The sequence below is a fragment of the Kribbella soli genome, assembly GCF_004331345.1.
Lineage (GTDB): Bacteria > Actinomycetota > Actinomycetes > Propionibacteriales > Kribbellaceae > Kribbella > Kribbella soli.
Window position 1 is genome coordinate 288,358 of sequence record NZ_SJJZ01000002.1, and the last position, 54,113, is coordinate 342,470.

The 54,113-nt window shown below is 68.2% G+C and carries 60 protein-coding genes (2 of these 60 only partly in view); 30 read left to right on the top strand and 30 right to left on the bottom strand.

Features of this window, described 5'->3' with window-relative positions; all coding sequences use genetic code 11:
- Positions 1-889: the 3' portion of a coiled-coil domain-containing protein gene (locus E0H45_RS15515; RefSeq protein ID WP_131338045.1), read on the top strand. 305 nt of this gene lie to the left of the window's left edge; the window shows 889 of its 1,194 coding nt (coding positions 306-1,194); its start codon lies off the left edge, out of view; the stop codon is at positions 887-889.
- Between the two features lie 131 nt (positions 890-1,020).
- Here E0H45_RS15515 and E0H45_RS15520 read toward each other — a convergent pair whose 3' ends face one another.
- Positions 1,021-1,818, bottom strand: a complete 798-nt coding sequence (locus tag E0H45_RS15520; RefSeq protein WP_131338046.1) for an NAD(P)H-binding protein — start codon at positions 1,816-1,818, stop codon at positions 1,021-1,023.
- Between the two features lie 56 nt (positions 1,819-1,874).
- Here E0H45_RS15520 and E0H45_RS15525 point away from each other — a divergent pair, with 56 nt between their 5' ends.
- Positions 1,875-2,270 (top strand): winged helix-turn-helix transcriptional regulator, encoded by a 396-nt coding sequence (locus E0H45_RS15525; RefSeq protein WP_202872350.1) that lies wholly within the window; start codon positions 1,875-1,877, stop codon positions 2,268-2,270.
- A gap of 101 nt (positions 2,271-2,371) precedes the next feature.
- On the opposite strand, the gene E0H45_RS15530 is transcribed toward E0H45_RS15525, so the two are convergent.
- A complete protein-coding gene (locus tag E0H45_RS15530; protein WP_131338047.1) occupies positions 2,372-2,779 on the bottom strand; it encodes a hypothetical protein in 408 nt (135 codons plus the stop codon).
- A gap of 232 nt (positions 2,780-3,011) precedes the next feature.
- Between E0H45_RS15530 and E0H45_RS15535 the strand changes: the two genes are divergently transcribed.
- Positions 3,012-3,995, top strand: coding sequence for a BtrH N-terminal domain-containing protein (locus tag E0H45_RS15535; protein ID WP_238155025.1), 984 nt, complete (start codon positions 3,012-3,014; stop codon positions 3,993-3,995).
- Here E0H45_RS15535 and E0H45_RS15540 read toward each other — a convergent pair.
- The 3 genes from E0H45_RS15540 to pepN form a co-directional block, all read right to left on the bottom strand.
- A complete protein-coding gene (locus E0H45_RS15540) occupies positions 3,976-5,172 on the bottom strand; it encodes a tetratricopeptide repeat protein (protein ID WP_131338048.1) in 1,197 nt (398 codons plus the stop codon). The genes E0H45_RS15535 and E0H45_RS15540 overlap by 20 nt on opposite strands.
- A gap of 27 nt (positions 5,173-5,199) precedes the next feature.
- On the bottom strand, positions 5,200-6,537 hold the full coding sequence (gene sepH / locus E0H45_RS15545) for a septation protein SepH (RefSeq protein ID WP_131338049.1): 1,338 nt from the start codon (positions 6,535-6,537) through the stop codon (positions 5,200-5,202).
- 205 nt (positions 6,538-6,742) lie between these two features.
- On the bottom strand, positions 6,743-9,193 hold the full coding sequence (pepN, locus tag E0H45_RS15550) for an aminopeptidase N (RefSeq protein ID WP_131338050.1): 2,451 nt from the start codon (positions 9,191-9,193) through the stop codon (positions 6,743-6,745).
- 34 nt (positions 9,194-9,227) lie between these two features.
- Here pepN and E0H45_RS15555 point away from each other — a divergent pair, with 34 nt between their 5' ends.
- From E0H45_RS15555 to E0H45_RS15570, 4 genes are all read left to right on the top strand, one after another.
- Positions 9,228-10,172 (top strand): aldo/keto reductase, encoded by a 945-nt coding sequence (locus E0H45_RS15555; protein ID WP_202872351.1) that lies wholly within the window; start codon positions 9,228-9,230, stop codon positions 10,170-10,172.
- Positions 10,169-10,930, top strand: coding sequence for a YaaA family protein (locus E0H45_RS15560; protein ID WP_131338051.1), 762 nt, complete (start codon positions 10,169-10,171; stop codon positions 10,928-10,930). The genes E0H45_RS15555 and E0H45_RS15560 overlap by 4 nt, the downstream gene beginning before the upstream one ends.
- Before the next feature lie 125 nt (positions 10,931-11,055).
- Positions 11,056-11,868: an MBL fold metallo-hydrolase gene (locus tag E0H45_RS15565; RefSeq protein ID WP_131338052.1), complete on the top strand. Its 813-nt coding sequence runs from the start codon at positions 11,056-11,058 to the stop codon at positions 11,866-11,868.
- A gap of 148 nt (positions 11,869-12,016) precedes the next feature.
- Entirely contained in the window at positions 12,017-12,658 is a 642-nt protein-coding gene (locus E0H45_RS15570; protein ID WP_131338053.1) for an HNH endonuclease family protein, read from the top strand.
- Here E0H45_RS15570 and E0H45_RS15575 read toward each other — a convergent pair.
- Positions 12,655-13,602 (bottom strand): MarR family transcriptional regulator, encoded by a 948-nt coding sequence (locus E0H45_RS15575; RefSeq protein WP_131338054.1) that lies wholly within the window; start codon positions 13,600-13,602, stop codon positions 12,655-12,657. The two genes, E0H45_RS15570 and E0H45_RS15575, sit on opposite strands and share 4 nt — an antisense overlap.
- A 156-nt stretch (positions 13,603-13,758) precedes the next feature.
- Complete coding sequence (locus tag E0H45_RS15580) at positions 13,759-14,712, bottom strand: DUF389 domain-containing protein (protein WP_131340451.1); 954 nt, start codon at positions 14,710-14,712, stop codon at positions 13,759-13,761.
- A 40-nt stretch (positions 14,713-14,752) separates the two neighbouring features.
- Here E0H45_RS15580 and E0H45_RS15585 point away from each other — a divergent pair, with 40 nt between their 5' ends.
- A complete protein-coding gene (locus tag E0H45_RS15585; RefSeq protein WP_131338055.1) occupies positions 14,753-16,162 on the top strand; it encodes an APC family permease in 1,410 nt (469 codons plus the stop codon).
- On the opposite strand, the gene E0H45_RS15590 is transcribed toward E0H45_RS15585, so the two are convergent.
- A complete protein-coding gene (locus E0H45_RS15590) occupies positions 16,104-17,303 on the bottom strand; it encodes a Cmx/CmrA family chloramphenicol efflux MFS transporter (RefSeq protein ID WP_131338056.1) in 1,200 nt (399 codons plus the stop codon). The genes E0H45_RS15585 and E0H45_RS15590 overlap by 59 nt on opposite strands.
- A 110-nt stretch (positions 17,304-17,413) precedes the next feature.
- On the opposite strand from E0H45_RS15590, the gene E0H45_RS15595 reads away from it, so the two are divergent.
- Positions 17,414-18,022 (top strand): rhomboid family intramembrane serine protease, encoded by a 609-nt coding sequence (locus E0H45_RS15595; protein ID WP_131338057.1) that lies wholly within the window; start codon positions 17,414-17,416, stop codon positions 18,020-18,022.
- On the opposite strand, the gene E0H45_RS15600 is transcribed toward E0H45_RS15595, so the two are convergent.
- The gene (locus tag E0H45_RS15600; RefSeq protein ID WP_131338058.1) at positions 18,015-18,935 is read right to left on the bottom strand and encodes a threonine/serine dehydratase; all 921 of its coding nucleotides are present in this window, start codon (positions 18,933-18,935) and stop codon (positions 18,015-18,017) included. The two genes, E0H45_RS15595 and E0H45_RS15600, sit on opposite strands and share 8 nt — an antisense overlap.
- A 49-nt stretch (positions 18,936-18,984) precedes the next feature.
- Between E0H45_RS15600 and E0H45_RS15605 the strand changes: the two genes are divergently transcribed.
- Positions 18,985-20,871: a propionyl-CoA synthetase gene (locus E0H45_RS15605; RefSeq protein ID WP_131338059.1), complete on the top strand. Its 1,887-nt coding sequence runs from the start codon at positions 18,985-18,987 to the stop codon at positions 20,869-20,871.
- Here the strand turns inward: E0H45_RS15605 and E0H45_RS15610 are convergent.
- Positions 20,836-21,621, bottom strand: a complete 786-nt coding sequence (locus E0H45_RS15610) for an alpha/beta fold hydrolase (RefSeq protein ID WP_131338060.1) — start codon at positions 21,619-21,621, stop codon at positions 20,836-20,838. The genes E0H45_RS15605 and E0H45_RS15610 overlap by 36 nt on opposite strands.
- 17 nt (positions 21,622-21,638) lie before the next feature.
- On the opposite strand from E0H45_RS15610, the gene E0H45_RS15615 reads away from it, so the two are divergent.
- Together E0H45_RS15615 and E0H45_RS15620 are read left to right on the top strand one after the other, a co-directional pair.
- Entirely contained in the window at positions 21,639-22,289 is a 651-nt protein-coding gene (locus E0H45_RS15615; RefSeq protein WP_131338061.1) for an SDR family oxidoreductase, read from the top strand.
- A gap of 61 nt (positions 22,290-22,350) precedes the next feature.
- Entirely contained in the window at positions 22,351-22,758 is a 408-nt protein-coding gene (locus tag E0H45_RS15620; protein ID WP_238155026.1) for an OsmC family protein, read from the top strand.
- Here E0H45_RS15620 and E0H45_RS15625 read toward each other — a convergent pair.
- Positions 22,748-23,551: an alpha/beta fold hydrolase gene (locus E0H45_RS15625; RefSeq protein ID WP_131338063.1), complete on the bottom strand. Its 804-nt coding sequence runs from the start codon at positions 23,549-23,551 to the stop codon at positions 22,748-22,750. The genes E0H45_RS15620 and E0H45_RS15625 overlap by 11 nt on opposite strands.
- A 69-nt stretch (positions 23,552-23,620) precedes the next feature.
- Between E0H45_RS15625 and E0H45_RS15630 the strand changes: the two genes are divergently transcribed.
- A complete protein-coding gene (locus E0H45_RS15630) occupies positions 23,621-24,064 on the top strand; it encodes a MarR family transcriptional regulator (protein ID WP_131338064.1) in 444 nt (147 codons plus the stop codon).
- Here the strand turns inward: E0H45_RS15630 and E0H45_RS15635 are convergent.
- From E0H45_RS15635 to E0H45_RS15645, 3 genes are read right to left on the bottom strand one after another with little or no spacing between them, the layout of a single operon-like run.
- Positions 24,053-24,829: an SDR family oxidoreductase gene (locus tag E0H45_RS15635; RefSeq protein ID WP_131338065.1), complete on the bottom strand. Its 777-nt coding sequence runs from the start codon at positions 24,827-24,829 to the stop codon at positions 24,053-24,055. The two genes, E0H45_RS15630 and E0H45_RS15635, sit on opposite strands and share 12 nt — an antisense overlap.
- Entirely contained in the window at positions 24,826-25,665 is an 840-nt protein-coding gene (locus tag E0H45_RS15640) for a hypothetical protein (RefSeq protein ID WP_238155027.1), read from the bottom strand. Before E0H45_RS15640 ends, E0H45_RS15635 begins: the two co-directional genes overlap by 4 nt.
- An 18-nt stretch (positions 25,666-25,683) precedes the next feature.
- Complete coding sequence (locus E0H45_RS15645) at positions 25,684-26,145, bottom strand: Lrp/AsnC family transcriptional regulator (protein WP_131338066.1); 462 nt, start codon at positions 26,143-26,145, stop codon at positions 25,684-25,686.
- Between the two features lie 93 nt (positions 26,146-26,238).
- Here E0H45_RS15645 and E0H45_RS15650 point away from each other — a divergent pair, with 93 nt between their 5' ends.
- Both E0H45_RS15650 and E0H45_RS15655 read left to right on the top strand, forming a co-directional pair.
- Complete coding sequence (locus tag E0H45_RS15650; RefSeq protein WP_131338067.1) at positions 26,239-27,090, top strand: TIGR03619 family F420-dependent LLM class oxidoreductase; 852 nt, start codon at positions 26,239-26,241, stop codon at positions 27,088-27,090.
- The gene (locus E0H45_RS15655; RefSeq protein ID WP_131338068.1) at positions 27,087-27,512 is read left to right on the top strand and encodes a nucleoside deaminase; all 426 of its coding nucleotides are present in this window, start codon (positions 27,087-27,089) and stop codon (positions 27,510-27,512) included. Before E0H45_RS15650 ends, E0H45_RS15655 begins: the two co-directional genes overlap by 4 nt.
- 34 nt (positions 27,513-27,546) lie before the next feature.
- Here E0H45_RS15655 and E0H45_RS15660 read toward each other — a convergent pair whose 3' ends face one another.
- On the bottom strand, positions 27,547-28,458 hold the full coding sequence (locus E0H45_RS15660; RefSeq protein WP_131338069.1) for an LppU/SCO3897 family protein: 912 nt from the start codon (positions 28,456-28,458) through the stop codon (positions 27,547-27,549).
- Between the two features lie 55 nt (positions 28,459-28,513).
- Positions 28,514-29,473 carry a helix-turn-helix transcriptional regulator gene (locus E0H45_RS15665; RefSeq protein WP_131340455.1) on the bottom strand — a complete coding sequence of 320 codons (960 nt, stop codon included), beginning with the start codon at positions 29,471-29,473 and terminating at the stop codon, positions 28,514-28,516.
- A 93-nt stretch (positions 29,474-29,566) separates the two neighbouring features.
- Between E0H45_RS15665 and E0H45_RS15670 the strand changes: the two genes are divergently transcribed.
- The 4 genes from E0H45_RS15670 (at position 29,567) to E0H45_RS15685 (ending at position 32,130) form a co-directional block, all read left to right on the top strand.
- Positions 29,567-30,514: a helix-turn-helix transcriptional regulator gene (locus tag E0H45_RS15670; protein WP_131338070.1), complete on the top strand. Its 948-nt coding sequence runs from the start codon at positions 29,567-29,569 to the stop codon at positions 30,512-30,514.
- A 26-nt stretch (positions 30,515-30,540) separates the two neighbouring features.
- A complete protein-coding gene (locus E0H45_RS15675) occupies positions 30,541-31,221 on the top strand; it encodes an alpha/beta fold hydrolase (RefSeq protein ID WP_202872352.1) in 681 nt (226 codons plus the stop codon).
- The gene (locus tag E0H45_RS15680) at positions 31,218-31,520 is read left to right on the top strand and encodes a DUF1905 domain-containing protein (protein ID WP_131338072.1); all 303 of its coding nucleotides are present in this window, start codon (positions 31,218-31,220) and stop codon (positions 31,518-31,520) included. Before E0H45_RS15675 ends, E0H45_RS15680 begins: the two co-directional genes overlap by 4 nt.
- A 61-nt stretch (positions 31,521-31,581) precedes the next feature.
- Positions 31,582-32,130: an isochorismatase family protein gene (locus E0H45_RS15685; protein ID WP_131338073.1), complete on the top strand. Its 549-nt coding sequence runs from the start codon at positions 31,582-31,584 to the stop codon at positions 32,128-32,130.
- Here the strand turns inward: E0H45_RS15685 and E0H45_RS15690 are convergent.
- Positions 32,120-32,995 carry a LysR family transcriptional regulator gene (locus E0H45_RS15690; protein WP_131338074.1) on the bottom strand — a complete coding sequence of 292 codons (876 nt, stop codon included), beginning with the start codon at positions 32,993-32,995 and terminating at the stop codon, positions 32,120-32,122. The two genes, E0H45_RS15685 and E0H45_RS15690, sit on opposite strands and share 11 nt — an antisense overlap.
- 75 nt (positions 32,996-33,070) lie before the next feature.
- Here E0H45_RS15690 and E0H45_RS15695 point away from each other — a divergent pair, with 75 nt between their 5' ends.
- Positions 33,071-33,580 (top strand): cysteine dioxygenase family protein, encoded by a 510-nt coding sequence (locus E0H45_RS15695; RefSeq protein ID WP_131338075.1) that lies wholly within the window; start codon positions 33,071-33,073, stop codon positions 33,578-33,580.
- 46 nt (positions 33,581-33,626) lie between these two features.
- On the opposite strand, the gene E0H45_RS15700 is transcribed toward E0H45_RS15695, so the two are convergent.
- Positions 33,627-34,466 (bottom strand): aldo/keto reductase, encoded by an 840-nt coding sequence (locus tag E0H45_RS15700; RefSeq protein ID WP_238155028.1) that lies wholly within the window; start codon positions 34,464-34,466, stop codon positions 33,627-33,629.
- Positions 34,467-34,631: 165 nt separating this feature from the next.
- Here E0H45_RS15700 and E0H45_RS15705 point away from each other — a divergent pair, with 165 nt between their 5' ends.
- Together E0H45_RS15705 and E0H45_RS15710 are read left to right on the top strand one after the other, a co-directional pair.
- Complete coding sequence (locus E0H45_RS15705) at positions 34,632-35,471, top strand: phosphotransferase (protein WP_202872353.1); 840 nt, start codon at positions 34,632-34,634, stop codon at positions 35,469-35,471.
- 30 nt (positions 35,472-35,501) lie between these two features.
- The gene (locus E0H45_RS15710; RefSeq protein ID WP_131338078.1) at positions 35,502-36,254 is read left to right on the top strand and encodes an SAM-dependent methyltransferase; all 753 of its coding nucleotides are present in this window, start codon (positions 35,502-35,504) and stop codon (positions 36,252-36,254) included.
- Here E0H45_RS15710 and E0H45_RS15715 read toward each other — a convergent pair.
- Positions 36,225-36,707 (bottom strand): NUDIX domain-containing protein, encoded by a 483-nt coding sequence (locus E0H45_RS15715; RefSeq protein ID WP_131338079.1) that lies wholly within the window; start codon positions 36,705-36,707, stop codon positions 36,225-36,227. The two genes, E0H45_RS15710 and E0H45_RS15715, sit on opposite strands and share 30 nt — an antisense overlap.
- 298 nt (positions 36,708-37,005) lie before the next feature.
- On the opposite strand from E0H45_RS15715, the gene E0H45_RS15720 reads away from it, so the two are divergent.
- From E0H45_RS15720 to E0H45_RS15730, 3 genes are read left to right on the top strand one after another with little or no spacing between them, the layout of a single operon-like run.
- Positions 37,006-37,401: a tautomerase family protein gene (locus E0H45_RS15720; protein ID WP_131338080.1), complete on the top strand. Its 396-nt coding sequence runs from the start codon at positions 37,006-37,008 to the stop codon at positions 37,399-37,401.
- 1 nt (position 37,402) lies between these two features.
- Entirely contained in the window at positions 37,403-37,888 is a 486-nt protein-coding gene (locus E0H45_RS15725; RefSeq protein ID WP_131338081.1) for an NUDIX domain-containing protein, read from the top strand.
- Positions 37,888-38,628 carry a DUF3626 domain-containing protein gene (locus E0H45_RS15730; protein ID WP_238155029.1) on the top strand — a complete coding sequence of 247 codons (741 nt, stop codon included), beginning with the start codon at positions 37,888-37,890 and terminating at the stop codon, positions 38,626-38,628. Before E0H45_RS15725 ends, E0H45_RS15730 begins: the two co-directional genes overlap by 1 nt.
- Here E0H45_RS15730 and E0H45_RS15735 read toward each other — a convergent pair.
- The 5 genes from E0H45_RS15735 to E0H45_RS15755 form a co-directional block, all read right to left on the bottom strand.
- Positions 38,613-39,839, bottom strand: coding sequence for an RNA polymerase sigma factor (locus tag E0H45_RS15735; protein ID WP_131338082.1), 1,227 nt, complete (start codon positions 39,837-39,839; stop codon positions 38,613-38,615). The two genes, E0H45_RS15730 and E0H45_RS15735, sit on opposite strands and share 16 nt — an antisense overlap.
- On the bottom strand, positions 39,836-40,162 hold the full coding sequence (locus E0H45_RS15740; protein WP_131338083.1) for a YciI family protein: 327 nt from the start codon (positions 40,160-40,162) through the stop codon (positions 39,836-39,838). Before E0H45_RS15740 ends, E0H45_RS15735 begins: the two co-directional genes overlap by 4 nt.
- Positions 40,163-40,253: 91 nt before the next feature.
- A complete protein-coding gene (locus E0H45_RS15745; protein WP_131338084.1) occupies positions 40,254-41,783 on the bottom strand; it encodes a serine hydrolase domain-containing protein in 1,530 nt (509 codons plus the stop codon).
- A gap of 45 nt (positions 41,784-41,828) precedes the next feature.
- On the bottom strand, positions 41,829-43,586 hold the full coding sequence (locus tag E0H45_RS15750; protein ID WP_131338085.1) for an ABC transporter ATP-binding protein: 1,758 nt from the start codon (positions 43,584-43,586) through the stop codon (positions 41,829-41,831).
- On the bottom strand, positions 43,583-45,355 hold the full coding sequence (locus E0H45_RS15755; protein ID WP_131338086.1) for an ABC transporter ATP-binding protein: 1,773 nt from the start codon (positions 45,353-45,355) through the stop codon (positions 43,583-43,585). Before E0H45_RS15755 ends, E0H45_RS15750 begins: the two co-directional genes overlap by 4 nt.
- A gap of 60 nt (positions 45,356-45,415) precedes the next feature.
- Here E0H45_RS15755 and E0H45_RS15760 point away from each other — a divergent pair, with 60 nt between their 5' ends.
- Complete coding sequence (locus E0H45_RS15760) at positions 45,416-45,763, top strand: HIT domain-containing protein (RefSeq protein WP_202872354.1); 348 nt, start codon at positions 45,416-45,418, stop codon at positions 45,761-45,763.
- Between the two features lie 5 nt (positions 45,764-45,768).
- On the opposite strand, the gene E0H45_RS15765 is transcribed toward E0H45_RS15760, so the two are convergent.
- Positions 45,769-46,500, bottom strand: a complete 732-nt coding sequence (locus E0H45_RS15765; protein WP_131338087.1) for a class I SAM-dependent methyltransferase — start codon at positions 46,498-46,500, stop codon at positions 45,769-45,771.
- A gap of 101 nt (positions 46,501-46,601) precedes the next feature.
- Here E0H45_RS15765 and E0H45_RS15770 point away from each other — a divergent pair, with 101 nt between their 5' ends.
- Positions 46,602-47,264: a GNAT family N-acetyltransferase gene (locus E0H45_RS15770; protein ID WP_131338088.1), complete on the top strand. Its 663-nt coding sequence runs from the start codon at positions 46,602-46,604 to the stop codon at positions 47,262-47,264.
- On the top strand, positions 47,257-48,030 hold the full coding sequence (locus tag E0H45_RS15775) for a class I SAM-dependent methyltransferase (RefSeq protein ID WP_165546482.1): 774 nt from the start codon (positions 47,257-47,259) through the stop codon (positions 48,028-48,030). The genes E0H45_RS15770 and E0H45_RS15775 overlap by 8 nt, the downstream gene beginning before the upstream one ends.
- Here E0H45_RS15775 and E0H45_RS15780 read toward each other — a convergent pair.
- On the bottom strand, positions 48,015-48,917 hold the full coding sequence (locus tag E0H45_RS15780; RefSeq protein ID WP_131338090.1) for a phosphotransferase family protein: 903 nt from the start codon (positions 48,915-48,917) through the stop codon (positions 48,015-48,017). The two genes, E0H45_RS15775 and E0H45_RS15780, sit on opposite strands and share 16 nt — an antisense overlap.
- Before the next feature lie 56 nt (positions 48,918-48,973).
- The gene (locus E0H45_RS15785; protein WP_131338091.1) at positions 48,974-49,897 is read right to left on the bottom strand and encodes a phosphotransferase; all 924 of its coding nucleotides are present in this window, start codon (positions 49,895-49,897) and stop codon (positions 48,974-48,976) included.
- A 118-nt stretch (positions 49,898-50,015) separates the two neighbouring features.
- Between E0H45_RS15785 and E0H45_RS15790 the strand changes: the two genes are divergently transcribed.
- A complete protein-coding gene (locus E0H45_RS15790) occupies positions 50,016-50,795 on the top strand; it encodes a class I SAM-dependent methyltransferase (RefSeq protein WP_272949000.1) in 780 nt (259 codons plus the stop codon).
- Positions 50,796-50,957: 162 nt separating this feature from the next.
- Here E0H45_RS15790 and E0H45_RS43860 read toward each other — a convergent pair whose 3' ends face one another.
- Positions 50,958-51,305 carry an NPCBM/NEW2 domain-containing protein gene (locus E0H45_RS43860; RefSeq protein ID WP_131338093.1) on the bottom strand — a complete coding sequence of 116 codons (348 nt, stop codon included), beginning with the start codon at positions 51,303-51,305 and terminating at the stop codon, positions 50,958-50,960.
- Between the two features lie 163 nt (positions 51,306-51,468).
- Entirely contained in the window at positions 51,469-52,410 is a 942-nt protein-coding gene (locus E0H45_RS15800) for an aminoglycoside phosphotransferase family protein (protein ID WP_131338094.1), read from the bottom strand.
- Positions 52,411-52,929: 519 nt separating this feature from the next.
- Here E0H45_RS15800 and E0H45_RS15805 point away from each other — a divergent pair.
- On the top strand, positions 52,930-53,664 hold the full coding sequence (locus E0H45_RS15805; protein ID WP_131338095.1) for a class I SAM-dependent methyltransferase: 735 nt from the start codon (positions 52,930-52,932) through the stop codon (positions 53,662-53,664).
- Positions 53,665-53,752: 88 nt separating this feature from the next.
- Here E0H45_RS15805 and E0H45_RS42870 read toward each other — a convergent pair whose 3' ends face one another.
- Positions 53,753-54,113 carry the 3' portion of a hypothetical protein gene (locus tag E0H45_RS42870; RefSeq protein ID WP_202872356.1) on the bottom strand. It continues 83 nt past the right edge of the window, so only the last 361 of its 444 coding nucleotides appear in the window; its start codon lies off the right edge, out of view; it ends in the stop codon at positions 53,753-53,755.

The window sequence follows — 54,113 nt, forward strand, 5'->3', positions numbered from 1 at the left end:
CAACCTGCCACGCTTGGTGGAGGAGCTGGAGGGATACCTCGCGCAGCTGGCGGACGCGGTCCGCACGTACGGCGACGCGGAAGCGGTCGCGGCCGAGGTGGAGCAGTTGCAGGCGGAGTCGCGTGCGGAGCTGGCCGACCTCGAGCGGCGGCGTGGGGAGGAAGAGCACCGGCGTCGAAAGGCGGAGCAGCAGGCCGCCGAAGCCGAGGACGCACGGGAGGAGGCCGACGAGGCTGCCCGGGAGGCCGTCGCGGCGCTGGACGAGGCTCGCGTCGATGTCGCGGTTGCCGAGGAAGCGGCAGAACGGGCCCGGCGAGAAGCGGCCGCCTTGCGTGAGAGCGCCGCCGCTGAGCTGGAGCAGCTACGGCAAGAGATGGCGGTCGTCCGCGAAGCAGCAGCTGCGGAGGTGGAGCAGGTACGCGCCGAGACCGAGCAGCGGATCCGTGACCTTCAGGCCACGGCCGAGGAACAGGTCCGCCAGGCCCGTAGCGAACTCGAGGCCGCACGAATCGCCCAGGCCGCAGCCGAGGCCGAACGCCACACCGCACAGGCGACCGCGGACCAACTCCGCACCGAGCTCCGCCAGGAGCGCGAGCAACACCGGGCAGAGCTGGACGCCCTCCGCACCGAACACCGCACCGACCGCGAACAGCTGCGAGCCGACCACCAGGCCCAACTGGCCGACGCCAGACGATCAACCGAAGACCGCGTGGCCGCCCTGGCCGCCGCCCAACGAGCTGCCGAACAATTCGCCGAATCCCTCCGCGACCAGCTCGCCACCCGATCAGCCCCGCCGCCTGACTCCGAAGAGGTGACGGGCAGGTCCAAGGCCACCGGCACGGAACGGGAAACCCGCGGGCACGACAAACCACCCGCGCCCGCGGGGTAACCCCTGTGCCGCCGCCGCAGGAGCCTCGGCCGCCGCGGCAGGCGCCTGGGCTGCCCGCCGCAGCACAGCCTGTGCTGCGGGCGCGGGCATCAGGCTGTGCTGCCGGCGCGGGCATCAGGCTGTGCTGCGGCTCAGCGGAAGGCTTCGAGGTTGCGGGTGACCCAGTCGGTGAAGGTGTGGGGCGGGCGGCCCAGGACCTTCTCGACGTCGGGGCTGACCGCTTGCTCGGCCGGCGTGGGTGTACCGAGCACATCGAGCGTGGCCTCGACGACGGGCGCAGGCATGAACGTGAGCATGCCGGCCCGAGCCTCGTCCCGGCTCAGCTCCGTGAAGCTGATCGGCGTACCGATCACGTCCTGGATCACCGCCGCCTGCTGGCGCGGTGAGATGGCCGCGGGCCCGGTCAGCGTGTAGACGGCGTTCGCGTGGCCGGCGTCGCGGAGTGCCGCCGCGGCGACCGCGGCGATGTCCTGCGGGTCGACGGCCGGTAGCGCGACGTCCGCGAACGGCGCGGCCATCGCGCGCCGGGTCCGGATCGACTCGGCCCACGCGAAGGCGTTGCTGGCGAAGTTGCCTGGACGCAGGATTGTCCAGTCGAGATCCGATCCGGTCACGGCGTCCTCGTGCACCGAAGGGTGGCGCCCGCTGGTGACGCCTTGGGACGAGAGCAGGACGACGCGCCGCACGCCGGCGTTGCGGATCACGTCGACGACGGGCCGGAGGTTGCCGTCGGCAAGGAAGTCGGCGGAGGTGAGCAGGAAGACGGCTTTCGCGCCGTCGAGGGCCGGTGCGAGGGGTTCGGGACGGGTGAGGTCGGCCTGGTGGCCGTCGCCGTGCCGCGAAACGGGGACGACGTCCTCGCCGGCGGCGGTCAGGGTCTGGACGAGGGGGCGGCCTACGTTGCCGGTTGCTCCGGTGATCACGATCATGGTGATGACGCTACTGGTCGCGGGATAGTAGGTACCTAGAGGATAGTATTGGGTTTGTGAGCGAGAGCACAGCAGTTGATGCGGCAGTCGATCCCGTGCAGGCCTGCCCGATCGCGCCGGTTGTCGACCTGGTCTTCAGTCGGTGGACGACGCCGATCCTGTGGACGCTGAACGAGTACGGGCAGCAGCGGTTCGTCGAGTTGCAGCGCCTGATCGGGGTGATCACGCCGAAGGTCCTCACGCAGCGCCTGCGTCAACTGGAACGCGACGGCCTGGTCACCCGCACGTACCACGCCGAGGTCCCGCCGCGCGTCGAATACGAGATCAGCCCCCTCGGCCGCAGTCTCGCCCCGCTCTTCCACTCCCTTGCCGAATGGTCGCCCAACCTCACCAAGGTGCAAGCCGCCCGCGAAGCCTTCGACACCCACGAACCCGCCCACCGCCGCCCCTGACACGCCCGTTCACACGCGAGGGGATATCCCCTCGCGTTGTGGGTTCTCCCCTCGCATACCAACGGAGAACCCCCAACGGGAGGGGATATCCGTTCGTGTTGTCAGGCGACGCCGACGAGGTCTCGGGTGCGGAGGGTTTCCAGGAGGGTTAGGAAGTGGGTGGTGGCGTCGGCCAGGTGGAGGAGGCCGGCTTCGTGGTGGTGCCAGCCGAACTCGAGTTCGCCGTCGATGGTGCGTTCGTCGAGCGGTACGGCGTACCGGCTCAGCATCACGCGGGACGGGCCGGTCTGCGGGTGGTGGTCGCCGCAGCCGCACTCGGCGGGGATCGTGATCGCGGTCAGCGCATCGGGGGAGTAGCTGCGCAACCGGAGCGTCGTGCCGCGGGCGGTGAACTGGACGATCGTGGCGTCAGGCAGCTGGACGAGCAGCTCGACCGGTACGGCGTACGAACCGGGAAGGAGCCGGAGACCACGAGATGCGAGCAGATCGGCGAGAGCCGGGAGATTCATGCGAATTCCTGTGAGTGCTGTGTCGGCGGGCGGGCCACGGAAAGGTCAGGGCCTCGTGCGCCGAGAGTCGGCGCGCGTCAGCGACAACAGCAACAACACAGCATCTGCATGCCGAAGATCATGACAGCACCCGGGGTCCACCGCCAAACACCGTCCGCGATGTGGGACAACTGTCCGTGATGTGTCAGCGAGGGCTCGACCCTCCCGCTGCCGGAGGGTCCATCATGCGGGTGTGCGTACAGACATCGAGGCCCGAGGCGGCGAGCACTGCGAGACGACAGCCCTGGGTGTGCTGCTCCGCGACGAAGGAGTGGAGCTGTCGGAAGCCATGCTCTTCGGACTCGGCTCCGGCCTGTCCTTCATCTATTGGGACAGCAAAGGCCTGGGCTTTCCCTTCCCCGGCGGACGGGTGAAGCCGTTCGAGCTCACCAGGAACCTGGCCGGGACACTCGAGCTCGAGCTCCTGGTCCAGGAGACCACCTCGCCGAAGAGGGCCTGGGAGAACGTCGCGGCCTCGATCGACGCCGGCCGCCCGGTCGGACTGCAGCTCGACAGCTACTACCTGGAGTACTTCAGCTCGAAGGTGCACTTCGGCGGTCATGTTGTCGCGATGTACGGCTACGACGACCACAACGCGTACCTGGTCGACACCGACCAGCAAGGCGGAGCGGTGTCCACCACCCTGATCAGCCTCGCCGAGGCCAGGGCGGCGCGAGGCCCGATGACTGCCAAGCACCGGTCCTTCACCGTCACTGCTCCCCGACGGCTGCGTTCGCTCGCGGCTCAGATCGTTCCCGCCATCACCGCCTGCGCCGACGCATTCCTCCACCCGCCCATCGCCAACCTCGGTCACCGAGGCATCGCGAAGGCCGGCAAGCAGGTACGCCGGTGGCTCGAGCGGACCGACGATCCGCAACGGGTTCTGCCACAAGCTGCGCTCCTGATGGAGAAGGCCGGCACCGGTGGCGCGCTGTTCCGCAACCTCTACCGCGACTTCCTCGGCGAATGCACGCAACTGCTCGACAGCACTGAACTGCGCACCGGGCACCGGCTGTACGGCGAAGCGGCCGCCTTGTGGACCGAGGTCGCGGGGCTGATCGACACAGCGGGCAAGTCAGGAGATGCGCAGTACCTGGTCAAGGCAAGCTCGAGCCTCGGCGACCTCGCCCGGATCGAGTGCGGCGCCATGCAGGCACTCAGCCGCCTGAGGGCTTGAGCAGTTCGGCCATGCGCTGCTCGGCCTCTTCCACCAGTACGGGAAGGTCGGTGTGGTCCAGCGTGTACTGGTACCAGTGGAGCGCGGCCTGCTTGTCACCCACCCAGTACGCCAGCTCGCCGAGATGCGCGGCCGCCAGGGGATGGGCCGCGTAGCCCGCCTCGATGTACTGACGGAACCACCGCGTCGCCTCTGGCAGATCACGCCGCTCCTTGGCGTGCAGCCCGAGGTTGAAGATCGCGTCCTGGTACTGCTCGGAGAGCTCGTGCTCGGCCAGCTTCGCGTAGATGGGCTGTGCGGCGGCCGGGTCGCCCGCGAGGTCGTGGGTCTGCGCGAGGGCGAGAAGCGCGGTGGGATCATCACCGTGTGCTGCGGCGGTCAGGGTCGCCAGGGCTGACTCGAGGTCGCCTGCGTCGCGCTGCAAAATGCCGAGAAGGGTCCCGGCCTGAGTCTGTACGTCGGCTTCCGGGCCTTCGGCCAGTCCGAGCAGCAGCCTTGCGCTGAACTGTCCTTCAGCGCTGAGCGCCTCCTGGCAGGCTTTGGCGGCCGTCGCGTTGTCGCCTTGCTTGATCAGGGTCTCTGCGATCGCAAGCCAGGCGGCGGCCAGGTACGTCGGATGGCCAAGCTGCACGACCTGCCAGGCTGCTCGAACGGCAGCGTCGGCGTCACCGTGGGCATGGTGCAAGGCGTAGAGCGTCAGGGCCGTCAGGGATCGGCTCCGTGCGTCGAGCGTTGTCACCAGGTGTGGGAGGACGTCGCCGCGCAGTTCTGGGTGGTCGGGCCAGATCATGTCGTCCGTGAACTGAGTGGTCAGGTCATCGGTGAAGTTGATCTGGTCGAGGACGGCGATCAGCTTGGCGGACGCGCGGTACCAGGCGCCGGCGAGTGCGGGTGCTTCGAGGTCCCGGGCGGCCAGCAGGCCGGCGAGGAGTGCGGCTCGGTCCGTCAGGTGCGGCTCGGTCTCATAGGAGACGGCTGCGCGGAAGCACTCCCGGGCCTCGGTCCGTTCACGGAGCGCGAGGTAGCCCCAGCCGACCAGGAGCGCGATCCGTTGCCCGTCCGGTGCCTCATCCGCGAGGGCTACCCGGCACTTCTCCACGGCGTCGGCAGCGGCGGGGTCTCGTCGTACTGCGAGTTCCGCGGCCGCCAGCGCAGACAGTTCGAGATCGGTGCGCACGGTCCGCGAACCTACTGGACCGCAGGTTCAGTCGGCCTTCTTGCCGAACATGATTTCGTCCCAGCTGGGGACGCTGGCGCGCTTGCCTCGGCGGGCGGGCTTCTTCTTCGGCTCGGCCGTGGCGTCGTCGGTTGCAGGCTCGGTGGTCTCGGCGTTGTCGGGCAGAGCCGCCTGTGCGCTGGCTGCTGGGGTCTGCTCGGGGGTGGTCGGCGGCTCCGGCGTGGAGCTGGTGGCCGGCTCGCGGACAGGCTCCGGGCGGCGAGGTTCCGACGTACGGGCTGCTGGACGGGGTGCTGGTTCCGTGCGCTCCGGGCGGGCACCCTCGGGGCGGTCCTCCCGGGTGGCGGGGGAGGCGAATGCGGGTGGGTCGGCGGGGCGTTCGACGGCGCGCACCGCGGGGCGCGGGGCCGGGGGCTGGTCGACCGGTACGTCGATCAGCGTCGGCTCCTCGTCCGGGTCCGGCACCGAGTGCACGCGCCGCGGACCACGATCCGCCTCCCGCGAACTCTCCCGGGCAGCCTCCCGCGGGAACTCACGGCCAGAGTCACGTCCGGTGTCGCGAGCTCCGTCGCGGGATTCGAGGCCGAACTCGCGGCCGTCGCCGGAAACCGGGTGGTTTCGGCGGCGCAGGCCGACGGTGTCCTCGAAGCCTGCCTCGTAGCTGTCGGCGCCGTGGTCGGGCGCGATCAGCGGGTCGATGTCCGCGACCGCGGCCAGCCGCCGCTCACCAGGCTGCGGCTGCACCGGCGTCGTGGTCGTGACCTGCGCCTGCTCGCCGACAAGCCACCGCGCCTCGTCGTCGTCGGGCACTGCGTACCGCCCCGGGGCGTCGTACGCGAACATCGCGATCTTCTCGTCCTTCTGCTCCGCCTCGTTCTCGGACTCGACGAAGTACGACACCCGGACCGCCCAGCGGCCGTCCTCGCGTCGCCATGCGTCCCAATCGGCCGAGGCCGGGTCGACCTGCCGGGTCCGCAGCCGGTCGGTGACCCAGGCGCCGAGGTTCCTCGTCGGGGCGTCGCCGCCACCGCGACGACGGACGGACGCGCGCTGCGCCAGGCTGGCGATGTGGTCCCGCTCGGCCAGAACGGGGCCGGCGAACGCCATCACACGTTCCATCGGCATCTGGGCGATGGCAGCGACCGCCTCGGGACTTTCGCCGGCGCGGATACGAGCCTGGATGTCTCGTGGGCGCAGCGCGCTCTCCATTTGAATCTCCAGCTGGCCGAGTCGGGCACGGTCGCCGCGGAGGGCCGCACGCAACCGGTCGTCGACCGGTACGGCGAACTCCTCACCCGTCTCTGCCAGCGCCAGGATGAGCTGCTTTCCATCCTGGCTCAGACCGACGAGCCTCGCCTCGCGCATTGACCTTGTTCTCCTGTGCGGTTCTCGACAGTCTCTCCCGGGACGTGCTGCCTGACCAAGACCGGCGCGCCGTGCCGCGCGGTCATTGTGGAGGTTACGTCACGAATCCACATCTTGCCTGGTCACCAGGGTCCTCCTGATCACACCAGTCACATTAGCCACAACACGGTGTGACGGCTAACCACTCGTCAGCTCTGTAGCTCACTCAGAAGGCCGAACGCACCGCAAGTGCACGCTTCAGGTCGTCCGCGCTGTCACCGACGGACCGCCGGATCGCGGCCGCCACAGACTCGTCGGCGATCAGGTCGGCGGCCCGGTCGACCACCCGCTGCTCGACCGCGTAACGGGGGAACGCGAGCTTCGAGCTGGTCCCCACCACCCAGCCGGAGCGGAGCTTCTCGGTGCCGGGGATCTCCGCGAAGAACCGGTCGACGTACGACGCGGTGAGCTCGGCCTGGGTCGGGTGCCAGAACCCTTCGCTCGCGGCGTACAGCTCGTAGTTCGCGATGTCGGCGTCGGTGGTGATCTGCGTCCACGCCCGCTCCTTCGCGGCGGCCGTCGGCAATGCGGCCCGGCATCGGGTGGCGTGGACGATGCCCTCGGACGACGAGTCCCGCTCGAGCTCGGCGTCGATCTCGGCCTCGCCGATCGCGCCGAGCCGGGCGAGCTGTAGCGTCACGATCCAGCGCAGGTCGGCGTCCATCGTGACGCCCTCAGGTACGCCGTTGCCCGCGAGCCAGCCCTTCAGGCGGTCGACGTCGTCGGAGAACCGCGCGAATCCGCGGGCCACCGACAGCTGCACGCTGCTTCCGGTCTCGACGGTCTCCAGCCGCGCACGCAGTACCTCGGCCAGCTGCCCGCGGTACGGCTCGTACGGCAGGTAGACGCCGAGCAGGTGGGTGTTCGACCAGTTGAGCAGCGTCCCGACCGCGATGTCGCTGGTCTCGGTCGGCAGCATCCCGAGCACGACGTCGAACCCGACCTTCGGGTCGAGCTCCGCGTCGGCGACCGCGTCCCGCACGCTGTTCAGGATGACGGCGCGGGTCACGCCGTCGGTGATCTTCGGCAGCAGCGCGGCCAGGTTCTCCAGGCTCACGGAGTCGAGCCGGATCTTCGCCCAGCTGTCGTCACCGGCGTCCGGTATCACGACGGCGAGCGACGGGTCCAGGTCGACGTCCACCTCGTCGGCGTCGATCAGGACGTCGACCGTCGTACGGCGGCCCTCGGCGTCGTACCCGCCGACGGTCAGCTTGTGCGGCCGTGCCGCCGGGTAGGCCTCGGGCGCCTTGCGGTGCAGCTTGATGCCGGTGGCGGTCCGGGAGGCGGTGATCGTGTCGACGCCGGGCGTCCGCAGCCAGGCCTGCGCCCAGTCGTCGAGGCCGACCGCGCCGGCTTCGGTCCACTTCGCGACCAGGTCGGCGAAGGTCGCGTTGCCGAACTCGTTGGCGGCGATGTGCGCGTTGACGCCGGCCAGGAACACGTCGTCACCGAGGTACGCCGTGAGCTGCTTGAGGACCGCGGCGCCCTTCGCGTACGAGATGCCGTCGAAGTCGTCGAGCGAGGCGAGCGCGTCCTTGACCGCGTCGGCCGCGACCGGGTGGGTCGAGGACCGCTGGTCGGCCTGCAGGCCCCACCACTTGCGCATGTAGGCGAAGTCGATCCAGTTGTCGGTGTACCGGGTTGCGTCGGTCGACACCCGGTGCGCCATGTATTCCGCGAACGACTCGTTCAGCCAGAGGTCGTTCCACCACTTCATCGTCACGGTGTCGCCGAACCACTGGTGCGCCATCTCGTGCACGATGGTCCGGGCCCGCTGGCTGCGCTCGCCGTCGGTGACCGCCGAGCGGAACACCATCTGGTCCCGGAACGTGACGCAGCCCGGGTTCTCCATGGCGCCGGCGTTGAACTCCGGCACGAACGCCTGGTGGTAGTCGCCGAACGGGTACCGGTACCCGAACATCCGGTGGTACGCGTCGAAGGACTGCTTGGTGACCTCGAAGATGTCCGCGGCCTCACGGTCGAGGGCGTCCTTCAGCGACTGCCGCGAGACGACGCTGAGCGCGATGCCGTCGTGCGAGTCGGTGATCTGGTGGTACGGCCCGGCGACGACGGTGACGAAGTACGTCGACAAAGGCTTGGTCTCGGCCAGCTCCCAGCGACCGGGGGAGACCTGCGTCGCGGCGCCGTTGCCGAGCACGAGCCACTCTTCCGGCGCCGTCACTTTGAAGCGGTACGGCGCCTTGAGGTCGGGCTGATCGAAGCACGCGAAGATCCGCGGGCCGGCGTCGAGGAACGACATCGCGTACGTGTAGGTGAGACCGTCGGCGGCGTCGACCGCGCGGTGCAGTCCCTCGCCGTCGTGGGAGTACAGCATCGTGGCGACCACGACGAGTTCGTTCTCGGGCTGCAGATCGGTCAGCTCGAGCCGTCCGTCGTTCAGGCCGGCCACGTCGACGGCCGTGCCGTTCAGGGTGACCGAGATCAGCTCGTCGGGTTTCACGTCGACCCAACTCGACGATTCCGAGGCAGTGAACCTGATCGTGGTGGTGGACCCGAACGTCCGCTCGCCCTGGGTGAGGTCGAGGTCGACGTCGTACGACTGGACGGAAAGCGCGGCGGCCCGAGTGCGGGCGCCGTCGACGGTGAGACTCGGCATGAGGGCCACTGTATGCCGAGACTAGGCTGAGCACATGGCGGATATGGAGTACCGGCAGCTTGGTGACTCGGGTCTTACGGTGAGCGTGGTTGGGCTGGGGTGCAACAACTTCGGGCGGCGGCTCGATGCGGGCCGGACGGACGCGGTGGTGAACGCCGCGGTCGACGCGGGGATCACGTTGTTCGACACCGCGGACATCTACCGCGGCGAGCACGGATTCAGCGAGGAGCTGCTCGGGAAGGCGCTCGGTGCGCGCCGCGACGAGGTCGTGATCGCGACCAAGTTCGGCGGTGACCTGGGTGGCGTGAACGGGCCCGACTGGGGCGTCCGCGGCTCCCGCCGGTACATCCGCAAGGCGGTCGAGTCGAGCCTGCAGCGGCTCGGCACCGACTGGATCGATCTCTACCAGCTGCACTTCCCGGACCCGGTGACGCCGATCGAGGAAACCCTGGCGGCGCTGTCCGAACTGGTTGCCGAGGGCAAGGTCAGGTACATCGGCAGCTCGCAGTTCGCGGCCTGGCAGGTGGTCGACGCCGACTGGACCGCCCGGTCGAACGGCCTGGAGCATTTCATCAGCGCGCAGAACCAGTACTCGCTGCTGGACCGCGACGTCGAGGACGAGCTGGCCCCGGCCTGTGAGCACCTCGGGCTCGGCATCCTGCCGTTCTTCCCGCTCGCCTCCGGTCTGCTCTCCGGCAAGTACCAGCGCGGTACGGCGGCGCCCGACGGCTCCCGGCTCGCGACGCAGCCCGAGCGGCTGGCGCGGGCGGACTTCGACAAGATCGAGGCGCTCGAGACGTTCGCGGCCGAACGCAACCTGACGATGATCGACGTCGCGATCGGCGGCCTCGCGGCACAGCCCGCGGTCGCCTCGGTGATCGCCGGCGCCACGACCCCCGAGCAGATCACCCAGAACGTCGCAGCAGGCCGATGGGACCCGACCGCCGCCGACCTGGCTGCCTTGGACGACCTGACGTGACCCTGATCCTCCTGCCGCCGTCCGAGGGCAAGACCGGGCGGTCGCGTGGTCGTGCCGTGGACTTCGGCACGTTGTCGTTCCCGGAGCTGAACCCGGTCCGCGAGCAGGTGCTCGAGACGCTGGCGAAGGTCTCCGCGTCCGCCGACGCGCACGACGTACTCGAAGTGGGCGCCTCGCTGCGCGACGAGGTCGAGCGGAACACCCGGTGGCGCACGGAACCGTCCGTGCCGGTCTCCGAGCTGTACTCAGGTGTCCTGTACGACGCCCTCGGCTACTCCACGCTCTCCGCGGGCACGAAGCGTCGCGCCGCGAATCGGCTGCTCGTCATCTCGGCGGCTTGGGGCGCGCTGCGGCCGGCTGACCGCGTCCCGCCGTACCGGCTGTCGATGGGTACGACGCTGCCGGGCCACGGACCGCTTGCGTCGGTCTGGCGCGATCCGCTGAACACCGCGCTGGCCGGCGTCGACGGCGTGATCGTGGACTGCCGGTCGTCGACGTACGTCGCAGCGTGGCGGCCGGCCGGCGACCAGGCGGACAAGTGGGTGTCGGTGAACGTGGTGCGGGAACGCGACGGTGTGCGGTCGGTCGTCTCGCACAACGCGAAGCACACCCGGGGTCTGGTCGCGCGGCACCTGCTTGAGTCCGGCAAGGACCCGGGGACGCCGAAATCACTCCACAAGCTGATCGGCGAACGCTGGAACGCCGAGCTCGACCGCGCCGCCGCCGGCTGGACGCTGACCGTGGTGGAACACGACTGATCCTTGCCCTCGGCACCTCCTCCACTCCCGCGCTTGACACGGTCCGGATCGCGGCGGACGCTCCGAAGAAGACCATCTCCGGGGCCGCTCGCCGTGGGTGACGGCGGCACTCCACAGGGGGAACCATGCGGATCAATCGTGTCGGCGCTGACATCAGCGTGCTCAGTGACCAACTGCCGGTGCCGGGCATCGGCTTCCTGCCCGTGAACGCGTTCGTACTCCTCGCGGCCGAACCGCTGGTGGTCGACACCGGGTTGAGCCTGCCCGGCCGCGGCTTCATGGACGCGCTCGGCTCGGTGGTCGATCCGGCCGATGTGCGGTGGATCTGGCTGACCCATCCGGACCGCGACCACACCGGCTCGTTGTTCGACCTGCTGGAAGCGGCACCGCAGGCACGCTTGATCACGACGTTCGTCGGCGCCGGCATCATGTCGACCGAGCGGCCGCTGCCGATGGACCGGCTGTACCTGCTGAACCCCGGCCAGTCGCTCTCGCTGGGGGACCGCACCGTGACCGCCTTCCGGCCCCCGCTGTACGACAGCCCGGCGACCGTGGGGTTCTACGACGACCGCTCGCGGGCCTGCTTCAGCTCCGACTGCTTCGGAGCGCCGATGCCGACCTCGGAGCTCGCCGACTGCGGCGATGTCAGCGACGCCCCGCGGGACGCGCTGCGTGGCGGGCAGTTGCTGTGGGCGACGCTCGACAGCCCGTGGGTGCACAACGTCGACCAGGAAGCGTTCCGGCGTACTGTCCAGCCGTTGCGGGAGATGAACCCGGACGTCATTCTCAGCAGCCACCTGCCGCCGGCTCCGGGGCACGCCACGAACTTCCTGGATCTGCTCGAGACGGCGCCGCAGGCCGATGCGTTCGTCGGACCGGACCAGCACGCCTTGGAGGAGATGCTCGCCGGCTTCGAGCCGGCCGGCGCCGCACCCTGAGCAGGCGCCGCTCGTCGAGCGCCGGATGGGCAGCTTCCCACGTTCACGCGACTGTAACTGGTGAGTGGTTTCCTACAGCGCGTGATCGGGGAAGGCTGAAGGGCAGCACGTCAGGGGGGATCCGCCCTAACCCTCGGAGGCCTGACCGATGCCACGTACTAAAAGGCGAATCACCGCCCTTGCCACCACCGTGGCAGCAGCAGCGACCGCGTGGACGCTAAGCGCCGGACCGGCGCTGGCGTACCCGCCGACCCCGCCGTCGGCGAGCACCGCCGCGACCCAGCTGGCGAGCCTGACCGTGAAGACGGAGGGATCGAGCGACGGCTACAGCCGGGACAAGTTCCCGCACTGGATCAACCAGTCCGGGACCTGCGACACCCGCGAAGAGGTGCTGAAGCGCGACGGCTCCGGTGTGACCGTGGACAGCAGCTGCCAGCCGACCGCCGGCCGCTGGTACAGCGTGTACGACTCGACCTGGGTGGAGGACTCCTCGGGCGTCGACATCGATCACATCGTGCCGTTGTCGGAGGCATGGAAGTCGGGCGCTAGCGCGTGGACCACGGCCAAGCGTCAGGAGTTCGCGAACAACCTGACCATCTCGCAGCTGATCGCGGTGACGGCGTCGAGCAACCGCTCGAAGGGTGACAAGGACCCGTCGGAGTGGAAGCCGCCGAACACCTCGGTGCACTGCATCTACGCCCGCGAGTGGATCTGGGTGAAGTACACCTACCAGCTGTCGCTGCAGTCCGCGGAGAAGACGGCTCTCACGCAGATGCTCGGCACCTGTTAGTCCTCGAGTAGATGGCGGCGCTGGGCGTGGATGCCGGCCTGGAACCGGGTCCGCGCACCCAGCGTCTCCATCAGCTCGGCCACGCGGCGGCCGACGGTCCGGCTGCTCAGAGCGAGCTGCCGCGCGATCGCGTCGTCCTTGAACCCGGCGGCCAGCAGCGTCATCAGCCTGGCGTCCGTCGGGTCGGCCTTGGCGGCCGGGACCACCGGCACCGCCTGGTCCCACAGCAGCCAGAACATCTCGATCAACGCGTCCAGCAGCGCGCAGGGGTGGACGACGAGCGCGCTGTCGACCAGCTGGTCCACCGACAGCGGCAGGAGTGCGATCTTCCCGTCGAACACGGCCAACTTCATCGGCACCTGCGGATGCACCCGCGACGTCTCACCGGCGTCGGCGGCGCTGAACGCCTCGTCGACGCCACCCGGGATGTCGAGCGAGTCGGGGGAGTAGATGCCATGGACGACGACCCCGTCGCCGAGCAGCCCGCGCACGGTGCTGTCAGATTCCGCGGCCTGAGCGGCGTACGGCGGCCGGTCGAGGACGAGGAGCTGGTGATTGGTCCCGTTGAGCAGCTGCGCGAACCGGGCGGCGATCGCCTCCTGACCGACGATCACCTCGACCAGGTTCTCCGGCCGGTACTGCTCCTGCGTGCTCAGCTCGGACAGCAGCACCCGGGCCTCGGCGCGCACACGATCGAGCTCGGCCCGGCGTACGGCGACCAATGCGTCGACCGCGACGTCCGGACGGGTCGGGAGCAGGCGGACCGGGTCGTCGGAGGTGCTCGTCAGTAGACCGAGCTTCTCGAGCCGGCCGATCGTCGCGACGACCTCCTGCTCGTCACGGCCGAGGCGGTCAGCGAGCTCGCCGACGCCGCAGCCCGGCGCCGACAGCAACGCGCGGTACGCCTCCTCATCGGACGGCTCCACCCCAACCGACTCCAGCATCCGATCAGGCTATCTCGTCCCGTGGACCGGCTCGACCGGTTTGGCTACTTCGCGCCATGTCCGGGATACGTCAACACCCTGTCAGGTGCGGGGACCCCTCAAGTGGGGTATGTCTGACGGTGCCGGGCGCGCGCGGATCGGACAGGGGACGTCTGGTCAAGCCTCAACGCGCGCGCCCGTCCTTCGCTTCACCTTCAGGTAGCTGCGCCAGATCACTCGCTGCAGTAGCAGGGTGACGACGCCGGCGGCGGTCATCCCGGCGAGGTTGATGCCGAGCTGCGCCGCGGACCCGCCGATCTGGTGCGGCGCCCACAACGCCAGGGACAGCGCGAGGTCACCCGCGGCGGGAACCGTCGTGACCGAGATGAACACACCGACCAGCGCGTTCCCCCGGCCGGCGGTCTGCGACAGCACCCCGGCACATCCCGCGAGTACGGCGACGACCGCGGACCACTCGTCCGGTCGCCAGATGAAACCGGTCAGCGGCCGCGCCGCCGTGACGTCACTGACGTCGACCCAGCCGACGGCGCGCGCCAGCAACGCCGTCAGTGCTGTCAGCGTGATCGCGAGCACGAACCCCTTCACGAGGAGCGACAGCGACCTCCGGGTCAGACCGCCCTTGCGCAGGAAGATGCCGACGGCAAGGGCGGCGACGACGCCGAACTCCGGGCCGACCACCATGGCGCCGACGACGAGGATCGCGGAGTCGGTGATCACGGCGACCGAGGCGATCATGGTCGCCAGCGTGAGGAACGCGTAGAAGACCCAGGACCCGCCGGCCTCGTTGTACGCCTGGTCCACGACCGCGTCCCAGATGACCGCGTCGTCGGGTGCGCCGGGCGCCGCCTTCTCCGCGGCCTGGGCGTTCCGCGACGGCGCAGCGTCCACGGAGGTCATCGCCACCGCGCCGTCGTCGTACAGGCCCTGTGCCTTCAGCCAGCTGAGGATGTCGGAGGTGGCCTCGCGGGTCACGTCGCACTCGACGACATCGCCTTCGGGACGGCGGGCGGCGCCGGGCAGCCGGACGATGCTGGTGACTCGTGGGTCGGCGACGAGCGTGTTCAGGACGCGCTCGCTGCGGTCCGGTGGGACGATGAGTCGAAGGTGCATCACGGGCCACATGTTGTCAGACCGACTCCGGGGAGCCTTCATGAGTGATTCCGCCGCCGTAGCGCATGCTGGTGAGCGTCCTGAGCTGAAGCGGGTGATGGGACCCGGACTGCTCCTGCTGTTCGTCGTCGGGGACATCCTCGGGACCGGGGTGTACGCGCTGACCGGCAAGGTCGCCGGTGAGGTCGGCGGCGCGGTCTGGCTGCCGTTCCTGTGCGCGTTCGTGGTCGCGTTGCTGACCGCGACCAGCTACCTCGAGCTCGTCACGAAGTACCCGAAGGCGGGTGGCGCCGCGGTCTACACGCACAAGGCGTTCGGGATCCACTTCCTCACCTTCCTGCTCACGTTCGCGGTGATGTGCTCCGGCCTGACCTCGGCGTCGAGCGCGTCGAAGGCGTTCGCGGCGAACTTCTTCTCCGCCGTGCACATCGACGCCGACCGCGGCGCGCTGCTGATGATCACCTCGCTGGCCTTCATGACCCTGATCGCGCTGGTGAACCTGCGCGGGGTCGGCGAGAGCGTGAAGGCGAACGTCGTGCTCACCTGCGTCGAGCTCAGCGGTCTGCTGATCGTGATCGGGATCGGCGCCTGGGCCCTGATCGGCGGCGACGGCGACACCTCCCGGCTGACCGACTTCAAGGTCCCCGAGGGCGAGTCACCGTTCAGCGCGGTGACGGCTGCGACCGCGCTGGCGTTCTTCGCGATGGTCGGGTTCGAGGACTCGGTGAACATGGCGGAGGAGACCAAGGACCCGGTGCGGATCTTCCCGAAGATCATGCTGATCGGGCTGTGCGCGACCGGCGTCATCTACGTGCTGGTCGCGATCTCCGCGGTCGCGCTGGTCTCGCCGGACGAGCTGAACAAGGGCGCGACGCCGCTGCTCAAGGTCGTCCAGGCCGGCGCGCCCGGGTTCCCGCTCGAGCTGTTCGCGTGGATCACGATGTTCGCGGTCGCGAACTCGGCGCTGATCAACATGCTGATGGCCAGCCGCCTGCTGTACGGCATGTCGCACGAGCAGGTGCTGCCCGGTCCGCTAGGCCGGGTGCTCCGCAAGCGCCGTACGCCGTACATCGCGATCCTGTTCACCACGCTGCTCGCGTTCGTCCTGATCGGGTACGCCGACCTCGCGGCGCTCGGTGGTACGACGGCGTTCCTGCTGCTGTGCGTGTTCGCGATTGTGAACGTCGCGGTGCTGGTCCTGCGGCGGGACCGGGTCGAGCACAAGCACTTCCACGCGCCGACCGCGCTGCCGGTCCTGGGTGTCGTCCTGTGCGTGTACCTGGCGAGCCCGCTGTCCGGCCGGGCGTCGGCGGACTACAAGATCGCCGGCTGGCTGATGCTCATCGGGGTCGGGTTGTGGATCATCACCTGGCTGCTGAACAAGTACGTGTTCAACCGGCACGCCGACTTCGACCCGTCGCACCTCGACCCGCAGGGTCCGGTGAACTGACCGGGACGAACGCAGCGAACAGTACGGTCGCGAGGGCCGCGGCGCCGGTGCCGACGGCGATCCAGCCGAGTGCGGGGTAGCCCGCACCGGCGCCGATCGCCAGGCCGCCGAGCCACGGCCCGGCCGTGATGCCGACGTTGAACGCGGAGAAGTTCGTCGCGGTCGCGAGCCTCGGCGCGTCACCTGCCAGGTTGAACACACGGGCGTTCAAGGCGGGGTTCGCGGCAAAGCCGAAGCCGCCGAGCAGCGCGATCACGCCGATCGCCGCCACCGGAACGGTTGCCGTGAGCGCCAGTACGGCGGAGAGCGCGATCAGCCCGACGATGCTGATGAAGAGGGTGTGGAACGGCAGCGCGTCGGCGAATCTGCCGCCGATGGTGATCCCGATGAACGACCCGAGACCGTAGAGAGCCAGCACGCCCGGGACGGCACCGGGCGCCAGACCGGTGGCTTGCGTCAGCAGCGGGGCCAGGTAGCTGAACACGACCAGGATGGTCGCGGTGACCATCACTGTGGTGCCGAACGCGAGCCAGAGCCGGGCGTTGCGGAACACTCGGAGTTCGTCGGCGAGGCGGGGTGCACTGGCGGGGTCCGTCCGGTCGGCCGGCAGCGTGGCGAAGACGCCTCCCATCGCGAGCACGCACATCCCGGCCACGGTCCAGAACGCCGACTGCCAGCCGAAGTGCTGGCCCAGGATCGTTCCGAGCGGGAGACCGACGATGGTCGCGATCGTGAGGCCGCCGGTGACGATGCTCATCGCCCGCGCGCGGCTGCTCGCCGGTACGAGGGCAACCACGGTCACCGCGGCGATCGACCAGAACCCGGAGTACACGAAGGCACCGACGATCCGGGTGGCGAGCAGTACGGCGTAGCTCGACGTCAGTGCGCCCACGACATGGGTGAGCGCGAAGATCGCCAGGAAGACGAGTCCCGCCGTACGCCGGGACCAGGTGAGCGTGACGACCGCGAGGACCGGGGCTCCGACGAGCATGCCGATCGCGAACGCGGAGATCAGCAGCCCGGCCTGGGGGATGGTGACGTGCAGATCCGTCGCGAGTTCGGGAAGCAGGCCGGCGAGCATCAGTTCGGACGTGCCCTGCGCGAAGATGCTCAGCCCGAGGACATAGACAGCTATCGGCATCGTTCCCCCTCACCTCGACGAGTGCCACTCGCAGTATCTCAGGGATCACTGTCCGCTGTCGCCGCGCCTGTCACTGGCTGAGATTTGAGCCGGTACGGCATCGTTGATGTATGAGCTTCGAGACTCCGGCCAAGCGGACCGGGCGGGCCGTGGACACCGCCCGGATCGGTAGTGGGCTGAAGCTGCTCGTCGGCCTGGTGGGACTGATGTGGCTCTGCGAGGTCGTCGACACCGTGATGCACGGCGCGCTCGACCAGTACGGGATCGTCTCCCGCGAGCCCCACGGCCTGATCGGGATCCTGACCGCGCCGTTCCTGCACCTCGGGTTCGGGCACCTGATCTCGAACACGCTGCCGCTGGTGACGCTCGGCGCGCTGATCGCGGTCAGCGGAGCGACCCGGCTGTTCGCGGTGACCGCGATCGTGACGGTGATCGGCGGGTTCGGGACCTGGCTGATCTCACCGCCGAACACGATCACGATCGGCGCCAGCGGGCTGGTCTTCGGGTACGCGTCGTACCTGATCCTCCGCGGCCTGTTCAACCGGCGGCTCGGCCAGGTGCTGCTCGGCATCGTCGTCGTGATGGTCTGGGGCAGTGCCCTGCTCAGCGGGCTGCTGCCGCAGGACGGGATCTCCTGGCAGGGTCACCTGTTCGGTGGCATCGCCGGTGTGCTCGCGGCCTGGGTCCTGGCCGACGACAAGCAGCAACGCGTCAAATGAGCGTGGCCGGATCGGTGTTCGCTCCACAGATCACAACGGCCACGCGCTCACCGGCAGCCGGGCGGTAGGCCCCCGAGAGCAACGCGGCGTACGCCGTCGCGCCGCCGTGCTCGGTCGCCAGGTGGTACTGCCGCCAGAGCTCATTGCGGGCGGCAACGATCGCCTCGTCGTCGACGAGCACCGGCCGGACGCCGTACGTCTGGGCGGCCTCGAAGGCCAGCGAACCGATGCGCCGAGCACCGAGCGAGTCCGCGGCCACGCCGCCGACGGCTCCGTCGGTCGGCTCGCCCGCTTCGAGCGCCCGCTGCAACGTCGGCGCGAGCGCCGGTTCCACGCTCACGACCTGCGCGTTGTCGCCGATCGCGGTCGCGATGCCGGCGATCAGGCCGCCGCCACCGACCGCGACCAGGACCGTGTCGAACATGCCCGCCTGTTCGAGCAGTTCGAGGCCGACCGTACCTTGCCCGGCGACGACCTCCGGCTGGTCGTAGGCGTGCACCAGCAGCGCATCCGACTCGTCCCGGGCCGCGAGCGCCGCCTGGTACGCCTCGGCGTACTCCGATCCGACCTGCACGATGTCCGCGTCGAGGGTCCGCAGCTTGCCGAGCTTCGCGGCCGGGGTCGTCTCGGGGACGAAGATCCGGGCGGGTACGCCGAGTTCGCGCGCCGCGTACGCCGCCGCCAGCGCGTGGTTGCCGCCGGACGCGGCGACGATGCCCTGACCGGTCAGTTCGCCGCTGTCCTTCGCGGTGAGCAGCCGGTTGAACGCGCCGCGTGGCTTGAACGAGCCGGTGTGCTGGAGCAGTTCGAGCTTGAACGTGAGCCCCGGCGCCACCTCGATCACCGGCGTACGCCGTACCCGCCCGGCGATCCGTTCCGCGGCCTGCTTCACGTCTTCGAGGCTTACCGTCATGCCTCAACACTGCCACGATGGATACCAGCCGACGGACGGAGGCCATGGGATGGGCGCGTACGAGGAGAGCTACCGGCGGAGCCTGGACGACCCGCACGGGTTCTGGCTCGAGGCGGCTGAGGCGATCTCCTGGACGAGGCCGCCGACCCGGGCGCTCGACGCGACCGATGCGCCGATCTTCCACTGGTTCCCCGACGGAGTGCTGAACACGTCGTACAACGCTCTCGATCGGCACGTCGAGGCAGGTGACGGCGGCCGGACCGCGCTGATCTACGACTCACCGGTCACGGGGACCGGGCGGTCCTACACCTACGCGCAGCTGCGGGACGAAGTGGCGACGTTCGCGGGTGCGCTGGCGTCACTGGGTGTCGGCAAGGGCGATCGGGTGATCGTCTACATGCCGATGATCCCGGAAGCGGTCGTCGCGATGCTGGCCTGCGCGCGACTCGGCGCGATCCATTCCGTGGTGTTCGGTGGCTTCGCGCCTCGTGAGCTCGCGGCCCGGATCGAGGACGCCGGGCCTCGCGTGATCGTTGCGGCTTCTTGTGGCATCGAGCCGACGCGGATCGTCGAGTACAAGCCGATCATCGACGAGGCGCTCAACATCTCGTCGCACCAGCCCGAGCACACCATCGTCTTCCAGCGCGAACAAGCCCCGGCTGAACTGGGCGAACGCGATCTCGACTGGACCAGGCTGACCGCGACGGCCCAGCCGGTCGGCCCGGTGCAGGTCGCTGCGACCGACCCGCTCTACATCCTCTACACCTCGGGTACGACGGGACGTCCGAAGGGCGTCGTCCGCGACAACGGCGGCCACGCGGTCGCACTCGCCTGGACGATGCGCAACGTGTACGACATCGGACCGGGCGACGTGTGGTGGACCGCCTCCGACGTCGGCTGGGTCGTCGGCCACTCGTACATCGTCTACGCGCCGCTCCTGGCCGGCGCGACCACAGTCCTGTACGAAGGCAAGCCGGTCGGGACGCCGGACGCGGGCGCGTTCTGGAGGGTGATCTCCGAGCACCGCGTGAAGGCGTTGTTCACCGCGCCGACCGCGATCCGCGCGATCAAGAAGGTCGATCCCGAGGCGATCGAGCTGGCGAAGTACCCGCTGGACACGTTCCGGACGTTGTTCCTGGCGGGGGAGCGGCTCGACCCGGAGACGTACCACTGGGCGCACGAGCATCTCGGCGTACCGGTCGTCGACCACTGGTGGCAGACCGAGACCGGCTGGCCGATTGCGGCCAACCCGCGCGGACTCGAGCCGCTGCCCACGAAACCGGGCTCGGCGACCGTGCCGATGCCGGGCTGGAACGTGCAGATCCTCGATGCGTACGGCAAGGAGTTGCTGCCGCACGAGGAGGGCGCGATCGCGATCAAGCTGCCGCTGCCGCCGGGCGCCCTGCCGACGCTGTGGGGCGACGACCAGCGCTACATCGACAGCTACCTCAAGGAGTACGACGGCTACTACCTGACCGGCGACGGCGGGTTCATCGACGACGACGGCTACATCTTCGTGATGGGCCGCACCGACGACGTCATCAACGTGGCCGGCCACCGCTTGTCGACGGGCTCGATCGAGGCGGTCGTCGCGGCGAACCCGGCGGTCGCCGAGTGCGCGGTGATCGGTGTGCACGACGCGTTGAAGGGGCAGTTACCGCGGGCACTCGTCGTACTCAAGGCGGGCGCGACGGTGTCTGACGACGTACTGCGGGACGAACTGGTGGCCGCCGTACGCCGGGAGATCGGGCCGGTCGCCGCGTTCCGGGACGTGTCGGTGGTCGATGCGCTGCCGAAGACCCGCTCGGGCAAGATCCTGCGCCGCACGATGCGCGGAATCGCCGACGGGCGCGACGAGCCGGTCCCGTCGACCATCGAGGACCCCTCCGTACTGGACGCGCTACGCCCCGTGCTGCGCGGCGGTCAGGAAGGCTAGGACCGCCGGACTCGCGACCGACCGGAACTCGTGGAAATAGGCGTGCCGGGAACCCGTGATGAGTTCGGCCCGTGCCCCCGGGATCCGGTCGGCGAGCAGCTGCGCGTTCGTGGCCGGACTGAAGATGTCGTCGGTGCCATGCAGGATCAGGGTCGGCGCGGTGATGGACGGTAGGCCGTCCCACGCGTCGTGCCTGTTGCTGGCCACCAGATGCCTGCGTTTGGCGTACGACGGCATGGTCGGGTCACCGAGCACGTAGTAGGGGCCGTGATTCTCAGCGAGCCACTCCGGGGTGTACATGAGCTCAAGGAGCACGCGATCGGTTCGCGCCGGATCGGCCAGCGCCTTGCGGATCTCCTGGCTGCGCTCGTACCCGTGCGCCGCACCGGGGGAGGTACAGCCCAGGACCAGTGCGTCGACACGCTCGGGATGGTTGATCGCCAGCCACTGCGCGACCCGCCCGCCCATGGAAGTCCCGTAGACGTGCGCGCTGTCCAATCCGAGGTCGTCGAGCACCGCGATCACGTCGTCCGCGAACCCGACCGTGCTGTAGACCTCGTCCGGCGCGTCGCTCTCGCCGGTTCCCCGCCAGTCCAGCGTGATCGTCCGGTACTGCGCCTCGAAGTCCACCCGGACCGGATCCCACCAGGTGTGGCTGTTCGACTGCCCGGCGAGGAGAACAAGTGGTTGCCCGACGCCCCGAACCTGGTAGGCGATCCTCGTCCCGTCGATGGCTGCTGCGTTGGGCACAGAGATAGTCTGCAGGCATGCGAGTCGTGATTGCGGGTGGACACGGGCAGATCGCGCTGCGGCTGACGAGGTTGCTGAGCGCTGACGGGCACCAGGTGGTCGGGGTGGTGCGGAACCCGGACCACGAGGCCGACATCGCCGCGGCCGGCGGGCAGGCCGCCGTACTGGATCTCGAGCAGGCCGAGGTCGGCGCGGTGGCCGAGGTGCTGGCCGGCGCGGACGTGGCGGTCTTCGCCGCGGGCGCCGGGCCGGGCAGCGGGAACGCGCGCAAGGACACGGTCGACCGCGGTGCGGCCGCGCTGTTCGCCGACGCTGCTGAGCAGGCCGGCGTACGGCGGCACATCCAGGTCGGCTCGATCAACGCGGAACTTGCCCTGTCGCTGACCGACGACGAGACGTTCACGGTCTATCTCCGGGCCAAGTGGGCCGCTGAGGAGGACCTCCGGGCCAGAGACCTGGACTGGACGATCCTGCGCCCCGGCAGCCTGACCGACGACCCCGGGACCGGCACGGTGTACCTCGCCGACAAGACCGGTCGCGGCCGGATCACCCGCGACGACGTCGCGCTGGTGCTGGCCGGCCTCTGTGACGCTCCGGCCTCGATCGGCCGGACGCTCGAGCTCATCGGCGGGGACACACCCGTCGCCGAGGCCCTCGAGAATCTCTGACCCTTATGACGTTGCCACAAGCAACAGAATGTGACGGGATATGGCAGACACACTGCGGCAGGTGACCTTCGAGCGCCTGGCGAACAGCAGCTACGAGGTGCGGAACGCTCGCGGCGGGAGCATCCGGATCGGCTCCGGCGGCGCGGACACCGACTTCACGCCGGTCGAGCTGCTGCTGGCCGCGATCGGGACCTGCTCGGCGATCGACGTCGACGTCGTGGTGAGCCGCCGGGCCGAGCCGACCGAGTTCAGCGCCGTGGTCCGTGGCGACAAGATCCGGGACGCCGAGGAAGGCAACCGGATGGAGAACCTCGCGGTCGAGCTCACCGTGCGCTTCCCGGAGGGCGAGGACGGCGACAAGGCCCGCGAGGCACTGCCGCGCGCCGTGAAGATGTCCCACGACCGCCTCTGCACGGTCAGCCGCACCGTCGAGCTCGGCACACCGGTCACCACAACGGTCAACGACTGAGCAGTTCGCGAAGGCGCTGTGCGTAGGCCTTCGGGTGGCTCAGGTTGCCGTTGTGGCCGCCTGGGAAGGTCTGCAGGTCCTGGCCGATGAGCTCGGCCAGGGCCTCGGCGCACTGGTAGTCGAAGACGGTGCGCGGAGTCGTCGTACCCGCGGCCGGGACGATCCGCACACCGCTTGCTGACAGCTCGGCCGGATCGAGATCGTCGCCCGCGGCGGCGGCGAAGTCGTGGCGGATGAAGTAGTCGAAGTTCGCGAGCCGGTTGGCGTCCATCGGGAAGTTCGTGCGGCCCGGTTCGCCGTTCGCCGGGTCGATGCCGAGTGAGCGGACGATGGCCGGGATCGTGGCCTCGAGTCCGTGGGCCAGGTACTGGTCGCGGAGCTCGGTGAGTTCGTTGCGGTGCAGCTTGGGCTTGGGCTCGGCGAGCAGCCACGGCGCGATCGGCTCGTGCGCGACGAGCGTGTGCAGCTGCGGCGGATGCTTCACGGTCAGATGCAGACCGATGACCGCGCCGAGGCTGCAGCCGAGCATGGCGACGGGCTCGTCGGTGACATGTGCGAGCAGACGGTGTACGTCGTCCGCGTGGTCGGCGATGGTGGCGCCCGGCTCCTCGAGCTTGCTCCGGGACAGGCCCCGGCGGTCGTAGGTGAGCACGGTGTAGTCGTCGATGAGCTGCTGGACGAGGTCCGTACTGCGGTCGGCATCGCCTTCACCGCTCTGCGAGATCAGCAGCAGCGGCCCGTTGCCTTCGAGTTGGTAGTGGAGGACTGCTCCGGGAACGTCGATCGTGGTCATGGATCGGAGATTACATCTGATTCGATACATCTAGCAAGATGTATCGGACTTGATGTAGATTCTGGGGCTGTGAACGGTGTCGAGCTCTTCCTGCTCGGGCGGGCGCTGATGAAGATCGGCGAGGAGGCGTTGCCGGAGCCGCCCGGCGGCGCGGCCAAGTACGCCGGCAGCGCGCGGATGGTGCTGATCGTCGCGAGTGACATCGCCGAGCATCCGGCGAGCGCGGTGGGGGAGATCGCTGCCCGCACCGGTCTGCCGCAGAGCCAGGTGTCGACCGCGATCGCCCGGCTGAAGGAGGCCGGCTCGGTCATCACGACGACCGATCCTGCCGACCGCCGCCGGGCGCTGGTCAGTCAGGCGCCGGGCGTCTCGGACCGCCTGGCTCAGGTCCGTGCCACCAGCATCGAACCGGCCCTCGCCGCGGCGCTGGGCACGGACGACCCCGCACGCGTCGCGGAGGTCGCGCGCACCCTGCAGCAACTCGCCCTCGACCTGCAGGGGTCAGGGGAGTAGGAACTCGTCGGCCGATCTGAGGCGCGTCTTCAACTGCTCCTGAGTACGACGGCAGTCGAGCTGGATGTTCGACGGCTCACCCGGCTCCGAGGGCAGCTGGTCCGGATCGAATCCGTCGCGGATCGCGATCTTCCTGCCCAGCTCGAGCCGGCTCAATGCCTGCGGTCCCGCGACATGGGTGATGCCGGTGATGTCGGACGTGATCAATTCGATCAGCGCCGACGCGAGATCGGCGACGTGCACGGGGCAGCGGATGTTGCCGCTGTAGAAGGCTCCGGGTTCGCCGGCCGCCAATCGACGTACCCGTTGTTCCTCGCCCGACTGGCCGTCCGATCCGACGATGATCGACGTCCGCGTGATGACCGCGTCGGGCAGGAGCGCCTGGATCGCCGTCTCGGCCGCTGCCTTGGCCGCGCCGTACGGCGTGGTCGGACAGGGCGGTTCGTCCTCGGGATAGGCCGCGTCCCGTGGTCCGAACACGGCGTCGCTCGACACGAACACGAGCCTCGCGCCGCCGGCCGCGAGGGCGACGTTGACCGCACCATCGGCCGTCGCCGCCCAGTCGTCCTGCTTGTAGGCGGTGTGGATGATCCCGTCCGGCCGGACGCTGCGGATCACGTCGTGCACCGCGTCACGTCGCCGTACGTCGAGCTGCACGCCACCCGGCACGACCTGCGAGTAGTACGCCGGCACCATCTCGTGCCCGGCCGTGCGCAGGAGTTCACGCCCCAGGAGGCCAGCGGCCCCAGTGACGAGCAATCTCACCCGATCAGCTTATGACGCTCGAGTCGCCAGCCGGCGGTCCGCGTGGCGCGCTTCACCTCGGCAACCGTCCGCACCTTCCGCGGAGTCATCCACGACTGCGATGGCTTGTGCAACATCCAGCCGTCTCCGATGGTGAGCGCCGCGTGCTGGACCAGCCCTGCAGTGTTACGCCAGACGAACACCGTGCCTGGTGCGTCGTCTTTGCCGCCGCGTTCGGTGTGGTTCGCGAGCCATTCCTCGAACGGTTCGCGCACCATCCAGACCGACTCGGCGCCTTCGACGCCGCAGGCGGCCATCACGGTGCCGAAGCAGTTCGGTCCGCTTCCGTCCGGGAACGTGCCGGCCAACTCGCGGACGCGTGGCAGCGCCGCGGGCCAGGTCCGGACCTCGGCATGCCGGCTCGGCCCGAGATCCTCGCTCACGATCTCGGGCAGCACGCGCGCCGGCTCCCGGAGCAGCGACTTCCACCAGACGAACCGATGTCCGTCCGCCTGCTGCCGAACCTCCGGCCCGACGATCCGCGCCCACTTCCGCACCGTCGGCACTGCGCCACGGTCGTAGTTGACCTGCGCCCGAACCAGCGCCGCCCGCGTCGCCTGCGGCAGGTCGCCGTACGCCGCCTCGCTCAGCCAAGCGGTCCGAGCAGCCTTCCCGTCGACCGCATACGTCAGGTAGGTGTCGCGATTCTCCCGGCTCGGCTCCCGATCGTCCGTCGCCAGCTTCCAGGCAGTCGCCTGCTTCTTCGTCACAAAGAACGGCTGCTCGTCCGGTGCGAGCCAATCAACCCATCGATCCAGCAGGTCAGGCGAGACGTCGATCCCCAGCACGGTCAGCACCGGGCAACGCTCTCATCCTCAGCCCTGATCGGTCACCGGCTTTTGTGGGCCTCGATAGCGCTGGGTCTGTGAGTAGACGAGGTTGGTGGTCGTGCTGCCGAAGTCGGTGAGCTCGTTGACGAGCTCCTCCAGGTGCGGCATCGACGCGGCCGCGACCTTCAGGGTGTAGCAGTCGTCGCCGGTGGTTCGCAGGCACTCGAGGATCTCGCGCCGCTCGGCCAGTAGCCGGTGCAGCGGCTCGTGCTTGTTGCCGGGGTACTTCAGCCGTACGACGGCCAGCACCGGGTAGCCGACCTTCGTCAGGTCGACCTCGGCGCGGTACCCGGAGATCACGCCGATCGACTCCAGCCGGCGTACCCGCTCGGTGGTGGCCGAGGCGCTCAGGTTGACCCGCTTGCCGAGCTGCGTCAGCGACAGCCGGGCGTCCTCCTGCAGCTCGTGCAGGATCGCCCAGTCGGTCGGATCGAGACTCTCGGTCATACGCACAATCTACCGGTGATTCCCCGGCGCGGCACGGCGTACACCGGGAGGATTGTCTTCAGAAGTGGGGTGCCGCCTGGATAGCCTGAGGGCGTGGAAATTGGAGTGAACGTGCCGAACTTCGGCCCGGGGACGAATCCGGCGCGGCTGCGGGACTGGGCACGCGTCGTCGAGGGACTCGGGTACGACCTGCTGATGGTGTCCGACCATGTGGTGATCACGCCGGACGTCGCGGAGCAGTACCCGGCGCCGTTCTACGAGCCGTTCACCACGCTGAGCTGGCTGGCCGGGATCACCGAGCGGGTCCGGCTCGGGACGACGGTGCTGATCGCGCCGTACCGCCATCCGTTGCTGGTGGCAAGGATGGCGGCGAACCTCGACGCGTTGAGCGGCGGCCGGTTGGTGCTCGGCGTCGGGGTCGGCTGGGCGCGGCAGGAGTTCGAGGCGCTCGGCGCGGAACATGCGGACCGCGGTCGGCGTACGGACGAGGTGCTCGCCGAGTTGCGGCGTGCGTGGACCGATACGGCGGACTACGGCGCCGGGGCGATCCCGATCTGGGTCGGCGGTTCGAGTACGGCGGCATTCCGGCGGACCGTCCGGTACGGCGACGCGTGGCATCCGCTGCGGCAGACGATTGAGCAGCTGCGGACCGGACTGGATCGCCTGCGGACGGCTGCGGCGGCGCAGGACCGGCCGGTGCCGGGGTTCGCGCCGCGGATCCTGCTCCGGCTGACGGACAAGCCGCTGCGCGACGATGATCGGGTGGCGGGCGAGGGTTCGATCGAGCAGGTGCTGCGGGATCTCGCCGTACTGCGGGAGCTCGGCGCGCAGAGCGTCGTACTCGATCCGTTCGTCGGCGACCCTACTGAGACCGAGCGGCCCGAAGCGGCCTGGCAGGCGCTGGCGACGATCGCCACGCAACGAAGTGGACTGGAGACGACGTGACACCTGAGGCAGAAGGATTCCTGCGCCGCGCGATCGCGCTCGCCGGGGAGGCACGGAAGGACGGGAACCCGCCCTTCGGCTCGCTGCTGGTCGGCCCCGACGGCACCGTGCTGATCGAGGAGCGGAACACGACGATCACCGAGGGGAACATCAGCTTCCACCCGGAGCTGAAACTCGCGGTGTGGGCGGCTCAGCAACTGTCGCCCGAGGTCGCGGCCGGCACCACCATGTACACCAGCTGCCAGCCGTGCGGAATGTGCTCGGGGGCGCTGGCGAGGTCCGGCCTCGGCAAGGTCGTGTTCGCGCTGTCGGGTGAGCAGCTCGACGGGCTCAAGTCGACGGGCGGCTTCCCCGACGTACCGCTGGAGGGCCCGGCGCTGTACGACGAGGCGCGCGTGCCGGTGGACGGGTACTACAGCTGAGGCTGGGGTCCCGGCGACGGGACCCCAGCACTCGCTACTTCACCGGGGTGAGGCAGAGCGTGTACTTCGTCGAGCCGCTCTGGTAGACGTACGACGCCTCGGCGTCCTCGCCGCACTGGCTGTCGTCGGTCGAGTCGTCGATCTTGTCGACGATCTTGTACTCGGCCTCCGAGGACGTGCAGTCGACCACCTTCACGTCCGGCTTCGCCGAAGTGCCCTGGTTGACGACGCAGGCGCCGATCTTGGCCTTCGACTCGGTCGAGTTCAGGTTCGCGACCACGATCGCCGCGATCAGCGCGATCGGCAGCAGCAGACCGAGGATCGCCGGCCGCTGGAACAGCGGCTTGCCCGGGTTCATCGGCCGGCCCTGACCCGGCGTGGGCTCCGGGAGGCCCTTGAACTTCTGCATCGGGCCGATGTTCATCAGCATCGTGATCGGGTTGATGATCGACGAACCGATACCCCACCAGCCCTGCCAGAGGCTCTTCGCGGTCATGTCGCGCACCGACGCGATCCCGCAGGTCCGGCAGAACGGGCCCTGCAGCTTCAGGAACCGCATGATGATGATCAGGCCCTGGTGGCCGCGCACGGTCGCCTCGACCGCCGGGTAGCCGCCGCAGAAGCGGCAGGCCATCTGGCCCTGCGGCGCGTGGCCCTGCTGCGGGAACGACTGGCCCTGCTGGTACTGCTGCTGGCCCTGGTACTCCTGGCCCGGGTACTGGCCCTGCGGCGGGTACTGCTGGCCGCCGTCCTGCGGGTACGTCTGACCCGGCTGCTGCTGGTACTGCTGGCCGCCGTACGGCTGGCCCGCGTACTGCTGCTGACCGGGCTGACCGGGCTGACCCGGCTGCTCGCCGTACTGCGGGAACTGCTGCTGTGGCGGACCGTAGCCGGCCGGCTGACCTGAGTACGGGTTCTGCGGCGGCTGGGGAGGGGATGTGGTCACGGATCGTTCCTGAGGCTGATCGAGGGGGTGTCGGGACACGTTGACCCACGGCACCTTACTCATCCCGGTGGTTCACCGCGGCATAGCGCCGCGTCAATTCCCGGCCAAGTCGCGCCAGTTCCGCCTGCACCGACGGCGGGTCGACGACCTCGATCGACCCTCCCCAGCCGGCGAGGTGCTGCGCGATCATCAGCGGAGTGGGCGCGGTGACCTTGAGCCGGACCCGGTCCCCGTCGGTCCCGTCGACCTCACAGTTGCGGCCGAGCCGGTCCTGCATCACCCACACGAACCGCTCGTCCATCAGCACAGTTGCCGTCAGCCCCGATCGTCGTTCCTCCATCCGTTCGACGATCTCGACCCACGCCGCCGACAGCTCGAACCCGTCCGGCCGCTCGAAGGTCTCGCCGGTCGTCTCGGCGTCGACTACCCGGTCGATGCGGAACGTCCGCTGCCCCTTCTCCGACCAGGCGATCAGGTACCAGACGTCGTCCTTGTCCACGAGACCGAGCGGGTCCACCAGCCGTTCCGACGTCTCCCGGCCGCGTCCGGAGTAGTGCAATCGGACGCGTTCCCGGCGTACGACGGCGTCCTGCAGGCGACGTACCAGCTCTGGGCGTTCCTTCACGTGCTCGCCCCAGCGGGCCGGGTCGATCACCACCGCCTCGGCTGCCGCCTGGGCGTGCTCGCGGAAAGTGTCCGGCAGGGCCCGCACGAGCTTGCGCAGGGCCGCTTTCGCGTCGGGAGCGATCGACGCCGCCGGACCCACGAGCAGGAACAACGCCTGCGCCTCGGTCGCCGTCAGCCCGCTCAGATCGGTTCGGGCACCGCCGACCAACTGCCAGCCGCCGTTCCGGCCCGGCTGTGGATAAACCGGGATGCCGGCGGTCGACAACGCCTCCAGGTCCCGGCGCGCGGTCGCGACCGAGATCTCCAGTTCCGCCGCGACATCGGCCGCGGTCACCCGGCCCCGGGCCTGCATCAGCAACAGCACCGCCACCAACCGATCCGCCCGCATGACCCCGATCGTCGCAGACAAACCGCTCACCGTCTGAGCAGTTAAAACGGGCTACGCTCAGTTCCGGACGGCCTTCTTCCGGAATGGTGACTGATGGCGTACGACGTGAGCCCGACGGCGCGGACCCTGATGGTCCTGGAGCTGATCCAGAACAGCCCCGGCATCACCGCGGAGCAACTGGGAGACAAGCTCGGGGTCTCCGAGCGCGCGGCCCGCCGGTACGTCGCGATCCTGCGCGAGGCCGACATCCCGATCGAGTCGGTGCGCGGACCGTACGGCGGCTACCGGGTCGGACGTGGCTTGCGGCTGCCGCCGTTGATGTTCAGCCCGACCGAGGCGCTCGGCCTGGTGATGGCGGTGCTCGAGGGACCGCGCGGCGCCGCGGATCCGGTCGAGGACGCGCTCGGGAAGATCGTCCGGGTGCTCCCCGAGGCCGTCGCCCGGTCGACCGACGCGATCCGCCGGGTCAGCGCGCGCGGACCCGATCCCGGCGCCCGGACCCCTGATCCCGAGATCACCGCCGCCCTCGTCTCGCTCAGCGCCGACTGCCGGCGCGTGACGATCCACTACCGCCGCCACGAGGACGAGTGGCCGATGGACGTCGACCCGTGGGCGGTCGTCGTACGCCGTGGTCGCTGGTACCTGCTGTGCTGGTCGCACGCCAAGGACGCCCGGCGCGTGCTCCGCGTCGACAAGATCACCAAGGTCGAGGCGCAGCCGGCCTCGTTCGCGCCACCCGAAGATCTCGATCCGCTGGCCGCTGTGGAGGAACACCTCGCGATGGGTTGGCGATACCCGATCGAGGTCGAGATCGACGCGCCTCTCGACGACGCCGCCTGCTGGATCCCGCGCAGCATGGGCCGCCTGGAACCCATCGACGAGGACCGCACCCGCCTCCTCGCCAGCACCGACGAACCCGACTGGTACGCCGCCCACCTGTCCGAGATCCGCGCCCCGTTCCGGATCGTCGGCGGCCCCGAGCTCCAAGCGGCCTGCCAGATCCTCGCGCAACGCCTGCTCGCCGCGAGCACGCCCGACTGATGCTCACCTGGGGATCCGGAGACCGCGTGGCGCTCCTCGTCCACGGAATGCTCGGCGCAGCCTCGCAGTACCACTCGGTCGGCCCGGCGCTGGCGGACCGCGGGTACCGGGCGGTCGCGGTCGATCTGCCCGGTCATGGCGATGCACCGCGGGCGCCGGACGCGACGATGGATCTGTTCGTCGACGCGGTCCTCTCGGTTGTCGACAGGCCGCCTGCGCTCGCGATCGGTCACTCGCTCGGGGCGATCGTGCTGTCACACGCGCTGCCTCGCCTGCAGCCCGGTCGGGCGGTGTATGTCGACGTACCCCTCTCTGCCCCGTCCGCGGCCCCGCCGGCGTCGGCCGCGGAGCTGCGCGAGCGCTTTACGGCGTCGCGTGCCGCGCGCACTGTGGAGCGGCTAGCTATCCGGCCCGATTGGTCTGCTGAGGATTGCCGAGTTGAGGCGGAGGCGGCTGCTCGGTTCGATGTCGAGACGGCGGTTGCGCTCGAGCGTTCGTACTTCGGCGGGGATGCGGTCCAGGGGCCTGTGGTGCCTTCGCTGGTGGTTCGGGCCGATCCGAGTCGCTATGTGTCGGCGGAGCGGGCCCGTGAGCTGGAAGAGCTGGGATTCTGGGTCCGGTCGGTGCCGGGTGCGGGGCATTCGGTCTGGTACGGACACCTCGACGACTTCATGGGAGTGCTGGACGAGTGGCTGGAAGCGGGATGAACGACATCGAGTTCTCGGGGGAGATCTGGTACTGGCGAGGGCCGGCGCCCTGGTACTTCATCACGGTCCCCGACGAGGAGAGCGCGTACTTCGAGGCGGAGTCGAACTTCGTCACGTACGGGTGGGGGATGATCCCGGTGGCCGCCGAGATCGGCGCGAGCGTCTGGGACACGTCGATGTTCCCGAAGGACGGGCGGTACGTCCTGCCGGTGAAGGCCGCCGTACGGCGGGCGGAGGATCTCGACGACGGCGACGTACCGACCGTGCGGCTGCGGTTGCGGGGCTGGACGAAGGCGTGACGGAAACTGTCGGCGGCCGGGTCTAGCGTTCGCCGTACACGTTCGAGAGGGAGGTGCCGAGATGTCCACGCTGTCCGACCGGCCGCACACGGCTGTGCTCGTGGTCGACGTCCAGAACGGTGTCGTGGGGGAGGCGTTCGAGAGAGACCGCGTCGTCGCCAACATCAGCACGCTCGTCGGCAAGGCCCGCGCCGGTGGAGTCCCGGTCGTCTGGGTCCAGCACTCCAGCGAGAACCTCGTTAAGGACAGCGAGCAGTGGCAACTCGTGCCTGAACTGTCCCGGGACGGCTCGGAGTCGCTCGTCCACAAGACGTACGCCGACAGCTTCGAGGCGACCGACCTGGAGGACGTCCTCGCCAGCGCCGGCATCGGCCACCTGATTGTCAGCGGCGCGCAGACCGACGAGTGCATCCGCTCGACGATCCACGGCGCGATGGTCCGCGGGTACGACGTGACACTGGTCGCCGACGCCCACACCACCGAGGACCTGAGCGAGTACGGCGCACCGACGCCCGACAAGGTGATCGCGCACACCAACCTCTACTGGCAGTACCACCGGGCCCCGGGACGGACTGCCGCCGTCCAGAAGACCGACGAGGTCACCTTCTGACTGCCTCAGCGGCTGACTGCTGCAGGGCGTTGACCAGGGCGGCGACGGGTGGTGGATCGGGTGGTTCGCCGTACGTCGCGGCGTACACGTGACGTCGAGAGCCCGGCAGTTCGGTGGCGGTGATGCCGGCGGCGTGGTGGGTGCGCAGCGCGAGGCCCGGCATCGTGGTCACACCGAGTCCGGCCGCCACGAGCGCCTGCATCACGACCATGTCGTCCGACGTGTAACCGATCCGGGGCTCGTAGCCCTCCGCGGCGCACAGCGCGATCAGGTGGCTTCGGCAACGATCGCATCCGGCGATCCAGGTCGCGTCGCGCAGGTCGGCCACCGTGGCCGGTCCGTCGGACAGCACGTACAGCGGATCGTCGACCAGATGGTGGAGTCGTACGCCGTGCGGCTCGGGCGCGGTCTCGTCGTACCGGAACACGATCGCCACGTCGATCTTGCCGGTGCGGAGCAGCTCGAACGCCTCGGGGGGATGGGTGTCGACGAGGTTCACCTCGAGCCCGGGATGTTTCGCTGCCAGCTCGGCCATGGCGGCCGGAACGAGCGCGCCGATCGCGGACGAGAAGCCCGCCAGCCGGATCCGGCCCGCGCTCAGGCCGATGTGCGCCGACAGTTCGGCATCCGCGGCGTCGATCCGGCCGATGATCTCCGCCGCCCGAGCCGCGAGCAGCCGTCCGGCCTCGGTCAACCGGATCCCGCGGCCGACCCGCTGCAGCAGCTGCGCGCCGGTCTCGGCTTCCAGGCGCCCGAGGTGGTGCGTGACGGACGGCTGGGAGTAGTGCAACTCGCGCGCGGCAGCGGTCACCGAGCCGTGGCGTGCGACCGCGTCGATCACCCGCAACTTCGTGACATCGAGCATGTATCAATTCTATCTATCAATGAGTACGAAACTTGGCATTAGACGTTATGGGTTGACCCGGCGCAATCTCAAGACATGACGACCACAGCAACCAGAACCAGTGAACTCACCGCCCTGATCAGCAGCGTCCGGGATGCCGTCGACCGGCACTCGGACTGGAACCAGACCGCTCAACACGTCGGCGCCGGGCTGCGGCGCAACTTTCCGAGCCCCGACGTACTGACCGCCGAACAGCGCCTCGGATCCCCTGACAGCTACCAGAGCCACACACTGCACGTCGAGTCGGACGGTTCGTTCTCGATCATCGCCGTGGTGTGGCGGCCCGGGCAGCTGACGCGGATCCACGATCATGTGACGTGGTGCGTGGTCGGGGTACTGCAGGGCGTCGAGCACGAGGAGTTGTTCGACACCGACCTGCGGCTGATCGGTGAGAGCGACAACCACGTCGGCGAGGTGAGCGCGTTCGCGCCGCCCGGCGACATCCACCGGGTCCACAACACCTTCGACGAGACCGCGATCTCGCTGCACATCTACGGCACCGACGTGACCCGGATCGGTTCGAGCGTCCGTCGGTACTACGACTGACGCCGGGCCGGCCCGGCCTTCGCGGCCGCGCCGGCCGAGGCCGGAATCAGTCGACGAGCGAGTCGAGTACGGCGACGTCCTCGGGGGAGAGGGCGAGGTCGGCGGCTCGCAGGTTCTCCTCCAGGTGTTGTGCGCTCGAGGTGCCCGGGATCGCGAGGACGTGATCGCCGCGGCTCAGCGTCCACGCCAACCGCACCTGCGCGACCGTCGCACCATGACGATCCGCGATCTCCTGAACCGGCCCGGAATCAGGCACCCCGCCCCCCTCCCGCGACTCCGCGGTGAGCGTGAAGAACGGGATGAACGCGATCCCCAACTCTCCGCACAACTGCAGGATCTCGTCGTTCGCCCGCCCGAATCCCACGCTGTACCGGTTCTGCACCGCAATCACCGGCGCGATCTCGAGCGCCTCCTGGAGGTGCGGGACCCGCACGTTCGACACACCCAAGTGCCGGATCATGCCCTTCGCCTGCAACTCGGCCAGGGCGCCGAAATGCTCCGCAATCGACTCCAACCCGGCCTGCCGCAGGTACACAAGGTCCAGCGAATCGACCCCGAGAACCCGGAGATCGCTCTCCACGAGTTCCCGCAACTGGTCCGGTCGCGCCAGCCCGTGCTTCGTCGGCCCGACCTTGGTCGCGATCACGAGCTCTTCCGGGTACGGCGCCAGCGCGCGCCGGAGCACGTCGTTCGCCCAGCCCAGGCTCTCGAAGTCCGTCCCGCCGGACCGTCCGTAACTCGGGTAGAACTCCGCGGTGTCGAGGTGATTCACCCCGAGCTCGACGACTCGCCGCAGCAGCGCGATCGCCCGGTCCTGGACGTCGGCCCCGCCGCCGTCACCACCCGCGAGCCGCTTCGTCCCGAACCCGATCCGCCGAACCGGCACCCCTCCGAGCGACCAGAATTCGCCGGACTTGCTTTCCGCAATTTCCGATGATAAGTTAATTGGTAGGGACGCATTCTCCTGTGAATTCTGCATTCGGCCAGGATAAATCCTTCCAAGTAATTCGTCCACCTTTTCCCGCATTTTTCTTGCGCTACTCTCATGCGCGTGGGACTCACCGAGCGACAGCAACAGCTCCTCGACACGTGGCTGCCATCCGCGGCGATCGTGCGTGACCACAGCTGGGGTCTGATCGGAACGCTCGTCCTGGAGCTCGAGCACCACGGGGAGCGCTACATCGCGAAGGCCGGCGACGACGCCGACCATCATCTCGCCCGCGAAATCCGTGCCCACCGCAACTGGTTGCAGCCGTGGACCACGCGGGGGAGAGCGGCCGAGCTGATCCACGCCGACGAGGACGCCAAGCTCCTCCTGACGCGTTTCCTGCCCGGTGAGCTCGTCGAGGGCACGCCGTACGAATGGGCGCCCGGCACCTATCACGAGGCCGGCGAACTGCTCGCGGCATTTCACCGGCAATCCGCCGTACCGGATGACAACTACGAGTCGCGCGAGAACGAGCGCACGCTTGCAGGGCTCGACAAACCGCACCGGATCGCGCCGGACCTCGCCGACCTTCTCCGGGCAACGATCGAGGCCTGGCCGACACCGCCCGCGACGCTCGTACCGACCCATGGCGACTGGCAGCCCCGCAACTGGCTCGTCGACAACGGCACCGTCCGCGTCATCGACTTCGGCCGCGCGGCCATGCGCCCGGCGTACACCGACCTCGCCCGCCTGGCCGCGCAGCAGTTCCGCTCCGAGCCAAGCCTTGAGCCGGCGTTCATCACCGGCTACGGTTCGGACCCGCGCGAACCGGAAGCCTGGCAGCGCGCCCGGCTCCGCGAGGCGATCAGCACGGCTGTGTGGGCACACCAGGTCGGGGATGAAGCCTTCGAGCAACAAGGGCATCGAATGATCGCGGAAGCCGTCGCCGAAATTGCGTTGTGAGCTCACGGAGCACGCTGGCATCGTCGCGCCATGTCCAGTCAACTCCTGCGCGAAGCGCTCACCCTTGACCGTTATCCACGATCGAACACCTACGACCAGCAATGGGTCGTCGACAATCTCATGGGCCCGCACCCGCTGTGGAGCGCCGAAAGCCTGCTGCAGGCGATGACACTGCGGCCCGGAATGCGGGTCCTCGACCTCGGCTGCGGTACGGCGCTGACGTCGATCTTCCTGGCCCGTGAGTACGAGGTCGACGTCTGGGCCACCGATCTCTGGGTCGACCCCACCGAGAACTGGCAACGCGTTCAGAACGCCGGCGCGGCCGACCGGGTGCATCCGATCCAGTCCGACGCCCGCAAACTCCCGTTCGCACACGGGTTCTTCGACGCGGTCGTCAGCATCGGCGCGTACAACTACTTCGGGACCGGCGTCGACTACCTCCCGTACCTCGCCGAGTTCGTCCGCCCGAACGGGACACTCGGCATCATCACCCCTGGCATCCGGACCGCGCCCGACTTCTCCCCGCCGCCGTACGTCGCGGATCGCTGGGGACCGGACCTCTGCACCTGGCTGCCGCCGGACTGGTGGCGGCACCTCTGGGAACGCACCGGCCTGGTCACCGTCGAAACCGCCGACTTCGTACCGAACGGCTGGGCCGACTGGCTCCGCTGGTTGCAGGCGTGCGCACAGGTCGGCCGCGGGTACGAACCCGACGAACACCTACTGGAAGCCGACCAGGGAAAGCTCCTCGGCCTAACCCGCGTCGTCGCCCGCCTCAATTAGTCGCGTCAGATGCTGTCGGAGCGCGGCCGGGTAAATCCCGAATTCCTCCAGGTCCGCCGCGTCGGCCCACCGCAGTTCGAAGTGATTGGTCGCAGAATGCTCCACCGCTTCGTCACCTGACAGTTCCGGTACGCCGTCCACGTCGCTGATGAGGAAGTAGTACGCCGGCCGCCCGTTGTGCGTGCCGGTCCACAGCAACCGGTCCACGGCGCCGGTGAGCGTCGTCTCCTCCTCGAGCTCACGAAGCGCAGCACCCGCAGCCGACTCACCCGCCTCCACATGCCCGCCGGGAAGAACGGCATACCGATGCCCATCACACCGAGGCCCCGGTACGTCGCCGTACTCGCACATCACGCACTCCGCAGACGCCCCCTGCCGCAGATAACGCTTCACCACCAGAACCTTGCCCGCCTCAACCACAACCGCGGCCCCACGCGGAATCTTCGCACTCATGACAAGAGAGTCTGACCGCCACCACCGACAAGTATCCGGCCCCAGTCATCACCGCCGCCCACACCAGCCCCGCGCCGCCATCAACCGCGCCTCAAGCACAAGACCGGATATCCCCGCGTGTGTAGGCTTCTCCGCTGGTATGCGAGGGGAGAACCTCCAACACCAGTGGATATCCATCCCGGTGTCCGAGGTGCGCGGCGCCGACCCTGCGTCGCACGAGCTGAATATTCGCTCGCCGGAGTGTGGGCTTCGTGGTGGGGTCGGGGGTGTTGTCGTCGATCGTGGAAGGATTCTGCAGATGCCTAGCGCGCAGATCGAAGTTCGTCGTGAGTACTCCGAAGCCGATGAGGCCGGCCTGATCGAGGCGGTGCACGGTGCGCTGGTCACGGCGTTCCAGATCCCGCCGCAAGACAAGGACGTGCGTCTCGTCGTCCACGCGCCGCACCGGTTCGCGTGCTCGCCGCGTCTGACCGAGCCCGAGTTCTTCACGCTCGTCACCGTGGACTGCTTCGCCGGCCGCTCGATCGACGCCAAGCGCAAGCTCTACACCGAGATCATCAGCAACCTGAAGCCCTTCGGCATCCCCGCAGACCACGTCACCATCCTCGTTCGCGACCACCCCACCTCGAACTGGGGCATCCGCGGCGGCCAGGCCGCCTCCGACCTGGACCTCGGCTTCAACATCAACGTCTGACGTGCCACTCCGCTCGACCCGGCACCTGACGTCGGTCTTCCTCGTGCGGGAGGGAAGCGTACTGCTCCTCTACCGCCGCGGATCGCGCGCGATCGCGGACTCGTGGGTCGGCATCGGCGGCCACGTCGAGCCGCACGAGCTCACCGACCCGACAGCTGCCGCGCTCCGGGAACTGGACGAGGAGATCGGTGTCACGGCCGACCAGTTGACCGATCTCGCGCTCCGGTACGTCGCCGTACGCGACACCGGCGACGAGGTGCGTACGACGTACTACTTCACCGCCAACCTCCGCCCCGCGGCGCCCGTACCGACGGAATGCACCGAGGGCGATCTGCGGTGGTTCGATCTGACGATGGACCCGACGACGCTCGACATGCCGCCGACCGCGCGGATCGCGTTCGCGCACTGGCTGTCCTGCGGCCGGCAGGATGAGCAGCTGCGCTTCATCATGGTCGACGCCGACGGCCGCGAGACAGGGCAGTTCTGATGATCACCGTGCAGTTCCATCCCAATTGGCCGCATGGCGCGCGGACGGTCATCGAGTCGATGGCCGCGGACGGGGTGTATCGGTCGCAGTTCGCGACGGGCATCTCCAACGGCGGACTGACGGCGTTCCGCGGGGGAGACCGGTGGGAGTGGGAGAGCCGGTTGTTCTCCGGGCGGTACGACGACCAACCGGAACTGGACCGGCCCATCTACGGGGTGTGGAACCGGCAGCGTGACGTGTACGGCGGAGCGATCCGCTTCGGGTCGTCGTACCTCCGGCTCAAACCCGAGGCGATCGAGCGGGCGACGTTCTGCTTCCCGGACTCCGCCCGCGATCCGGCCGATGTCGGCGACCGGAGGGTCCTGCCGCACTTGTGTCAGCTGGCCGACGAGGCACGTCTCGACGACCTGGACGACTACGTCGAAGCGCATGTCCACGGCGCGCTGAGCCTCGCCACCGACGTCGAGGCAGTGGTCCTGGACCCGTCGTTCGTGAGCACACCCGTCGAGGACGCCGCCCGCGAACTCGGCTGCCCGATCGAGTACCACCCGGGCTTTCGCGCAACCCCGGCCACCTTCGATCCGGCGTACCGCGGCCCAGAGATCGTCGACCTCGCCCGCTCGCTCGGCCCGGAACTCACCCCCGACCTGCTCGGCCGCGCGGCCGGCGCGCATCCGGCGCAGTCGATCAAGTACGTCTGGCACTACCTCGCGCGCTACGGCCGTCAGCTCACCAGCTGATCGCGACGACGGCTCAGGTACGCGACCTCGGCAGTGTTCTCGGCCAGCTCGATCGCTGCGTCGTAGGCGGCCCGCGACTCCTGACTGCGGCCGAGCCGCCGGAGCAGGTCGGCGCGCGCGGCGTGGTACGCGTGGTACCCGGACAGCTTGTCGTCCAGCCGATCGATCGTCGCCAGCGCGACCTCGGGACCGTCGAGCTCGGCGACCGCGATCGCGCGGTTGAGGGCAACGATCGGTGAGCGGTCGACGCGGACGAGTTGGTCGTAGAGCGCCACGACCTGCGACCAGTCGGTGTCGGCCGCGTCGCGGGCCGACGTGTGGACGGCGTTGATCGCCGCGAGGATCTGATAGCGGCCCGGAGGCTGCCGGGTCGCGAGGCGCTCGCGGACGAGACGGTGGCCCTCGGCAACCAGCGCCGTGTCCCAGGCGCCGCGGTCCTGGTCGCGCAGGGAGATCAGTTCACCGGTCGCCGAAACCCGTGCGGTACGCCGGGCCTCGATGAGGAGCATCAGCGCGAGCAGGCCGGCGACCTCGCCGTCGTCCGGCAGCAGCGCCCGGATCAGCCGGGTGAGCCGAATCGCCTCCGCGGTCAGCTCCTGCCGGACGGGATCGGTGTCGGGGCCGGTCGCCAGATAGCCCTCGTTGAAGACGAGAAACAGCACCGCGAGTACGCCGGACACGCGTCCCGGAAGGTCCTCCGCGGCCGGGACCCGGTACGGGATCTTGGCCGCTTTGATCTTCGCCTTCGCGCGGGTGATCCGCTGACCCATCGCGGTCTCCTGGACCAGGAACCCACGGGCGATCTCCGGCACGGTCAGGCCGCCGATCATCCGCAGCGTCAGCGCCACCCGGGTCTCCATCGCGAGCGCCGGGTGGCAACAGGTGAAGATCAGCCGGAGCCGCTCGTCGTCGATCACGCCGAGAGGCTCGGGCGGTTCGTCGTACGACATCTGAGCCTCCTTCTGCTTGTCGTCACGTTTGCTCTCGCGCCGGATCCGGTCGATCGCCCTGCGGTTGGCGGTCGTGGTCAGCCAGGCGCCGGGGTTGGGCGGTACGCCGTCCGCGGGCCAGCGCTCGACCGCCGTCGCGAACGCCTCGGCGGCCGCCTCCTCGGCGATGTCGAGGTCACCGAACCGCCTGGTCAGCGAGGCGACCACCCGCGCCCATTCCTCGTGGTGGACCCGGGTGATCGCTTCCTGGACGTCGCTCACAGGAACGGCCGCACCTCGAGCCGGCGGTTGCACGCCTTCGACGCCGCAGCGGCGAGCTTCAGCGCCACGTCGAGGTCCGGTGCCTCGAACACCCAGAAGCCGGCCATGTGCTCCTTCGACTCCAGGTACGGCCCGTCGGTGAAGATCGGCTCGCCGTCGCCCCGGGCGTCGATCACGGTGGCGTCGCTGGGGGCGCTGAGGCCACCCGCGAACACCCAGTGCCCACCCGCCACCAGCTGCTCGTTGAACGCGTCGATCGCCGCGTCCTCGTCCGCAGTCGACGACCCGGTCCGGTTGTCAATCACAGAAATCAGATACTGCATGACGATCTCCAGTCCACTCTGCTCAACCCTGCCTACACCCACCCAACGAACCCCACCCCGCCATTCCTACACACCCCACCACATTTTCCTGTCACAGTTGGTGGAGGCGGATGTTCGCGTACGTCGGGGGCGTGCGGGTCAGGTCGAGGGCTTCACCGGTCGCGGAAATGTACAGACCGGGACGGTGCCGGCGCAGGCGGACGGTCCCACCGCGCCAGTCGTCGAAGAGATACACCCTGTTCTCCTTACGCAGCCTGGCGGTCCCCTCGCGCACGCCGTATGCCCGAACCGCGTAATCCCGGTTCCACGGCCCGTCCGCCGCGGCCGGGGCTGCTTCCGGTACGTCGTTCCGAAACCGGACGTGCTCGTCGTCGATGCACTCGAGGTACGCCGGACGTCCCGCATCGTCGAGATCGCGGAACCGGAACCGCTCGTCGTTCTCGATCATGAACTCGAGGGGACCGACGAATCGCGCCGGATGCCGGGTACCGCCCCGGACCAGGACGCCACGATCTTCTTCCACCTCGAACACGACCTGGTCGGTCCCGCTCCCGCTGTAGTTCCCCGCCAAACCGGCCAACGATCCAGCGGACACCTCCGGGGGAGGGCCGACCTTTCGCGGCGTGCGGTGCGGGACAACCTCGCGGAAGATCTCCGCAGCGAGCTCCCACTGGAACGGATGCGCAGTCGAATTGGTCAGTACGACGACGCCGATCCGCGCGTCCGGCGCCCAGTAGATGTCCGACAGAAACCCGAATCCACCACCGCCATGCCCGCGCACAGGGATCCCGTGCGCACGGGTGACCGCGATCCCAAGCCCGTACCCCCGCTCGCGCCCCGTCAGTCGATACATCTCGGCCAGGTGCACAGGATCGCCCAACTGGAACTGCATGAACCGGCACGAGTCGTTCACACTCGTGTACAGCCCACCCGCAGCAACCATCGGAACCCGCACCGGGATCCGCGGGTAGCCCGTGGAATGCCCGATCGCCCGATCCTTTTCGCGCTGGATCTCCGCCGCGTTGAACGTCGTACGGGTCAACCCCAGTGGTTCGAACAATGTCCGGCGTACGAACCGGTCGAACGGCAACCCACTGCGCCGCTGAAGAATGTAGCCGGCCAGATCTATCCCGAGATTCGAATACTGGAAGTGGTGGCCGACAGGAAACCGCAACCACGTGTCGTAGATGCTGCGGCAATGCGCCTCGAACGACTCCCGGCCGACGAGATAGCTCGAACCAACCGGCGCCTCGTGCGTGAATCCAGCGGTGTGATTGAGAAGATGCCGCAGCGTGATCACGCGCTCAGGGCGAGCCTCGAAGGAACTGTTGAGACGAATCTCCGGCAGATATTCGACGATCGGAACGTCAAGGTCGACCAGACCATCCTGGACCGCGAGGAGAACCGCCGTCGCGGTGTACATCTTCGAACACGACTGGACGCCGAACATCGTCTCCGGAGTAACCGGCTCCCCGCCGCCGGCCCGCGTACTCCCGAACCCGGCCGACCACAGCATCGACGTCCCATCACAGATCCCGACCGCAATCCCCGGAACCCGATGCTCCTCCAACAGCCCAGCCACACGCCGCCGCAGCCCCGCCACCACCTGCTTACTCAGCACGTCACGTTTCTACAGCCCACGAGGCCCACGGGACAGGTTCTCGGTTTATGGGTTCTGGGTTTCCGCGTGCCAGGTCTGCCAGAGCCGGCCGTAGACGCGTCCTGCGCTGACGAGTTCGTCGTGACTGCCGAGCTCGACGAGTTCACCGTCTTCCATGACCGCGATCCTGTCGGCGTCGTGCGCCGTCTGCAGGCGATGGGCGATCGCGATCACGGTGCGACCCTTGAGGACACCGGCCAGCGACTGCTCGGTTTGCCGTGCGGTCTTGGGGTCGAGGAGCGCGGTGGCTTCGTCCAGGATCAGGGTGTGCGGATCCGCCAGGACGACGCGTGCCAGCGAGAGCTGCTGGGCGCCGGCATCGTCGAGTTCGGTGTCGTCGCCGACCTCGGTGTCCAGTCCTTGCGGCAGGTCCTCCCACCACATGGCTCCGACCGCGGCGAGCGCGGCGTACAACTCCTCGTCCGTCGCGTCCGGTTTCGCGATCAGCAGGTTGTCCCGCACGGTGTCGTGGAAGACGTGATGATCTTGGGTGATCAGTACGACGTGTTCGCGGAGTTGGTCGGGCGGCAGATCGGCAACCGGCGTACCGCCGATGGTCACCGACCCGGTGTGCGGGCGGTCAAGACCGGCGAGCAGACGTGCGAGGGTTGATTTTCCAGCTCCGGAAGTGCCGACGATGGCCAGGCGTTCTCCAGGCTGCACCACGAGGTCGATTCCCTGAAGTACGTCGCGGACGCCCGTGTAGCTGTAGTGCGCGTTGTCTACCCGGATCCGGTCGCCGTCGGCGTTCGGGACCGCGGTCGGCTCGGCGTCCGTCGTCGGGACATCCGCCAGGCCCTCGACACGGGCGTAGGAGGCACCGGCGCCTTGTAGCTGCTCGATCCAGAGCATCAGCGTGTCGAGCGGGCCGACGAGCTGGCGAAGGTACACCGTCGCAGTCACCACGACTCCGAGGCTGACCAGATCCTTGGTGTACAAGGCGCCGCCGACCAGAAGGACTCCCACCACCGGGAGCGCCAGCGACACCTCCGCCCACGGAAACAGGACCGTCCGCAACCACAATGCGCCCAGGCGTGCGGAGCGGGCTCGGGTGACGGCGGCCTCTGTGGCCTCTGTCCGGCGACGCTCCAGTCCGAGAAGTTCGACCGTACGGGCGCCTTTGGCAGTGCTGGCGACGACGTCGGCCATGTCTGCACCAGTCGCCGCAACGGCCAGGTAGGCCGGCCGCGCGCGTCGTACGTACCAGCGCACCGCCGCTCCGACACCGAGCAAGGACACGAGTCCGCACAGCCCGAGCCGCAGGTCCAGGGCGAGCACCGCAACGATGAGGAACAGCGCGTGGACGAGCGCCACGAGAACCTCAGGCACGGCCGAGCGCAAGGTGAAGGCAACCACCGCGGCATCCGTGCTTCCCCGAGAGATCAGATCGCCGGCCGGAAGATGGTCTGCCACGCGTGGAGGCAGCGCCAGCGTCCGCCGCAAGAATCGTTCCCGAACACGCGCCGCCGTACGTTCGCCGAACCGGTACCCGATCTTGAGCGCCCACCACGCCAGCACCGTCTGCACGACGGTGAACAGCAGAGCGCCGAACGCAAGACGGTCGACCGCGCTGAGCACGTCCCCGGAGCCCGATTGGATCGTGTCGATGATGCGGCCGAGCAGCCACGGACCGATCAACCCCGCCGCCGACGCGAGCCCGTTGACCAGGACAAGGCCGACCACGGTACGTCGCTCCGCGCGGAGGTCACGTCGCGCCGCAGCGCGGACTTCGGCGGGCTCGGCGACCGGCAGCTGGTTGATCATCGGTCGTCCTGCGCACGGGAGACGAGGTCGCGATAGTACGCATCGCTGCGCAGAAGGTCCGCGTGTGTCCCGACCGACAACGTCTTGCCGTCGACGAGCACGACGACCTCGTCGGCGCGGTCCAGCACGAGTGGCGACGACGTCGTGATCACCGTTGTCGTGTCGCGCCGCGCTTCGCGGATCCGGTCGATCATGACCGCCTCGGTGTTCGCGTCGACCGCAGACGTCGGTTCGACGGCGAGCAGAACGTCGGGCGCGGCATAGACAGCACGGGCGAGCCGGATCCGCTGCCGTTGCCCGCCGGACAGATCACTCCCGCCCGCGGCGACCGTCGCGTCCAGACCGCCAGGAAGCGCCTCCACAACATCCTCGGCTACAGCGACTCGGAGAGCCGCGCGAATCCGACTGTCATCAGGCTCGAGACGCCCCGCAACAATGTCGCGAACCGTGCCGGCGAAGACCTCGGCATCGTTGTCGGCAACAACCAACCGCCGTCGGAACTCTTCACGCGCGACGTCATCGATCGGCACCCCTGCCCACGTCGCACTCGCGTCGGCATCGGTGTTCAGTTGGCCCAACCGCTCGATCACGGTCCTCGTCTCCGCCGGCCGGGCAGCAACCAGAGCCGTCAACAGGCCGGGACGAACGATCACTCCCGAGGCAGGGTCGGCCAAGGGGCCGGAGCCGCTCGGGATGACCCCGTCCACTCGCTGGTCGTCGCGGGCGGCGGGCAGGTTGAGCAGGTCGATGATTCGTTGCCCGGCCACGCGAGCGCGGGCGATGTCGCCACCACCCTCGATGAAGGCGGACACAGGAACGACGAGTACGGCGACGTACCCGTAGACGGCGACGACATCACCGATCGTGATGGCTCCGGTGGCCGCCATCCGCGCCGACAACCACACGACCGCGGCCAGAAACAGCGCCGGCAAACCGGTCGACAACGCGCCGACCCAGCTCGCGGGTCCGGCGACGCGGTAGCCGTGCCCCACCAGTCCCTGCGACTGCTGCTCGTAGCGCTCGGCGACGAAGCCCTTCCCACCAAGGCCGTTGAGCACGCGAAGCCCGGCCAACACATCGACCAGGCGAGTCGTCAACCGTCCCTGGTGCACGCGGTACTCGCCGCCGGTACGTTCGATGCGCTGCAGGAACGGTCCGACCGCGACGGCAAGCAGCGGAACCCCGGCGAGTACCACCGCGGCCAGCAGGGGCGAAGTGGTGAACAGTACGACGGCAACAACGGCGTACGCGACGACCGCGCCAACGCCAGGACCGGCGACGGTCAACGCCATCGCGACCGTGTACACGTCGGCGATGCCGACCGTCACGACCTCGCCCGTGCTGACGCGCCCCGGCAACGAGGCGCCCAAGCGAGACGTGTGCCCGACGGCGGCTCGGACTGCGCGGAACGATGCGTCCATCCGGACCTTGGTCATCGTTCGATGCCGTGCGATACCCAGCAGCGCGTTCAGGACGCTGACGGCCAGCAGCACCGCTGCCCACCTGACCAGGGCGCCGGTATCGCGGGCCACAAGTCCTTCATCAACGGCCCGGGACAGCACCCACGGAGGCACCGCGAGGCCAACCATCCAGAGAGTGCCCAGCACTCCGCCCAACGCGATCCGTCGGGACTGCGACCGCGCGAGCCAGAAGAGGAAGCGGAACGGGCCGGCGAGATCGTTGGCGGTTGCCGGGTTGCCCGTTTCGCTCGTCCGGTCCAGCCACGCGCGGATGCGCGCCGTACGCCGCCGTGCACCGTCGCGCGTCATCGCATCACCCTATCGTGGTTTGTGATCGCCTTCACAAGGGGGAGTGGCTATCCTCGGGTGGTGCAATCAGTCCCGCAGTACCGTGGCGACGACTTCTACTGCGATGTGGCGATTCCTGATCCGGGCAGCCTCGATGTTGTGCACGAGGACGAACTGGTGCTGGCGTTTCATCACACCCGGCCGTTCTGGACGAACCACATCGTCATCGTGCCGAAGCGACACATCGCCTCGTTGACCACGGTGAGTTCGGCTGACGAGCACGTCATACGTCGGTTGCTCGAGGTCGTGCAAGCAATCGCCGCCGAGACCGAGCGAACCACCGGGGCAGCCGCGGTGCTGACCAATCTAGGGGAATACCAAGATTCCAAGCACTTACACATCCACGTGCACAGTGGGCCTCGACGCTGAGCGATTCAGGGGCGGGAGGCAACGATGTGCAGGAACAGCGGAATCCGGTACCACTTGTTCGCGGGATCATCGGAGGCGTGTTCCCGGAGTCGCTCGATCACCAGACCCGCGTCCGCGAGGGCCTCGGTGTAGGTCTGCAGCGGCCGGTGAATTCCGTAGTACGTCATCGACAGACCGTCCCGGTTGCGCGTGTTGGTGTAATGCCTGGCTTCGGTGTAGGAATCCGGGATGAGGTACGGCGGATTCGGGCCGGCCGCATCTCGGTCGAAATCGCCGGCTGAATTGAGTGGGTGCACGATCGCCATCACCAGTTTGCCGCCGACGGCGAGAATTCGGCCGATCTCCGCGACCGCCGGTACGACGTTGTCGATGTCGTGCAAACTCATGAACGCCACGGCGCAGTCAGCAGCCGCATCCGGCACGGGGAGGTTCACGGCGTCAGCAACAACGGCCGGTACCGGTTCCTCGGGGTGCGTCGCCGCAGAGCGAATCATGGTCGACGACCGATCAACCGCCAGAACGCGATGTCCTCGCGCCCGCAGTTCACGGCTGACCCGCCCCTCGCCGGCACCGACGTCAACGGTGAGCCGCCCGGGCGGCGGAATCAACGGCAGAAAAGCCAACTTGTGGCTGCTGTAGCTGTCGAGCCCTCGTCTGCTCCACTTGATCCACGCCCCGGCATTGGCATCCCAGCCGTCAGCCAACGGCGAGTCGCCCTGCCGCCCCTCGGATCGCATTGCGGCAGCCTATACGCCGAAAAGCATGTGCGTGATCGCTCTGGATTGCGCTTGGATCGGGTTGTGTCGATGGACAACTGTGAAGGCGGAGTGACTGCACGATGAGGTCTTATCCACCCCTCGCCGTGCGCGTCAGCACACCAAAGCTGGAGCTGCGTGGCGCCACGGACGACCTGTTGGACGAGCTCGCCGAGGTCGTGCGCGCGGGCAAGACCCACGCCGACCCGCTGCCGTACGACGACCCGATCTCGCTCTACGAGCCCGATCCCGACCTGCGGGTGGCCAAGTGGCTGCAGGCGATCTGGCGGGGCAGGGCGAGGGTCGAGGCCGACGCCTGGCGGCTGTACTTCGTGGTCGTGGTCGACGGTGAGCCAGTCGGCATGCAGGACCTGTGCGGAGTGAGGTTTTCTACTTTCGGGACATTCACGACGTTCTCCTGGCTGTCTGCCGATCACCGCGGCCGCGGGCTCGGACGTGAGATGCGGTCAGCGATCCTGCACCTCGGATTCGATGGGCTCGGGGCAAAGGAAGCGAGCAGCGACGCCTTCGTGGACAACCACGCCTCGAACGCGATCTCGCGAGAGCTCGGCTACGAGCCCAACGGCTCGGACTGGGACACCAGACAAGGCGAATCAGCCCTCATCAACCGCTGGCGCCTGACCAGAGAAAACTGGGAACCGCGCCGCAGAAACGACATCCAACTCCACAACCTCGAGGCGTGCCGGGCATTCCTGTCTTTGTCGGACGCTGAGCGTCGTGTCTGAGGTTGTCAGCCAGAACCGCGAGTACTGGGAGCGGCTGGCGCCACATCGGCACGGTGAGCCGGTCGAGTTCTTCGTGAACGGCGGCAGTGCGCTGACGGACGACGAGCTCGCGGCTATCGGGGATCTTCGCGGTCGTCGTGTGTTACAGCTCGCGTGTTCAGTGGGTGATGAGGCGTTGAGCTTCGCGCAACGCGGCGCAGACGTCACCGCCGTGGATATTGCTCCGTCACACCTGGCCACCGGCCGAGCGAAAGCCGAGGCGCTGGGAGTGGACGTCACGTTCGTCCTGCAGGACATGATGACGCTGGACTCGGAGATCACCGGGTTCGACGTCATCTACATTTCGTGGGGCGGTCTGTGCTGGGTTCCCACTCTCACCGAATGGACGCGCTTGGTCGCCGATCGACTCAACCCCGGCGGCCTTCTGGTGATCAGCGAACACCATCCACTGTGGGAGATCCTGACGGTCCGCGGAGACAACGTATTGTCCGTCAGCGGCGATTATTTCGGCAGCGACCGAGACGGCTACACCGACCCGCTGAAGGCCCCGGAAATCACCCGAACGCTAGGCACTCCGGACGTTCCGCATCGCAGCTTCGTCTGGAGCATCAGCAGCGTAGTTACCGCAGTCCTCACCGCCGGCCTGACCCTCCGATCGCTCCAGGAGTCTCCCGTCACAGAGATGTACCCGGGCCTGGGGGAGCAGGCCATGAGCATCCCTGCCACCTACCTTCTGACTGCGAGTGCTGATCAGGCCCCGGTGTAGCGGGCGATCACGTCCAGGCAGCGTCGGACCTGCGCCGGCGAGGCAGGGTTCCTCCAGCCGAGCTTCTCGAGTGCCCAGTCGATGGCGAACGCCGGCGTCCACCCCGCCTCGGCCGACTCGGGATCAGCGACCCGCGCGTACCCACGACGTACGAGATCCAATCGGTCATGCAGTACGTCGCCGGCATCCAACTCCCATTGGGCGAAGTCGTACGACGGCGCCGTACGGCCGGCGAACTCCCAGTCGATGAAGCCGGCGACCGACCCGTCGTGGATCAGGAGGTTCTTCGGGCAGAAGTCGCCATGGACGAGCGAGACCGGGGGAGTCGCGCGGGTCGTGACCTCTCTATAGAGAAAGTCTGCACCGCGCTCGACGACCGCTGCTGCCGCCGGGCTGAGCGTGTCCCCGACGATGCCTGCGACCCGCGCGACTTCGCGCTCTTCGGGCAATCGCAGTTCGTGCCGGATGCCTCGCTGGTCGTCCAGGACGACGCTGTGCACCCGCGCCAGAATCTCAGCGGCGTCCAGGACCACCCGCTCGAGTTCAGCGGCAGACAGCTCGGCGATGAGCGTGTCGAGTGAACGGCCCGGCAGGAACTCTTGGATGGAGAAGGACAGCAGTTCGCCGTCGTGCTCCAGATGCTCGAGGCCGAGCACCTCTGCTGTCGGCACGCCCACGGCACGCGCCTGCGTCATGAGATACGCCTCGTCGACGAACCACGGCACATCCTGACGCGCGATCCGGACAACCACAGCACCATCGCCGGCAAGCTCAACGCGGTACGTCTCGTTCATCCCACCCCCGGCGAGAGGAACGAGGCCTTCGACGTCGCGACCGCAGACAGACCGCACCACGGAGTCGATGATCGAGCGAGGCGTTGTCACCATCGCTTTAGTCTCACCCAACGATCCGCTGCAAGGCATCTGCATTTCGAACCACTGAGTTACACGAGCAGCGTCTCGAACTGGGGGAGTCGGGCGAACATCCCGGGGAGTCCGCGGATGCCGTTGCTCGCTGACTCCTGCGACAGCGCGAGGTCAGGGCCAGTGTTCGCCTCCGTGCCGGCGAGGCAGCGGAGGATGTTCCATCGCGTGTGCCCCAGCCAGCCGCCGATCATGAAGACGAACCAGCTCGGACCCGGCGGCGGCAGCGTTCCGCCTCCTGCGACGTACCCGTCAAGGACAGCGCGGAAGATGGTGGGCTCGATGTGGTCGAAGCCAGGTCCCTTCGCGAGGCTCAATGCTGTCGAGCCGAGCTCGCTGGACAGGTCGAGCATTCCCGAGAGCTCCCAGTCGAGCACCACCGGCCGACCGTCTCGAGCGAGCAGGTTCCACGGTTGGATGTCCTTGTGGGTCAGTACGACGGGTCCTGGCCGTTCGCAGGTGTCGACGAAGTGGGCAATCGCGAGGAACGTCTCGACGTGGGAGGCGAGTTCGTCGGCCCACGGCTGTTCGGTCGCCGCGGCCCGCTCGGCGAGCTCAGCCCAGTCGTGTGACGCCGGTTCCTCGGTCGACTTGTGGGGCCACTCGACGTCGAGCGCGTGGACGCGAGCGAGGATCTCACCGATCTCGAACGCGTACGCCGCCGACACCGGTGCCTCGGGCAACTTCTCTCCGTCCACCCACCGGTGAACAAGCGTGTTGTCGCTGGCCGAGATCGGCTCCGGCATCGGGATGCCAGCCGCGAAGGCCGCCTGCTCGAACCGGAACACGTCCTCGACGTGGTAGGTCGAGCGGCGATCGGCGAGGTTCAATTCCTTCACCGCGAACGAGCCCTGGTCCGTGTCGAGCCGGTACATCCGATTGGCGAACCCGCCGTGGACGCGAGTCATCGGACCAACCGGCGTACCAAGCTGCGAAAGGTTCACGCACCGCAATCTAGGCGTCACAGTCCATCGGCGCATCAAAATTATCGGACAGCACAGGGGAGTGGGAGCAACGAACGCCCTGGAGATCCAAGGGACGACTATGGTCTGTCTCGTGGCGATGTCAGACGACTCACAGGCGGACAGTCCTGGGGATTCGAGCCGGCCGTGGCTGGAACTCGCTCCCGACTACGAGCGGGCCCGAACCAGGGAGGACTCACTGGATCGGATTGTCGAGTGGCCTGCGCAGCGAGACCTTCTGGGTGATGTGACCGGACGGTCTGTGCTCGATCTCGGTTGCGGCAACGGCGGCAAGCTCGCTGAGCTGGTTCGAGACGGTGCGACCGCGTCCGTAGGTGTGGACGTCAGTGGCAACTTCCTCAGTGACCCGCCGCCTGGCGTGGAGTTCATCCGAGGCGATCTCTCTGAGCTGGATTCTGTGCCTGGGCTCGCCGGGCGCAGGTTCGACCGGATCCTGTTCCTCCAGTCCTTCGGCTATGCGAAGGATCCGGTTCGCACCCTGCAGGCAGCGCGCGCGATGCTGGCCGACGACGGATTCATCCTGCTGACCAGGACACAACCGATCCGGTACGCCGTTGAACGGGCCGAACAGAACGGGACGTCCCTGGGCGAAGAGTATTTCTCCACCGCCTCGTTCTCCTACGTCAGCGGCTGGAACGACCACATCACCCTCACGAAGCGTCCGTACACCATTTCTGCCCTGCTCAACGTGTTCAGTGCGGCAGGCCTGTGGATCGAGGCCGCGATCGAGCCTCAACTGTCCGAGGACGCCCGACGCCGCTACCCGCACAAGCAGGCATGGATGAACAAGTACCTCGGCATCCTGCTCTTCAAGCTCCGGCCCATCCCAGCCAGTGGCAGCGTCCTCAGCGCCGGCTAGGGGACAGTGCTCAGGCAGTTACCGGAGACGCTGCGTATTTGAGTTCGGCGTATTCGTCAGGGCCTGCGCTCGACCGCGCGGTGTCAGTCGGCGTCCGATGATGAGCGCCGGTTGGCCCAGTACACGGCCAGACTCAAAGCGCAGAGTGGCGACCCTAGGCCATCAGGTTGATACGAAAAGCTCGCCTAATGCACAGTCCCCAGTGCCGTGACCGATGAAGGTCATCTCTATTTTTACTCGCAACCCCGCAGACACGTTGACATTGAGAGGCTTCGTTTTTCCGAGCTTGACTTCCCCTGACGACCACCGACTTGCCCCGTCGACGAAGATATCGACCTGACAACTGAATCTGGAGTCACTGTTGTCACCGACTCCGACGGTTCCTCGCATTTGCCGGTACTTTCGTCCTAGGTTGTACTCTCGCGAGCACGGTCCAGGTGCGTCGTCACTCGTATCGCCGTCTCGCCCCATCGAGACAACGTGTAGGTGGTTCTTGCCGTTGATACTCATGACCACGTCGCCGTCATTGTCGTGGTAATCAAAGCTGTCGCAGTCGACCTTCGCCGGTTCAGTGCTAGCTAGGTGAAGTACTTGAGTGGGTGCCGGTGGCGTCGCTGTGGTCTTACAGGCCCCCAAGTGGAGAGCAGCGTCGATTTCGGCACGCGCGACCACTTTATGACCACTGACTGAGAGCGGTGCGAAGGAAAGCGTCGCGCCTTTCGGTGACGGCAGCGGCGCCCAGGAGGCTACCGTCGTCGGCGAATCCCGTCCAACCGTCCATCACTGTCGGCGTGTTCAGCGCGGCCACGGCATCCCAGTAGGGCACGCCGACTGCCTCCCGGCCCGCCTGCCGCTCCCAGCCCTCCAACACATGGGACGGCGCGTCCTGGCCGTACTGAAGGGTCATCTGCATCCGCAGGCTGCCGAGATCGACGCCCGGATTACCAGCCCCGGCTGTATTCCAGTCGATCAGCGCAACGCAACGGTCACCCTCCCACAGCATGTTGCCGCCCCAGGCGTCACCATGCACGAACACCGACGCGACTGCCGGCATCCCGTGCGACCTGACCCGCTCGTCGGCCTGCTGCAGCAAAGGTGTGGTCGGCATCAGGCCCCGCCAGCGTTCATCGGCGCGGTCGTCGACGGCGCACGGCCGGGGCCGGTATGGCAGGTGGGCCTGCGGAACCAGCCTGAAGGCGTGGACCCTGGCAAGGGCCGCTCCCGCTTCGCGGAGCCGGGCGACCGAAACCGTCGGCGAGAGACCGGCGCTGCCGGGCAGGAAGGTCTCCAGGGTGGCGACGGTTCCGCTCGCCTTCCCGTCGAGATCCGCAGCGATCAGCCGCGGCGCGGCCAGGCCATGAGTCTCGGCCAGCTGAAGCGCGCGTGCGTTCGTGATCACCCACGCGGCGGCGATCCATCCCCGGACAGGGACCTTCAAGATCACGTCCCTGGTCCGGGCCGCCGGTCCTTCGATTCCCAGGCGGAACGTGCCCGAAGGGCGGTGCTCGCCGCGGGTCAGGCCCTCGGACGAAACGACGCTCGTCCCGCCAACCGCGTCGGCCGCCCAGCGCAGAACCTGGTTATTCGGCATCTTGCCTGTGTGTGCTCTTGCCATTTCATCACTTTATTACGCAGCAGTGGCTTTCCCAACACACAGTTAGGGGTCGACGGCTGTGTTGTAGGTGTCGGCGCCGTCGGAGAACCGGTTTCGGATACCGGTGCTGTGGTCTGAGGTGTCGGCGTATTACTTGGCATTGATGATGACGTCACAGGGAATTGCCAGGCCGCTAAGGCTACTATTAAGCCTATTATGGTTGCGACTCCGCCCGCGATTCCCCATTTTTCCAGCCACCAAGCCCCCTTGAAGTGCCACCCTACATAGGGCAACGACCACCCGTCGGCGTCGTGTAAGACGCTGACCGCCGCCAAGGATTGCACAGGTCGCTAGCTGTTGGCAGTAGGCGGGGATCGGACAATGTCTACTGAATTACCCGACACTCTGCGTATCAAGATCGTGCGCATTCGGCGTCCGGTGGTCGTCAGCCCGGTGGTGAAACCGCATGCAGAGCTGGCTGGCGGGGCGGTAGGTTACATGGCTGTCCCTGCCCATCTGTCGTCGGAGAGGTGTGTCCACATGTCCACGATCAGTAACTCACAGGCGATCGCAGCGTGGTCGGCGATGCCGACTGACGCGATTGAGGCGTACGACGATCAGGGCGACTTTCCCAAGCGCCACTTGATGAATGGGAACCTGCTCCGGATGCTGGGGCCCGTCGATGGTCGGAAAGTCCTCGATGCAGGCAGTGGCGAAGGCTATTTGAGCCGGCTGTTGGCCGAAGGCGGAGCTGAGGTCGTTGGTGTGGAGCCGGCTGCCGCGCTGCTGGCGCGCGCTCAGAAGATCGAGCAGGAGCGGCGTCAGGGCATCAGGTTCGTGCAGGCTGATCTCTCGACGTTGCCGGAGGTTGGTCAGCCGTTCGATGCGGTGGTCTGCAGCATGGTGCTGCTCGCCATACCCGCCTGGCAGTCGGCGATGGCGGCGTGCGTCGGCGCACTGAAGCCGGGCGGCCGGTTCGTGTTCTCGATCACCCATCCGGCGTTTGAGAATCTCTACCCAACGTGGCGGGATCACGGACATTACCAGCTTGATCGGTACCTGGATGAGTACGAGATGCCACAGGGCCATGCACCCGACTTCCACCGCCCGCTGTCTGCCTACATCAACGAGGTCGTCGGTCTCGGGTGTCGCGTGACTGAACTGTGCGAACCGAGACTTGATCCACAGGTCGCACGAGACAGCGGAATCGAGGCGATCGAGTCCTACGTCGCACTGCCGAACTTCCTGATCGTCAGCGCCGAACGCGACAGCTGAGCGCCATTCGCCGGCACCGCCGTCTGACCGCCGCGGGGCAAGTAGTCCGTCCAGCAACGCTCATCGACCGTGGCCTCGACCGCTCCGATCAAGGCCCGTCAATCTGCCGGCCGGCGTAGCGGGCCCATGGCTCGGCGGCCTTGTCAGCGTGCAGGAATGCGACCTTGGCGCTGTAGCCGAGTGCGTCGGCAACGATTGACGGCGGAGCCTCGAGCACGAGTTCGCCGATCGCTCGGTTGCGCGCCCCGAGCAGGTTGACGCCGAGGTCACGGAGCCGGTCCATCACGGTGTTGGGGTGGAGGTGTCGTCCGGCGAGGGTGCTGGGGAACAGCCAGGGACTGTCTGGCCCGGAGCCGGTGCGCAGGTTCGGGCGGCGCGCGATGTGGTCGCGCAGGAGTTGAGCGAACGGCGCGGGCACCTCGGTTGGTCGTTGGCCGAGCGTGATGCTC

What these genes read in the sequence shown, in the direction of transcription:
- E0H45_RS15520 (WP_131338046.1), bottom strand. Translation starts at nt 1,818, where the DNA reads ATGATCGTGATCACCGGAGCAACCGGCAACGTAGGCCGCCCCCTCGTC.
- E0H45_RS15530 (WP_131338047.1), bottom strand. Translation starts at nt 2,779, where the DNA reads ATGAATCTCCCGGCTCTCGCCGATCTGCTCGCATCTCGTGGTCTCCGG.
- sepH (WP_131338049.1), bottom strand. Translation starts at nt 6,537, where the DNA reads ATGCGCGAGGCGAGGCTCGTCGGTCTGAGCCAGGATGGAAAGCAGCTC.
- pepN (WP_131338050.1), bottom strand. Translation starts at nt 9,193, where the DNA reads ATGCCGAGTCTCACCGTCGACGGCGCCCGCACTCGGGCCGCCGCGCTT.
- E0H45_RS15555 (WP_202872351.1), top strand. Translation starts at nt 9,228, where the DNA reads ATGGCGGATATGGAGTACCGGCAGCTTGGTGACTCGGGTCTTACGGTG.
- E0H45_RS15565 (WP_131338052.1), top strand. Translation starts at nt 11,056, where the DNA reads ATGCGGATCAATCGTGTCGGCGCTGACATCAGCGTGCTCAGTGACCAA.
- E0H45_RS15570 (WP_131338053.1), top strand. Translation starts at nt 12,017, where the DNA reads ATGCCACGTACTAAAAGGCGAATCACCGCCCTTGCCACCACCGTGGCA.
- E0H45_RS15575 (WP_131338054.1), bottom strand. Translation starts at nt 13,602, where the DNA reads ATGCTGGAGTCGGTTGGGGTGGAGCCGTCCGATGAGGAGGCGTACCGC.
- E0H45_RS15580 (WP_131340451.1), bottom strand. Translation starts at nt 14,712, where the DNA reads ATGCACCTTCGACTCATCGTCCCACCGGACCGCAGCGAGCGCGTCCTG.
- E0H45_RS15585 (WP_131338055.1), top strand. Translation starts at nt 14,753, where the DNA reads ATGAGTGATTCCGCCGCCGTAGCGCATGCTGGTGAGCGTCCTGAGCTG.
- E0H45_RS15590 (WP_131338056.1), bottom strand. Translation starts at nt 17,303, where the DNA reads ATGCCGATAGCTGTCTATGTCCTCGGGCTGAGCATCTTCGCGCAGGGC.
- E0H45_RS15595 (WP_131338057.1), top strand. Translation starts at nt 17,414, where the DNA reads ATGAGCTTCGAGACTCCGGCCAAGCGGACCGGGCGGGCCGTGGACACC.
- E0H45_RS15600 (WP_131338058.1), bottom strand. Translation starts at nt 18,935, where the DNA reads ATGACGGTAAGCCTCGAAGACGTGAAGCAGGCCGCGGAACGGATCGCC.
- E0H45_RS15605 (WP_131338059.1), top strand. Translation starts at nt 18,985, where the DNA reads ATGGGCGCGTACGAGGAGAGCTACCGGCGGAGCCTGGACGACCCGCAC.
- E0H45_RS15615 (WP_131338061.1), top strand. Translation starts at nt 21,639, where the DNA reads ATGCGAGTCGTGATTGCGGGTGGACACGGGCAGATCGCGCTGCGGCTG.
- E0H45_RS15625 (WP_131338063.1), bottom strand. Translation starts at nt 23,551, where the DNA reads ATGACCACGATCGACGTTCCCGGAGCAGTCCTCCACTACCAACTCGAA.
- E0H45_RS15645 (WP_131338066.1), bottom strand. Translation starts at nt 26,145, where the DNA reads ATGACCGAGAGTCTCGATCCGACCGACTGGGCGATCCTGCACGAGCTG.
- E0H45_RS15665 (WP_131340455.1), bottom strand. Translation starts at nt 29,473, where the DNA reads ATGCGGGCGGATCGGTTGGTGGCGGTGCTGTTGCTGATGCAGGCCCGG.
- E0H45_RS15670 (WP_131338070.1), top strand. Translation starts at nt 29,567, where the DNA reads ATGGCGTACGACGTGAGCCCGACGGCGCGGACCCTGATGGTCCTGGAG.
- E0H45_RS15680 (WP_131338072.1), top strand. Translation starts at nt 31,218, where the DNA reads ATGAACGACATCGAGTTCTCGGGGGAGATCTGGTACTGGCGAGGGCCG.
- E0H45_RS15685 (WP_131338073.1), top strand. Translation starts at nt 31,582, where the DNA reads ATGTCCACGCTGTCCGACCGGCCGCACACGGCTGTGCTCGTGGTCGAC.
- E0H45_RS15690 (WP_131338074.1), bottom strand. Translation starts at nt 32,995, where the DNA reads ATGCTCGATGTCACGAAGTTGCGGGTGATCGACGCGGTCGCACGCCAC.
- E0H45_RS15695 (WP_131338075.1), top strand. Translation starts at nt 33,071, where the DNA reads ATGACGACCACAGCAACCAGAACCAGTGAACTCACCGCCCTGATCAGC.
- E0H45_RS15710 (WP_131338078.1), top strand. Translation starts at nt 35,502, where the DNA reads ATGTCCAGTCAACTCCTGCGCGAAGCGCTCACCCTTGACCGTTATCCA.
- E0H45_RS15715 (WP_131338079.1), bottom strand. Translation starts at nt 36,707, where the DNA reads ATGAGTGCGAAGATTCCGCGTGGGGCCGCGGTTGTGGTTGAGGCGGGC.
- E0H45_RS15720 (WP_131338080.1), top strand. Translation starts at nt 37,006, where the DNA reads ATGCCTAGCGCGCAGATCGAAGTTCGTCGTGAGTACTCCGAAGCCGAT.
- E0H45_RS15730 (WP_238155029.1), top strand. Translation starts at nt 37,888, where the DNA reads ATGATCACCGTGCAGTTCCATCCCAATTGGCCGCATGGCGCGCGGACG.
- E0H45_RS15740 (WP_131338083.1), bottom strand. Translation starts at nt 40,162, where the DNA reads ATGCAGTATCTGATTTCTGTGATTGACAACCGGACCGGGTCGTCGACT.
- E0H45_RS15750 (WP_131338085.1), bottom strand. Translation starts at nt 43,586, where the DNA reads ATGATCAACCAGCTGCCGGTCGCCGAGCCCGCCGAAGTCCGCGCTGCG.
- E0H45_RS15755 (WP_131338086.1), bottom strand. Translation starts at nt 45,355, where the DNA reads ATGACGCGCGACGGTGCACGGCGGCGTACGGCGCGCATCCGCGCGTGG.
- E0H45_RS15765 (WP_131338087.1), bottom strand. Translation starts at nt 46,500, where the DNA reads ATGCGATCCGAGGGGCGGCAGGGCGACTCGCCGTTGGCTGACGGCTGG.
- E0H45_RS15770 (WP_131338088.1), top strand. Translation starts at nt 46,602, where the DNA reads ATGAGGTCTTATCCACCCCTCGCCGTGCGCGTCAGCACACCAAAGCTG.
- E0H45_RS15780 (WP_131338090.1), bottom strand. Translation starts at nt 48,917, where the DNA reads ATGGTGACAACGCCTCGCTCGATCATCGACTCCGTGGTGCGGTCTGTC.
- E0H45_RS15790 (WP_272949000.1), top strand. Translation starts at nt 50,016, where the DNA reads ATGTCAGACGACTCACAGGCGGACAGTCCTGGGGATTCGAGCCGGCCG.
- E0H45_RS43860 (WP_131338093.1), bottom strand. Translation starts at nt 51,305, where the DNA reads ATGAGTATCAACGGCAAGAACCACCTACACGTTGTCTCGATGGGGCGA.
- E0H45_RS15800 (WP_131338094.1), bottom strand. Translation starts at nt 52,410, where the DNA reads ATGGCAAGAGCACACACAGGCAAGATGCCGAATAACCAGGTTCTGCGC.
- E0H45_RS15805 (WP_131338095.1), top strand. Translation starts at nt 52,930, where the DNA reads ATGTCCACGATCAGTAACTCACAGGCGATCGCAGCGTGGTCGGCGATG.